The following is a 57,671-nucleotide window of genomic DNA, read 5'->3' as shown; positions in this document are numbered from 1 at the left end:
GGAGGCCAAGCGCATCATTGGCGCGATCCAGGTACCGGGTGTGACGTTCCACCTGGCGGGCGGCAACATCGGTGTGATGGCCGCTTCCAATGAGGCGGTCAAGCAGGCCGAGGTGGTGATGCTGGCGGCGCTGTTCTTCTCCGTGGCGCTGTTTTGCCTGCTGACCTTCCGTTCATTGCGCGCCGTGCTGTGCATTCTGGTGCCGCTGGCGATTGTAGCGGTGCTGTGCAATGCCCTGATGGCGATGCTGGGCATTGGCCTCAAGGTTGCAACCTTGCCGGTCATGGCGCTGGGAGTAGGGGTGGGCGTGGATTACGGGATCTACCTCTACGAGCGCATCGAGCACGAGATGCAGGCCGAGCAAGACCTGCGCGAAGCCTTCTACCGCGCCATGTGCCAGCGCGGTACGGCGGCCGTATTTACCGCCATCACCATGTCTCTGGGGGTTTGCACCTGGGTGTTTGCGCCCCTCAAGTTCCAGGCCGACATGGGTGTGCTTCTGGCCTTCATGTTTCTGGTCAACGTACTGGGCGCGATCTTCCTGCTCCCGGCGCTGGCCGCGTGGTTCAACCTGGGCAAGCCGCTGGTGAACAAAAGACCTTCCAGCGTACGAGCTTCCTGCGATCAACCGCTTGTCAATCTGTAGGCGCGAGCTTGCTCGCGATGGCATCGCCGCTACCCACTGAAGAATTGCAGTGTCTGCATTGCGAGCAAGCTCGCTCCTGCAGATCGGCATGAACGTCCAATAACAAGGAGATCCCCCATGCGACGACTCACTCAGGTGGGCGGCTGGCTGTCAGTCGCTCTGGTTTTGCACAGTTACAGCGGGCCGCTCCTGGCCCAGGCACCCGCCGACCAGATCGCCCGGCTGGGCAAGGATCTGACCTGTGTCGGCGCCCAGCAGGCGGGCAATGCCGAGGGCACTATCCCGGCGTTTGGCGGCCAGTGGCTGGGCGCGGCACCCGGCATGAAATTCGAAGGCACCGGCAAACACCCGATAGACCCGTACCCCAACGAAAAGCCGTTGTTCGTGATCACGGCGCAGAACCTGAACCAGTACGCAGCGCACCTGTCCGAGGGCCAGAAAGCCCTGTTCAAGCTCTACCCGCAAACCTTCCGCATGCCCATTTACCCGTCGCACCGCGACTTCCGTTTTTCCGACACGGTGTGCAAGGCCACCCTGGAAAACGCCGCGGTCGCCAAGCTGGTGGATGATGGCGAAGGCGTGGTGGCGCGAACCGGCGGGGTGGCGTTCCCGATCCCGCAGAACGGCATTGAACTGCTGAAAAATGCCTCGTTGTTCACAGTGCGTGCCTGGACCGAGGAATACACCTCGGACAACGCCTATGTGCTCAAGGACGGCAATATCAACTGGGGCCGCGTGCACTCGCGCAACCTGGCGCCGGGGCTGGAGCCGGGCAAGATCGGTGATACCGCCGGCAACTCTTCGTTCTACCTCAACGAAACCCTGTTGCCGCAGCGCGACAAGGGCGAAATCAACACCGGTACCGAATACTGGAACGACAAGACCGAGCCGCGCCAAAGCTGGCGCTACGACCCGGGCACCCGTCGCGTGCGGCAGTCGCCCGGCTACGGTTTTGACATGGCATTCCCCGGCTCCGGCGGTTCGATCACGGTCGATGAAGTGCGGATCTTCAACGGTTCGGCCCAGCGCTATAACTGGAATATCGTTGGCAAAAAAGAGCTGTACATCCCGTACAACACTGCGCGTTTGCACGCCAGTAATCTCAAGTACGCCGACCTGCTGACCCCGGGCCACATCAACCCTGACGACATGCGTTACGAACTGCACCGGGTATGGATCCTCGAAGGCGTGCTCAAGCCAGGCAACCGTCACCTGTACGGCAAACGCACGATGTACATCGACGAAGACAGCTGGTTCCCGATCATGGGTGACAACTACGACAACCGTGGCGAGTTGTGGCGCACCTCGATGGTCAATTACTTCTACGCCCCGGAAACCCAGACCTGGCAGGCAGGCGTAGGCCTGTACCACGACCTCAATGCCGGCAGTTACCTGGCCTTCAACCTGATCAATGAGCAGCGCAACGGCTATGTGCTGAACAAGGGCGGCTTTGCCCCGGGCGACTTCGGCCCCGAGGCGGCGCGCCGGGCTGGCAAATAACCCCTTGATCCCCTGACTTTACCCGTCTGCCACAGGCTTGCCGGTGGGCAGGCGGGCGGGTGATGCACAACAATAAGAAACAAGGAGCACGGCATGCTGAAGCACTACACGCGTTTTGTGGGTACCGGTTTACTGTCGGGGTTGAGCACCCTGGCGGCGGCGGCACCGACCATTGATCTGGGTGAAAACACCACCCTCGACTCATCGCTGACGGTCAACTACACCGCCTCCATGCGCACAGAAAAGCCCGATCACGAATACCTCAACAGCATCAACAACGACGATGCCACCCGCAACTTCAAACGCGGCTCGTTGATCAACAACCGGGTCAGCGTGTTTGGCGAGTTGATGCTCAAGCACGACAACCTCGGTGCCGTAATGCGTGGCAGCCACTTCTATGACGAGGTGTACCACCAGCGCAATGACAACGACTCGCCGGACACGGTCAACAAAACCGGGCGTTACAACGACTTCAGCCAGGACACCCGCAAACTCAGCGGCAGCAAGGCCCGTCTGCTGGACGCCTATGTCTATGGCGACTTCACCGTCAACGACGATCAATACGTGTCTCTCAAGGCCGGGCGGCACCTGGTGGCATGGGGTGAGAGCCTGTTCTGGCCCAACATCAGCCAGGGCCAGGCCCCCGTAGACGCCACCAAATTCAACGTCCCGGGGACCGAAGCCAAGGACGCCTACTTGCCTGTAGGGCAGGTGTCGGGCTCGTGGTCGATCAATGAAGACCTGGCCTTGCTGGGTTTCTACCAATACAAATGGGAAGAGACCCAGCTCAACCCGGTGGGTGATTACTTTGGCAGTGACACCTTTGGCCCTGGCGCCGAGTTCTATCGCCTGGCCCCCGGTATCGTCAGCAGCCTGCCCGATTCGGCAGCGGTGGGCTACGGCGGTTCGGTCAAGCCGGGCGACAGCGGCGAGTGGGGCATCGGCACCCGCTACCGGATCACGCAAAACACCGAAATCGGCCTGTTCCACTACCGCTACCATGACCGCGTACCGTCCCTGTTTTTCGACTTTACCGGGCAGACCCATTACTCCTCATTGAACAAAGTCGGGGGCAGTGGCAACGGTCCGAGTTACCAGCTGGGCTACTTCGACAACATCAAGCTGACGGGCATCAGCTTCACCACCAAAGCGGGGGACTCGGTACAGTTTGCCGGCGACCTGAGCTACCGCGACGGTGCGGCGGTGTACCTGAGCAATGGCGCACCGGCCCGGGGGCAACTGTGGCAAGGCAACCTCAACGCGGTGTACATAATCGGCCCGACCTTCATGGCGCAGCAAACCACCCTCATGACCGAAGTGGTGCACCAGCGGATTCAGGGGGTTGATGACCTGACCATCACCGGTGGCGGGGCGGGCACCGACGGTACGTTCAACAAATACGTGTATAACGGCCAGACCCGTGGCTCCAGCCTGCTGGGGATTGGCGCGTACTTTGATCATCCGAACGTATTCAATGGCTGGGACCTGACCACCAAAGCCACCTGGACCCAAAACATAGATGGCAGCGCCTACTCCGGTTTGGGCCGTGCAGAAAAGCGCCTGACCCTGGGCGGGGACTTCAAATACCTGGGCAACTTCCAGCTGGGGCTGACCTACGTGGCCTACCTGAGCTCGGCAGACCTGGCCCAGGGCCGGACCATGGCAGACAGGGATTACCTGTCGTTTAACGGCAAGTACACGTTTTAGTTCTGGCTTCATCGCCGGCAAGCCGGCTCCCACAATGATTGTGCAACCTCAGACCCTGTGGGAGCCGGCTTGCCGGCGATAGAGGCACCCTTGTTGCTGTGGTTTTGAAAGGACAGCACTGTAATCAAAGGGGCATGTGTTAGCCCTGTCCCTGTGGGAGCTGGCTTGCTGGCGATGGAGGCACCCTTGTTGCTGTGGCTTTGAAAGGACAGCACTGTAATCAAAGGGGCATGTGTTAGCCCTGTCCCTGTGGGAGCCGGCTTGCCGGCGATGTATCAGGCCATGAAATATCTGGTCAAGAGACTCCCGGGAGTCGCTTGCCTCAGAAACTAGTCTTTGCAGCTCTGACTTATGAGTAGAGCTCATGACCCAACGACCTGCCTCCAATCGCTTAAGATGTGGCCGATTTTCCCAAGCCAATGGCATCTACCTTTTGACCGCCAATACGCTGAATCGAGAACCTCTGTTCTCTGACTGGCGCGTTGGCAGGTTAGTGGTTGCTCAATTTCGTCATGAGCACACACAAGGTTCGGTCAATTCACTCGCATGGGTTGTGATGCCCGATCATTTTCATTGGCTGGTAGAGCTGCAAAGCGGTTCACTTGATAAGGTCATGGGGCGCACCAAGTCGTTGAGTGCTCGCGCCATCAATCGCATGACAGACAGAGTCGGCAGGCGCTGGCAAAAAGGGTTTCACGATCATGCATTGCGTCGCGAAGAAGATCTGAAAAGTCTGGCGCGCTATGTGGTAGCCAATCCTTTACGGGCAGGTCTTGTGAAGCAGGTTGGGGATTATCCTTTGTGGGATGCTGTCTGGCTTTGAAACCCTATCGCCGGCAAGCCGGCTCCCACAATGATTGTGCAACCTCAGACCCTGTGGGAGCTGGCTGCCAGCGACAGGAACAGCGCGGTTGAGCTGGTTTCAAGCACAAGGTCGGGTTAGCCCAATCATTGTGGGAGCTGGCTTGCCAGCGATAGGAGCCCCACGGTCTATCTGGCCTCGCGCGGCATTCCCAGCGCCCGTTCGGCAATGATGTTGCGCTGTATTTCGCTGCTGCCACCGTAGATGGTGTCAGCCCGGGTAAACAGGAACAGTGCTTGCAGCCGTGTCAGTTGATAGGGCGCTCCGGCCAGCAATTCGGCGTCCGGCCCCAGTACATCCATCGCCAGTTTCCCCAGCTCCAGATGCCAGGTCGACCACGCCAGTTTATAGATGGTCGCCTCCGGTCGCAGGCTGCCATCCTGCACCCCGGAAAGCATGCGCAGCGAGTTGTAGCGCAATACTCGCAGCCCGCTCCAGGCCTGGGCGATGCGCTGGCGCATGATCGGGTCTTGCGCCGCACCGTTGGCCTTGGCTATGCGTACCACTTCGTCCAGTTCGTTCTGAAATTGCATCTGCTGGCCGAGGGTCGATACTCCGCGCTCGAAACCCAGCAGGGCCATGGCGATTTTCCAGCCGTCACCGGGCTGGCCAATCATGTTCTCGGCCGCGGTGCTGGCCTGGTCGAAAAATACTTCGTTGAACTCGCTGGTGCCGGTCAGTTGCCGGATCGGCTGCACCTCAATACCCGCCTGAGCCATCGGTACCAGCAGGAAAGACAAGCCGCGATGCCCGACACTGCCTGGCTCGGTACGCGCCAGCACAAAACACCAGTCCGATTCATGGGCCAGCGAAGTCCAGATTTTCTGCCCGCTGATCAGCCACTGCCCACTGTCACTGTCGAAGCTGGCGCGGGTCTTGATATTGGCCAGGTCCGAACCGGCACCGGGTTCCGAGTAGCCCTGGCACCAGAAGTCTTGTCCGGCCAGGATGGCCGGTAAAAACCGCTGCTGTTGCTCGGGTGTACCAAACGTTGCCAGCGTGGGACCGACCAGCCCTTCACCGATGTGTCCCATGCGCCCCGGACCACCGGCGCGGGCGTACTCCTCATAAAAGATCACTTGCTGGTTGATGCTTAACCCCCGGCCGCCATGCTCTACGGCCCAGCCCGCACCAATCCAGCGGCCCGCGGCCAGTTCGCGTTCCCACTGCTTGCGCAACCCGGGGGCGAAGTCTTCGTCTCCCGGCCCGCCACGAAAGCGCAGTTCGCTGTATTGCCCGCTCAGGTGCTCCTGCATCCACTGCGCCACCTGCTGGCGAAAATGCTCATCTGCCGCGCTGAAACCAATGTTCATGGGCGCTCTCCGAAAATATGCTTGGCCAATTGCTCACGATGAAAGGCTGGCGTGCCTAATAGTTGTTCGCTGGCCCGTGCCCGCTTGAAGTACAGATGCGGGTCGTACTCCCACGTGAAGCCAACCCCGCCATGCAGCTGAATTGATTCGGCCGCGCATTTGAAAAAACCTTCGCTGGCATGGATTTTTGCCGTGGCCGCCGCTTCCGCCAATTGCAGCTGTGCACTGGGGTCGCCGTCGATATTCAGGCACTGGTCGGCAATACAGGCGGCGTAGTAACTGGCGGACCGGGCGCATTCAACCTCCAGCAGCAGGTCGGCGCAGCGGTGCTTGATCGCCTGAAAGCTGGCGATGCTGCGGCCAAACTGTTCGCGCCCGCCGATATAGCTCAAGGTCAGCTCCAGCACCTTGCGGGCACCGCCAGTCTGCTCGGCCGCCAGGCCGATACAGGCCATGTGCAGCACGTCGCGTAACAGCGGCCAGCCAAGACCGGGCTCGCTGAGCAGGTGCTCATCGTTCAGCACCACGTCATTGAGGGTGATGGTTGAAAAGCGCCGGGTCTGATCCAGCGTTGGCTGCTGCTGGCGGCTGATGCCGGGGGTCAGGGCGGGCAGGGCAAACAGGCGGATTCCGGCCTCACCGATACTGCCCGGGGTACGGGCGGCAATGATCAACAAATCACACTCGGCACCGTCGATCACATACTGGTACTGGCCGTTGAGGCGATACCCTGCGGCACAGCTCTGGGCATAGACCTGCACGCCGCTGTCATCCCAGCGCGGGGCGCTGGTCCAGGCCAGGCTGGCGCTGATTTCACCGGCTGCCAGTCCGGGCAGCCACAGATTCTTGAGCGCCTGATTGCGGCTCAGCAGCAACGCCGGAATCGCCATACAGCAGGTGGCGAAAAAGGGCGTCGGTAACAGGCTGCGGCCCAACTGCTCCTGTAACAGGCACACTTCGACAAAGCCCAGCCCCAGCCCGCCATATTCCTCGGGGATCGCCAGGGCCGGCCAATACAGCTCGCGCGCAATGCGTGCCCAAGCGGCGGAGTCCTGACCGGTCTCGCCAGCCATTGCCGTGCGCACCGAGCCTGCGCTGGCCACCTGCGCCAAAAAACGTTCGGCAGACTCTTGAATCATTCGCTGCTCTTCGGTCAGGGCAAGCTCCATAGGGCTTCTCACTCTATAAGCGGATCAAGGCTTGAGCATGCGAGGCCACCACCACCGCGTAATCCCTGAGCCGGACTAGTCCATTTGGTGGTCAGACGCAGCGCCGGGCCGTGCCCGCAGGTGTTTAGTCTCAACGGACGATGATCGGCCCCCGGTGCATTCCCATACTGCCCGCATGCCTTTCGCCAATTGAGGAGCACCTGTGAACAGTGCAGCCCCCACCGCAACCCATTCCGCCTTTCACACCCGTCTCGAGGCGGGGATCGCTGAGCTGGTGATCGACCGGCCACCGGTCAATGCCCTCAATAGCCAGGAATGGCTGGACCTGGCACGTACCCTCGAAGCCCTGGGGCAGGACCCGCAGGTGCGGGTCATCGTGATTCGTGCCGATGGCCGCGGATTCTGTGCCGGCGTCGATATCAAGGAACTGGACGCCCACCCCGAGCGCATCGTGGCCGTCAATGCGGGCAACTACGCCACCTTCAAGGCCGTGCATCGCAACCCGGTGCCGGTCATCGTGGCGGTGCATGGCTATGTACTGGGGGGCGGGATTGGTATTACCGGCGCCGCCGACATCGTGGTGGCGTCCGATTGCGCAACGTTTGCCCTGCCTGAAGTAGACCGCGGCGCCATGGGCGGCGGTGCGCATCTGCAACGCCTGTTCCCGGTGCAAAAGGTTCGTTATCTGTTTTTCACCGGCGACAAGATCGGCGCGGTCGAGGCCCAGCAGTACGGCTTTATCGAGCGGGTAGTGCCCCGTGAACAATTGCGCGAAACCGCGTTGCAGATCGCCCGCAAGATCGCCAGCAAAAGCCCGGACATGATCCGCATCGCCAAAGAGGCGTTGAACGGCATCGAAGACGGCAACCTGGAAGACAAATACCGCTGGGAGCAGGGCTTCACGCTCCAGGCATACAACAGCGCGGACTCTGCCGAAACCCGGCGTGCCTTTGTTGAAAAACGCGACGCCACGTTCTGAGGAGCTGACGATGGACCTGACTTACTCCCCCAAGCAAAAGGCCTTTCGCCAGGAGGTGCGCCACTGGTTGGCGGCTAACCTGCCGTCCGAGCCATTGGCGAGTTACGACACCCGTGAAGGGTTCGAGCAGCACCGTCAGTGGGAAGCCAAGTTGTTCGACAGCCGCTTCTCAATGGTGATGTGGCCGACCGCGTTGGGCGGGCGTGGCTGTGACCTGATCGAGTGGCTGATTTTCGAAGAGGAATACTACGGCGCCAATGCGCCGATGCGGGTCAATCAGAATGGCCAGTTATTACTGGGCCCGACCTTGATGGAATTTGGCACCGAGGCGCAAAAGAAGCGCTTTTTGCCGCGCATGGCGGCCAGTGCCGACATGTGGGCCCAGGGCTGGTCCGAACCCAATGCCGGTTCCGACATGGCGGCCATCACCAGCAAGGCCACCCGCGACGGTGACAGCTATGTGCTCAACGGCCAGAAAACCTGGTCGACCCGCGCCATCTTTGCTGACTGGCTGTTCGGTCTGTTTCGCAGCGACCCCACCTCCAGCCGCCATCACGGCCTGTCATTCGTGATGGTGCCGCTCAATGCACCGGGCGTCACCGTACGTGCGATCAAGGCTTTGAACGGCAAGGACGCATTTGCCGAAGTGTTCTTCGATGACGTGCGCATCCCTCTGGAAAACCGTATCGGTGACGAAGGGCAGGGCTGGCACGTGGCGATGGCCACCGCCGGTTTTGAACGCGGTTTGCTGTTGCGTTCACCGGCGCGCTTTCAGTACACCGCCCGCAAGTTGGTGGAGCTTTACCAGGCCAATCGTGCCAGTGCCGACCGTGATCCGAGCCTTGGCGAAGCGGTCTGCAAAGCCTGGTCGGACGCTCAGGCCTATGCCTTGTCCGCCTATCACACGGTTGGCCGCCTGAGCCGCGGTGCGCAGATTGGCGCCGAATCGAGCACCAACAAAATCATCTGGTCGGAACTGGATTTGCGCATGCACGAAACCGCCATGCGGATATTGGGTGCCAATGGCGAACTGACCGGCAAATCGGCAGACGGCCACGACTGGCTGGAGGGCTTCCTGTTTGCCCAGGCAGGGCCGATCTATGCCGGAACCAACGAGATTCAGCGCAACATCATTGCCGAGCGCATGCTCGGCCTGCCGAAGTGAGGCCGGGTATGGACTTTACCTTTACCGATGACCAGCAAACCTTCCGCGAAGCCATCAGCCGTTTCTTGATGACCGAAGCCGCACCGGAAATGCTTCGTGAAATCTGGGAGACCGACGTCGGCCGCTCGCCGGATTTGCGCAACAAAATTGCCGAGCAGGGCCTGACCGCGCTGTCGGTGCCCGAAGCCTTCGGCGGGCTGGGCATGGACGATGTGGCTTGGGCCCTGATGACTCAGGAGCTGGGCTACTACGCCATCCCTGACTCTCTGGGCGACACCGCTTATGTCGCCAGTGCCCTGATTGCGCAACTGGCAGCCGACACCCCGCAACGCGGCGAATGGCTGGAGCGCATTGCCGAAGGCAGCCTGCGGGTTGCCATTGGCCACCCGGTCAACCCGCTGGTGGCGGACGCTGCCCATGCCGACCTGCTGCTGTTGGCCCATGGCGATGAAGTGCACGCCGTGCCCCGCAGCCAGGTCGATGTACACGCCCACAGCAGCATTGATGCGTCCCGGCGCCTGGCGCAAGTCAGCTGGCAACCGGGCCCCGCCACGCGGGTCGCCGAGGGTGAGCACGGTCGTGAACTGTGGGCGCAGACCCTCAACCGTGGCGCCTTGCTGGTGGCCGGGCAACTGGTCGGCCTGGCCCAGCGGATGCTCGATTTGTCAGTGGATTACGCCGCCCAGCGCAAGCAGTTCGGCAAGCCGATTGGCAGTTTTCAGGCGGTAAAGCATCACCTGGCCGATGTCGCCACCCAGCTCGAGTTCGCCAAGCCGGTGCTGTATCGCGCCGCTTACGCTCTGGCCCACGGCGAGAAAAACGCCGGGGTATGGGTGTCCCAGGCGCGTCTGGCCTGTTGCGAAGCCAGCTGGCTGGCAGCCCGCCACGGCATTCAGGTGCACGGTGCCATGGGATACACCTGGGAAGTCGACCTGCAAATGTTCATGAAAAGGGCCTGGGCGCTGGATAACGCCTGGGGTGATCGCGCCCTGCATAAAACCCGGGTGGCCGAACATGTACTCAGCGGCGCCACGCCTTTGGGCCCTGGCCATACCTTCGAGGATTGATTGATGCCCCAAGCCTATATTGTTGATGCCTTGCGCAGCCCGACCGGCAGGCGCAAGGGCGGTCTGGCCCATGTCCACGCGATGGACCTGGGCGCCCATGTGCTCAAGGCGCTGGTTGAGCGCAACCAGATTCCGGCCGACGAATACGACGACGTGATCTTTGGCTGTGTCGATACCATTGGCTCGCAAGCGGGAGATATTGCCCGCACCAGCTGGCTGGCCGCCGGTTTGCCGCTCAATGTGCCCGGCACCACCATTGATCGCCAGTGCGGCTCGTCGCAGCAGGCGCTGCACTTTGCCGCCCAGGCGGTGATGAGTGGCACCCAGGATGTGATCGCGGTGGGCGGTGTGCAAACCATGACCCAGATCCCGATTTCCTCGGCGATGCTGGCCGGGCAGGCACTGGGTTTCAGCGATCCGTTTTCCGGCAGCAAGGGCTGGCAGGCGCGCTTTGGCAACCAATCGGTCAACCAGTTTTATGCGGCGCAGCGAATAGCCGACCACTGGGATATCAGCCGCCAGCAGATGGAAGCCTACGCGCTGGAAAGCCATCGCCGGGCACTGGATGCCATCGCCGGGCGCCGCTTCGTCAATGAAATCGTGCCCTGCGAAGGGGTGTGGGACGATGAAACCCCGCGCCACACCAGCCTGGCCAAAATGGCCGAACTGGAGCCAGTGTCTGCCGAGTTCCCTTCGATTACCGCAGCGGTTTCCAGCCAGACCTGCGATGCCTCGGCGGCCTTGCTGGTGGTCTCGGAAGCGGCGCTCAAGCGCTACAACCTGACGCCCCGGGCGCGGATTCATCATCTTTCGGTGCTTGGCGACGACCCTATCTGGCACCTCACGGCACCCATTGCCGCGACCCGTGCCGCGCTGAAAAAAGCCGGCATGAACATCAACGACATCGACCTGGTGGAAATCAACGAAGCCTTTGCCTCGGTGGTCATGGCCTGGGCCAAAGAGCTGGATTACGACCCGGCCAGGACCAACGCCAATGGCGGGGCGATCGCCCTTGGCCATCCGCTGGGCGCCAGCGGCGCACGGTTGATGACCAGCCTGCTGCACCAGCTTGAGCGCAGTGGCGGCCGTTACGGCTTGCAGACCATGTGCGAAGGCGGCGGGCAAGCCAACGTGACCATCATTGAGCGTCTCTAGGAGCATTGACATGGCAATTTGTGCAAACCGTACCGTGATCATCACCGGCGCTGGCGGCGGCCTGGGCCGCGCCTATGCGCTGGCTTTCGCCGGGCAGGGCGCCAATGTGGTGGTCAACGACATACGTCGCGAAGCAGCAGAAGACGTGGTGGCCGAAATTCGCGAGGCTGGTGGCCAGGCCATCGCCAACGCCGATGACATCACCACCACAGCCACCGCGCAGCACATCGTTGATGCCGCCCTGGCGGCGTTTGGCGAAGTGCATGTGCTGGTCAACAACGCGGGCATTTTGCGCGACCGGATGTTTATCAGCCTGAGTGAAGACGACTGGGACGCAGTAATGCGGGTCCATCTCAAAGGCCACTTCTGCCTGGCCAATATCCTCGGTAAACGCTGGCGTGATCTGGCCAAGGCCGGCCAGCCGGTGGCCGCGCGCATCATCAACACCAGCTCCGGGGCCGGCTTGCAGGGCTCGGTGGGGCAGTCCAACTACAGCGCCGCCAAAGGCGGAATTGCCGCCTTGACCCTGGTGCAGGCGGCTGAACTGGCGCGCTACGGGGTGACCGTCAATGCACTGGCCCCGGCAGCCCGTACATCGATGACCGAAAGCGCGATGCCGGACGTGGTGAAAAAGCCTGACGACGGCGGCTTTGACGCCTGGGCCCCGGAAAACGTCGCGCCGCTGGTGGTGTGGCTGGGCAGCAGCCTGTCGAGTCATGTGACCGGGCAAATCATCGAAAGCCAGGGCGGCCGATTGTCCCTGGGCGATGGCTGGCGTACCGGCGTGACCCGGGACAAGGGCGCGCAATGGCAGCCCGAAGAAGTGGGTGTAGCCATGGCCCAGATCCTCGCCGAAGCCCCCGCCCCGCAGCGGGTCTGGGGTAGCTGACACGAATGCCCCTGTGGGAGCTGGCTTGCCAGCGATGCAGGCAACCCGGTGTAGCTCAATATCCGGGGGATCCAATCGCTGGCAAGCCAGCTCCCACAAGGTTGCGCATGTTGTTTCGTTAGAACAAGAGAATTTCTGCCATGAGACAAGCTCCTCCTTACGTACCGGGTCACCAGTTGCTGGCCGGCAAGTCGATTTTGATTACCGCCGCCGCCGGTGCCGGTATCGGTTATGCCGCTGCCAAACGCTGCGCCGAAGAAGGCTGCCGCGCCCTGATGATTTCTGATATCCACCCGCGTCGCCTCGAAGAAGCGGTTGAGCGTCTCAAGGCTGAAACCGGGTTGCAGGCGGTGTACGGGCAGCTGTGCAACGTCACTGTCGAAGCCGATGTACAAGCCCTGGTGGCAGCGGCTGAAGAAGCACTGGGCGGGGTCGACGTGCTGATCAATAACGCCGGGCTTGGCGGCCAGGTTCGGCTCACCGAAATGACCGATCAACAATGGTCTTCGGTACTCGACATCACCCTGACCGGCACCATGCGCATGACCCGCGCCATGCTTCCGCATATGGAGCGCCGGGGCGCTGGCGCCATCGTCAACAACGCCTCGGTGCTGGGCTGGCGTGCGCAAAAGGAACAGGCCCACTACGCCGCGGCCAAGGCCGGGGTCATGGCCCTGACCCGTTGCAGCGCGCTGGAAGCCGCGGAGAGCGGGGTGCGGATCAACGCCGTGGCGCCGTCGATCGCCCTGCACGACTTTCTGAAAAAAGCCTCCAGCAGCGAACTGCTGGAACAGCTCACCAGCCGCGAAGCCTTTGGCCGCGCCGCTGAGGTCTGGGAAGTGGCCAACGTGATGGTGTTTTTGGCCAGCGACTATGCCTCGTACATGGTGGGCGAAGTGCTGCCCGTCAGTTCGCAACAGGCTTGAGGTGAGGCAATGAGCACGCTATTTAGCAGCGCCGGGCAGTTACTCGCCGCGCAAGGGCTGGATCTGGGGCGCACCGACTGGCTGCTGCTGACCCAGGAGCGGATCGATCTGTTTGCCGAAGCGACGGGCGATCACCAGTGGATTCATGTTGACCCCGTACGCGCCGCCAGCGGCCCCTTTGGTGCCTGCATTGCCCACGGCTACCTGACCCTGGCGCTGGCCAATCTGTTTATGCCGCAGTTGATGCAGTTCGCCAATCTGGCCATGGGCGTCAATTACGGCAGCGACCGGCTGCGCTTCCCGGCGGCGGTCAAGGTCGGTTCCCGGGTACGCGGGCATGGCCAGATCGTGGGGGTCGAAGTCATGGGCAGTGCACTGCAGGTGGTGGTGCGCATCAGCGTCGAAATCGAGGGCAGCGAGCGCCCCGGCTGCGTGGTGGACACCATCAGCCGCTACACCTTCAACCCTATTGAACAGTGAGCCTTGAACATGAATTTAAATGACGTTGTGATCGTCTCCACGGCCCGCACCGCGCTAAGCAAATCCTTTCGCGGTTCGTTCAACGACACCGAAGCGCCGGTGCTCGGCGGCCATGTAGTGCGTGCGGTAGTTGAGCGCGCCGGTATCGAGCCGGGTTCGGTAGAAGACGTGATCATGGGCGCCGCCGCACAACAGGGCACCCAGAGCTATAACATCGGCCGCCTGTGCGCCAATACCGGGGGGTTGCCCAACACAGTGCCGGGCATGGCAATTGACCGCATGTGTGCCTCGGGGTTGATGAGCATCGGCGTGGCCGCCAAAGGGATCATGACCGGCGAAATGTCGATTGCCGTCGCCGGCGGTGTCGAGTCGCTGTCCCTGACCCAGAACAAATACAAGAACACCTACCGCGCCCAGTCCGAAGCAGTACTGCAATGCATGCCCACCGCGTACATTCCGATGCTTGAGACGGCCGAAATCGTGGCCCGTCGTTACAACATCAGCCGCGAAGTGCAGGACCAGTATTCCCTGCAAAGCCAGCAGCGCACAGCAGCTGCCCAGGCGGGCGGGCTGTTCGCCGATGAAATCGTGCCTTTGGCTGCGCGCAAGCTGCTGTTCGACAAGGAAGGCAAGCCCAGCGGTTATCAGGACGTGATTGCCGATCGCGACGAGTGCAATCGCCCGTCAACCACCCTTGAGGATCTGGCGGCCCTTAAACCGGTCTGGAAAGACGGCAAGTGGGTGCAGCAGGGCGAGTTCATCACTGCGGGCAACGCCTCGCAATTTTCCGATGGTGCCGCGGCCGTGCTGTTGATGAGCCGCGCCGAAGCCAGGCAACGCGGCATCGAAGCGCTGGGCACCTATCGCGGGATAGCAGTGAGTGGTTGTGCACCGGAAGAAATGGGCATTGGCCCGGTGTTTGCGATTCCCAAATTGCTCAAACGCTTTGGCCTGACCGTGTCCGACATCGACCTGTGGGAGATCAACGAAGCGTTTGCCTGCCAGGTGGTGTACTGCCGTGATTTTCTGGAAATCCCCAATGACCGCCTGAACGTGAATGGCGGGGCGATTTCCATTGGCCATCCGTTTGGCATGTCGGGAGCGCGGATGGTGGGCCACAGCTTGCTGGAAGGCCGCCGCCGTGGCGCCCGGTTTGTCGTGGTCGCCATGTGCATCGGCGGCGGAATGGGTGCAGCGGGCTTGTTTGAATTGAATTGATCCGGAACTGGACCCGGGAACTGGAACTGGACCTTGACCTTGACCTTGACCTTGACCTTGACCTGGATCCGGACCTGTAGGAGCGAGCTTGCCTCGCGAGCTTTTCCACGTAACGACACAGAGCTCGCGAGACAAGCTCGCTCCTACAGGAAAAGCAGAAATCATACGCCGGGGTGATGGGAGACATGTTTGGTAACGCTTTTTGCGACCTGTGGGGTATAACGCCTTATGGCTTTTCAATAAGGACATCCCGTTATGCAAACCCCTTCACAAAGGCCGCTGTGGCAGATCTACCTGATCTTTCTGGCACCGATGGTGCTGTCCAATTTCCTGCAGGGGTTTTCCGGCACCCTGAACGGTATTTATATCGGGCAGATGCTGGGTACTCAGGCACTGGCGGCAGTGTCGGGAATGTTTCCCGTGCTGTTCTTCTTTATCGCCCTGGTGATTGGCCTGGGCGCTGGTGCCTCGGTGTTGATCGGTCAGGCCTGGGGCGCCCGCGAGACGTCGATGGTCAAGCAGATCACCGGGGCCACCTTGACCCTTGGCGCGTTGGTCGGGCTGATCGCTGCGGTGCTGGGCAGTGTGTTTGCCAGACCGGCCATGCAGGCCCTGGGCACTCCGCCTGATGTGCTGGATGAAGCGGTCGGTTATGCCCAGGTGATGATGCTGATCCTGCCGCTGCTGATGGTGTTCATTCTGTTTACCCAGCTGCTGCGCGGAGTGAGCGATACCGTGTCGCCATTGCTGGCCCTGATGGTGTCGACGGCCGTAGGACTGTTACTCACGCCTGCCTTGATCAAGGGCTGGGTGGGGCTGGCGCCGATGGGCATTCAGAGTGCGGCGCTGGCCGGTCTGGTGGGTAACGCGCTGGCGATGCTGTTTCTGGTGTATCGCTTGCGTCATAAAAACAGTGTGATGGCGCCGGATCGCGAGCTGTGGGCTGCGTTGCGGTTGAACCGGGAGATTCTGGGCAAGGTGTTGCGCATCGGTTTGCCGACCGGGGTGCAGATGGTGGTGTTGTCGCTCTCGGAGCTGGTGATTCTGGCCCTGGTCAACAGCCACGGCTCCCAGGCCACGGCCGCTTATGGTGCGGTGACCCAGATCGTCAACTACGTGCAGTTTCCGGCGCTGTCGATTGCCATCACGGCCTCGATCCTTGGAGCCCAGGCCATCGGTGCCGGGCACCTCGAGCGCATCGGGCCGATCCTGCGCACGGGCATGCTGATCAACCTGTGCCTGACCGGCGCCCTGATCGTGCTGGGCTATGCGTTGTCGGACTGGCTGCTGGGGCTGTTCATTACCGACGTCGATGCGCGCATCCGGGCCGAGCACCTGTTGCACATCATGCTGTGGAGCATTCTGGTGTTCGGTTTCCAGGCGGTGATAGGCGGGATCATGCGTGCCAGCGGGGTGGTGCTGGTGCCGATGGGCATCACGATTTTCTGCGTGTTGTGCATCGAGCTGCCGGTGGCCTATGCCCTGGATGCCCACTTCGGCCTTGAGGGCGTGTGGATGGCCTTCCCGGTAACCTACCTGGCCATGCTGGGGCTGCAAACCGCGTATTACCGGCTGGTATGGCGGCACAAGCAGATCCAGCGCCTGGTCTGACCCCGTAACCCTCGTAACCCTGTAGGAGCGAGCTTGCTCGCGAGCTGTTGGCCATTTAAAAGCTCGCGAGGCAAGCTCGCTCCTACAGATCAAGCTCGCTCCTACAGTGTGTCATCCGGGCTAGGCCATTTGGACGATGTGCCCGTGACCCACCAGTCCGAAGATCGAAGGCAGGTTCTAGGCACCTCGCCGCCGAGGTAGCCAGAGCATCCACGATAATAAAAAGAGGACTGGCTGCATGAACTCTGTCCAGCAACTGAATCGTGCAGCGAGGCTTCGACCATGCGTGCAATGATCGGCTATCTGGTTTGCCTGATTGTCGCGGCAACCGTCGTTTTTACCTTCACTCCCCATCCCGCTGCTTCTCTGGACTCTGCGCAGTTGCGCCCGGACCGCCTGCAAATCAATGGCATGCTGTATCTGGATCAGCGCGTGGTTGCGGTGGGTGAGCGCGGCAATATTTTGCTCAGCGACGATCAGGGGCAGACCTGGCAGTCCGCGGTGGTCAAACCACAACGTGACTTGACCCTCACCGCACTGGTGGCGCTGGCCGACAAGAGCCTGTTGGCGGTCGGTCACGATGGCTGGATTCTGCGCTCCGAAGACCAAGGCGCGAACTGGACTGAAGTGCGCCACGACGATGAAGTCGCCGAGCCTTTGCTGGGTATCTGGAACGCCGGTGGCAAGCGGGTGCTGGCATTCGGCAGTTTTGGCAAGTTTTACCAGTCCGATGATGACGGTCGCTCCTGGCAGGCGCAGCCGCTGGAAGTCGACAGTGCCCACCTCAACGGCATGGATGGCGGCGCGGATGGCCGGCGCATGCTGGTGGGCGAGCAGGGGCTGGTGATGCGCAGCGAAGATGGCGGGCGCAACTGGCAGAAGTTGCCCGGGTTCTATAACGGTTCGCTGTTTGGCGTGGTGCGTTTGAGCCCTGATCGTTGGGTGACCTACGGCATGCGCGGCCATGTATTTGTCAGCCAGAATTTTGGTCAGAGCTGGGAGCCTGTTGAAGTGGGCAATCAGTTACCGCTCTACGGTCATGCCCTGTTGCCCAACGGCGGCGGGCTGTTGATCGTTGGGGCGGGCAGCTCATTGGTGCGTCTGGATGCCAAGGGTCATTTGGTCAGCGCCACGCGCTTGCCAGGGCTGGGAACCTTGACCTCAGCGGTACTGGTGGGTGGCGAGCGGTTGCTGGTGGGCGGTGAACGTGGGGTGTTCCAGGGCTCGGATGGCAGCGTTGCTGCGTTGGCAGGTGCCAAATGAGCAGCGCTAAATCTGCAGTTAACCGTGTGGTTGAACGTATCGCCGATCTGTTGATCGCCTGGCGCAAAGGGCTGCTGGCGCTGTTTGTGCTGCTGACCCTGGCGCTGGGTTACAGCGCCACCCACACCCAGCTCGACCCGGGCTTTAACAAGCAAATCCCGGTGCGCAACGAGTTCATGGTCAACTTCCTCAATTTCAGTCAGTACTTCACCGGGGCCAACCGCTTTCTGGTCAGCGTGAAGTGGAAAGGCGAGGGCGATATTTATAATCGCGAGTACCTCGATACCCTGAACAAAGTCACCGGCGATGTGTTCTTCATCAACGGTGTCAGTCGCGCCAGTGTCACCTCCTTGTTTACGGCCAATGTGCGCTATATCGAAATTACCGAAGAAGGTTTTTTCGGCGATGTGGTGGTGCCGCCGCGCTTTACCGGATCGACCGAAGACCTGGCGCAGGTACGCAGCAATATTGCCCGCTCGGGTCAGATCGGGCGGCTGGTGTCCAATGACCTGAAGTCGTCGATGGTGCGTGCCGACTTGCAGGATCTGGACCCGCAAACCGGCAAGCCGGTGTCCTATGCCGAGGTCGCCAAGCGCCTGGAGGACATTCGTGCCAAGTACAGCAACGATGATATCGAGATCAATATCGTCGGCTTTGCCAAGCTGGTGGGCGATGTCATTGAAGGTTTGACCACGGTGATCAGTTTCTTCGTGATTGCCTTTGTGATCACCGGGTTGATGCTGTGGCTGTATTCACGCTCCTGGCGCCTGACGCTGGTGGCGTTGGCCGTGGCTTTGTTGCCGGTGGTCTGGCTGCTGGGCCTGCTGCCTTTGCTGGGGCTGGGGATCGACCCGATGTCGATTCTGGTGCCGTTCCTGATTTTCTCCATTGGCGTGTCCCACGCAGTGCAGATGACCAATGCCTGGAAGCAGGACGTGCTGGCCGGCAGCTCCTCGGTACAGGCCGCCCATAGTGCCTTTTGCAAGATCTTCATTCCGGGTTCGCTGGCGTTGCTGATGAACGCACTGGGCTTTGGCGTGATCATGCTGATCGACATTCCCATCGTTCATGAGCTGGGGGTGACCGCGTGTATCGGCGTGATGCTGATGATCATCACCAACAAGCTGATGCTGCCGATCATCCTCTCCTACCTCAAGCTCGAACCCAGTGCTTTGGCCCGGGGCCTTAAGGCCGTCGGGGGCAGACATGCACTGTGGTGGCGGCTGTCGGCGCTGGCCGAGCCCAAACCGGCGCTGAGTGTATTTGTGATCAGCCTGTTGCTGCTGGGCGTGGGCGCCTACAAGGCGCGGGATTTGGCTGTGGGCGATATCGGCGTCGGGGCACCGGAGTTGCGCGCCGATTCTCGCTACAACCAGGACAATCAGAAAATCATCAACAGCTATTCCATTGGCCTGGATGTGATGTCGGTTTTTGTCCAGGTCAAAGGCATTGAAGAAGGCTGTCTGGCGCCGCAGGTCATGCGGGCGGTTGAGTCGTTCGACTTCCAGATGCGCAGCGTGCCCGGGGTGCAGTCGGTGCAAAGTGTGGCCGGCATGGGTAAAAACGTGATTGCCGGCAACAACGAAGGCAATCCGCGCTGGTCGGCGATTCCGGGTTCCGAACGCGGTTTGAGCCAGGGCGCCCGGGCTTACATGCCGGACGACGGGCTGGTGACCGAAGGCTGCCAGCGGATGCAGATTCTGGTGTTCCTGACCGACCATGAGGGGGCGACTGTCAGCCATGTGGTCAAGGAAACCCAACGCATCATTGCCGGTCTGCAAAGCCCTGAAGTGCAGTTCCTGATGGCCGGCGGCAACGTGGGAGTGATGGCGGCATCCAACGAGGCGGTCAAGCAGGCCGAGGTGGTGATGCTCGCCGCCCTGTTCGGTTCGGTGGCACTGTTTTGCTGGCTGACTTTCGGCTCGTTTCGGGCGGTGCTGTGCATTCTGGTGCCATTGGCGATTGTGGCCATTCTGTGCAACGCCTTGATGGCGACCCTGGGCATCGGCCTGAAAGTCGCCACCTTGCCAGTCATGGCGCTGGGGGTCGGGGTCGGGGTCGACTACGGGATTTATCTGTATGAGCGCATCGCCCATGAGATGGCTGACGGCAAAGACCTGCGTAACGCGTTTTACCAGGCCATGTGCCAGCGCGGTACGGCAGCGGTGTTTACCGCGCTGACCATGTCCATCGGTGTGTGCACCTGGGCGTTTGCTCCGCTCAAGTTCCAGGCCGACATGGGGGTGCTACTGTCTTTCATGTTCCTGGTCAACGTGCTGGGGGCGATCTTCCTGCTGCCGGCCCTGGCCGCCTGGTTCAACCTGGGACGCCCGCTGGTCAGGGTCAGGGCTGCATCTGACAACCCGGGCCACGGCACGCACGCCGGGCATTACCCGCTCAAACAGAGCGTAGCTGCGAAGGACCTCTCAAACCGTTGAAACAGACCGCTGAACGGGCTTGTATGGCGGTCAACATAAAGAAATACTGGGCCGCCTTTGTGCAGGGTTGACGGATCATCCCGATTCCGCACAAAGGCAAACCGCAGGCGATAAAAACAATAATGAGGGCAGGTCTTTGAATCTGGCCCGATGCGAGGAAATGTCCGTGGATACAGTGACCCTGAATCACCAAACTTTGGCCAGTCTGGGACTGGACCTGGCCGATTACGATCAAATGGTTGGCAAGTTTTATGATGGCGCGCTGGACCCCAAAGTCATGGGTCGCACCCTGTGCTCGGTGCGTGAAATGTTTGCCGCCAACTACGCCACGCTGATCCTGCGGGTACCGGACCAGCCGGATCTGGGCCTGATGATTGTGGCCGGGGACATCGAAGGCGAAGGTGAGCTGACCTACCAGACTTACCCGCAGACCAACACGCCGTTTGCCGGCCAGGCGCTGGATCAGGTGTTTACCGTAGAAGACCTGATGAGTGAGTCGGACTGGACCCACTCAGCCTATTTCAAAGCCTATTGCGGCCCGCAAAACGTTTATCACGTGATGGGCGCCGACATCTCCACCCCTGACGGCGGCAAGCTGCGCTTCCGTATCACCCGGCCCAAGACCTCGCCCAAATTTTCCAGTGCCGAACGCGCCCTGTGCAGCATGTTCTTGCCGCATCTGCGCCGCGCCCTGCACCTGCACAACTTGCTGGACCGTAGTGAGTCGATGAGTGAGCTTTACGCTCAGGCCATCAGCCGCCTGTCGGTGGCGACCATTGTGCTCGACGAAACCGGCAAGGTGCTGCGCCTGAACCCGGTTGCCGAAGAAATCCTCAAAAGCGCCGATGGCCTGAAACTGGTGGGCGGCCGGCTGGAAGCCACCTATCCCAGCGATAACCGCGAATTGCAGCGTCTGGTCAAACACGCCTTCAGCGCCGAGGTACGCGAAGGCGGGCTGACGGCCGATGCCATGTCCGTGACCCGACCTTCGGGGCAGGTCAGCCTGGGCCTGGTGGTCGAGGCGATTCCTTCGCTGGAGTGGGCCGAGGGCAAGAGCAAGCCGGCAGCGGTGATCTACATCCGCGACTCGGTGGGCAAGTCGCTGGCCAGTGAAGTGGTGACCAAGCAATTGTTCAATCTGACCAAGGCCGAAACCGCGCTGGCCATGGAACTGGCGAACGGTTTGTCCCTGGAAGAGGCGGCCGAAAACCTGAACATCCGGCGCAATACGGCACGGGCCCATTTACGTTCGATCTTTTCCAAAACCGGTGTGCGCCGTCAGACCGAGCTGGTAAGGATTCTGCTGAACAGCGTGGTCGCGCTGGGAAAGCCCAAGTGCGCCTTGCGGGGGGCTGAGTCGGTGATCGTACCGGCGCCGCAGTTGGCGCGGCCAGTGCGCAAGAGCGCTTAAGCACCCACGTCAGTCAGGCTCGCGGTGAGCCTGCATCATCAAGGAAAGTCTTATGCCAGTTACAGCTGTCAGCGGTTCCGCTTCTGGAATCGGCGCCGCCGTGTGCGCGGTATTGCGGGCTGCGGGGCACCGCATCATCGGGATCGACCGGGCCGGTGCCGAGGTGGTCGCCGACCTCTCAACCGGTGACGGGCGCCGGGCGGCAGTGGCCCAGGTGCTTGAACAGTGCGACGGGGTGCTCGACGGCCTGGTGTGTTGCGCAGGGTTGGGCGTCACTGCGTCTTCAAGCAGTCTGGTGCTGGCGGTGAATTATTTTGGCGTCAATGAGTTGCTTGACGGTCTGGCCGATGCGCTGGCCAAGGGTGAAAACCCGGCGGCGCTGGTGATCGGATCAGTGGCGGCCACCCAGCCCGGTGCGGACCAGCAGCCAATGGTTGCAGCGTTGCTCGCCGGTGACGAAGCGCAGGCCCTGCAATTGGCCGATGCCCTCGGCCAGCCGCATATCGCTTATGCCAGCTCCAAGTACGCGGTGACCTGTGAGGCCCGTCGTAAATCGGTGCAATGGGCCAGGCAAGGGGTCCGTTTGAATGTGGTGGCGCCAGGAGCGGTGGAAACCCCGCTGCATCAGGCGGCCAAGGATGATGCACGGTTTGGCAAGGCGGTCAGCGAATTTGTCGCGCCACTGGGGCGCGCCGGGCATCCCGAAGAGATCGCCCGGGTGGTGGCGTTCCTGCAGTCCGCCCAGGCCAGCTTTGTCACCGGCAGCGTCATCTTCGTTGATGGCGGGATGGACGCGATGGTGCGCGCGCAACGTTTCTAATTCTTGAGGAACCGCTATGAGTAAAGTGGCATTTATTACCGGCGCCAGTCGTGGCATCGGTCGTGAAACCGCCCTGGCATTTGCCCGTGCAGGTTTTGATCTGGCCATCAGCGCGCGCAGCCTGGATGAAGGCGAAAGCCACAGGCACGGCTTGCGCAACCCCGATGGCACGGCGCTGCCGGGCAGTTTGAACGGTACCGCGGCCGCGATCCGCGAACTGGGACGCAAGGCCCGGGTGGTGCCTATGGACCTGCTCGACAGTGAGTCAGTGCTGGCGGCCAGTGAGGCGGTGTTTGCCGAATATGGCCGGGTGGATGTTCTGGTCAACAATGCGATTTACCAGGGCAGTGACCTCAACTTGCCCTTTATGGAGTTGCAGCCCGAGACCTTGCAACGGGTATTCCAGGGCTATGTGCTGACTCCGTTTTTGCTGACCCGGGCCGTGGTCGCACGCATGCTGGAGCAGGGTGGCGGGGTGGTGATCAACGTGACCTCGGGGGCCGGTGAAACCGACCCGCCGGTGGCTGCGGGCAAGGGCGGCTGGGGCTATGCCTATGGTGCCGGCAAGGCCGCGGTATCGAGGCTGTCGGGCATCCTGTCGATAGAGCTGGGCGAGCAGGGGATTCGTGCCTACACCCTCAACCCCGGTGTGGTGACGACTGAGGCACTGCTCGCGACTATTGGCGATAAAGGCGTGATTGCCTTGCGCGCCGGTTCTGCGCCGCCTGAGGTTCCGGCGGCGGTCATGCTGTGGCTGGCGACCAACGAAGCGGCGCGCGATTACCAGCGTCAAACCATTCACTGCCAGCCGTTTGCCCGTGAGCACGGGATAGTTGCCGACTGGCGCTGACAGGCCACGGGGGCGGCATCGCTGGCAAGCCAGGCTCCTGCAGGGGCGCGCGCTGTTTCTGGCTTGCCGTGTTGCCTGCATCGCCGCCAGGCCGGGCCCCCACAGGATTTGTGCAAGTCCTGTCTCTAGTCCATCTGAACGATGAGCCCGTCTTGCGCCTCGGTGAAGATCAGTAAGGCACGCGCCCTGGTCCCTAACCTGAGGAATAATAAAAATGACTAAACTCGCTGAAATCCACGTCGAGAATGCGTTAGCTCCGCGCTTTGGCCGGGGATGGCATTGCCTGGGCGAGGCGGATGAATACCGTGACGGCAAGTTGCATACCCTGAATATTTTCGGTTCCCGCTTGCTGGCATTCGCCACTTCGACGGGCCAGATCAGTGTGCTCGACGCCCATTGCCCGCACATGGGTGCCGACCTGTCCCAGGGCACTATCGAGAACGACCGTGTGGTTTGTCCTTTTCACCATTGGCAGTACGAAGCCAGCGGTAAATGTGTCGAGATCCCGTACTGCAAGCGTATTCCGCCCAAAGCGAAAACCCGCGCCTGGCTGACCTGTGAAGTCAACAGCCTGCTGTTTGTCTGGAACAACCCGGAAGGCAAGCCGCCCGCTGCTGATGTGGTGATTCCGCACCTGCCGGAAATGGACAGTGATGAGTGGCTGCACAGCTGGCATCTGGACAAGATGATCATCAACACCAACCCCCGCGAGCTGGTCGACAACTTGGTGGATGCGCAGCATTTCGGCCCGGTGCACGGCACGCCGACCAAGTATTTCCACAACGTGTTTGAAGGGCATATTGCCGAGCAGATTTTCCATGGCGACTCCGAGCGCCTGGGCGGGGATCTGGTCGCGGAGTCGGCCTATTACGGCCCGGCCACTCACCTGACCCGCATGCGCGCTATGTTCGACGGTCAGGAAATCAAGTCCATTCTGCTCAACTGTCACGTGCCGATTGGCCCCAACAGTTTTGAACTGCGTTTTGGCTGCATGGTGAAAAAAGTCCCGGGCTGGAGCGATGAGCAAAACGAAGCGCTGGCGCTGGATTACGTGCAGCGTAACCGTGATTCGTTCTATCAGGATGTTGATATCTGGACCCACAAAGTTCGCGTCAATAACCCGGTCCTGGCAGAGGGCGATGGCCCTGTGTATCAACTGCGCGAGTGGTATCAGCAGTTCTTCACTGACGAAGCCAGCGTGCCGGCGAGCGTTGCCGAACGCCATGAAATCACGACCGTTGATCAACGCTGATTGATCAGCTGAACCACGGGCGCGGCCGATGATGTTGAGTCAGCGCAAACCCTGATCTTTATGCCGGCGGCGAGTCTGGCATCGACCATGGGCGGTTTGCCCTTCAAAACGCTGCCTGTTTTGCAGGGTTCGCTGGCGGACAGCGTTGGCTTTGCGCCAGTGGATTGAGCTGGGCTGGCGGCACGGGTGTTGTTTGTGCTGCCCGCTCGAGTCAATGCACGCATGACCCCTGACGTCGTTCGATCATGCTGATCCCGGCTAAGGTACTACTGGCTTTTTGATCTGTGCTGCTTAAGATGTCCGACATCTAAAAGTCATCGGGCTTGGATCAGGGTCAATGCTCAACAAAGACACCATCTCTATTCATCTGGTGCGTGAGGCGCTGCTGCAGAGCTGTGCGCCGGGTAGCGCCACGGATGAAGTACTGCATAAGGTCGGGATCGACCCGCAGTTGCTCAGCCAGGCGGATGCCCGTGTTCCTGCCGTCGTTTATGCGCGGATGTGGCGGCTATTGGCGCGCCGCCAGGATGATGAGTTCTTTGGCATGGACCCGCGCAAGCTGAGGTTTGGCAGCCTGGCGTTCATGTGCCGTTCGGCCATGGTCCAGCCCACCCTGGCCCAGGGGCTGGAGCTGGTGCTGGGGTTCTTGTCGTTGATGCTCGAACGGGTACCGGCCCGGCTGGTCCGTCAGCAGAGCCTGGCGCAAATAGTGCTGCATGAACCGGATGCCGGGTCGGGCCGTGCTTTTACCTACTTCACCTACTGGATGATCGTGCACGGCATTGCCTGCTGGCTGGCCGGGCGGCGGATTCCGATCATGGCCATCGAGCTGCGCTGTGGGGCGCCGGATTATTGCGAAGACTACGAAGTGATGTTTTCCGCCAATCTGCGTTTTGACCGCCCGCGTACACGGATGATCTTTGCTGCTGATTGCCTGGCAGCGCCCATCAAGCGCAGCCCCCAGGAGTTGCAGCGTTTTCTGGCCCAGGCGCCGGCCAATATTCTGGTCAAGTACCGTGACCCGCAAAGTCTGGGCAGCCAGATCAAACAGGATCTGCGCCAATTGCCTGCCCATCAATGGCCGGAAACCGGGGGCATGGCCCAGCGCTTGTGCATGTCGGCGTCGACCTTGCGTCGGCGTCTGGCGGAGGAAGGTCAGACCTGGCAAGGGCTCAAGGACAGTGTGCGCAAGGAGTTGGCTATCGGCTGGCTGGCGGAGCCGCAACTGAGCTTCGCCGACATTGCCCTGCGGCTGGGTTTTGCCGAGACCAGCTCGTTTTACAAGGCATTCCGCAAATGGTCCGGGACCAACCCCGGGCATTACCGGAGTTTGATTTTGCAGGGGGCGGAGGCTCAGACGGCGTAATGCCGGATAGCCCGGTTTGCAGGGTTTGCGATCGCTGCGCAATCGATCGCAGCCTCGCGGTGCTCGTCAGCTGCTACAAAAGTTTGCGTTTCACTCTGTAGCAGCTGCCGAAGGCTGCGTAACGCCCCGGTTTGCAGGGTTTGCGATCGCTTCGCAATCGATCGCAGCCTCGCGTTGCTCGTCAGCTGCTACGAAGTTTGCGTTTCACTCTGTAGCAGCTGCCGAAGGCTGCGTCCGGCGACGAAGTCGTCGTAATGCAGGACAACCCGGTTCGCAGGGTTTGCGATCGCTGCGCAATCGATCGCAGCCTCGCGTTGCTCGGCAGCTGCTACGAAGTCTGCGTTTCACTCTGTCGCAATGCCGAACGACCCGGTTTGCAGGTTTTGCGATCGCTGCGCAATCGATCGCAGCCTCGCGTTGCTCGGCAGCTGCTACAAAAGTTTGCGTTTCAATCTGTAGCAGCTGCCGAAGGCTGCGTCCGGCGACGCAGTCGTCGTAATGCCGGACAACCCGGTTTGCAGGGTTTGCGATCGCTACGCAATCGATCGCAGCCTCGCGGTGCTCGGCAGCGACTACAAAGTCTGCGTCCGGCGACGCAGTCGTCGTTAAGCCGAGCCTAACCCTGTAGTCGTGCGTATCCTGCCTTCCAGGCGTCGTTTCAGACCCCGCGGTTCGATCATCAGTCTGGAGCCCTTGGCCGCATTGGCCCGGCCCCATTCTTCAAACAGTTCCAGGCATGAGTGGTCGATATAGCTCAGGTTGTTGAGCGGTACATGCACGGTGCTACCCGCAGGTACCCGCGACAGGATCTGGGTCAGGGCCGGGACTTTGAGGAAGGTTGCCGCGCCAATCAGGCGCAATTCCATTTCGTCTGCTCCGGGCAGGTCAATCAGGCTGATCTTTAACCTCGATGCCTTCCACGCCAGTTTCGCCAGGGTCAAACCAAAACCCACCAGTACTCCGGTCAGCAAGTCGGTAAAAATGATCGCCAGCGCAGTGGCGCCATAGGTAAACATCGGCATCCGTCCATAGCGCCCAAGGCCGCGAAACGCCTTGAGATCCACCAGTTTAATCCCAGTATAGACCAGTACGCCGGCCAGGCTCGCGACCGGAATGCTCTGCAGCACACTGGACAACAGCAGCACAAATGCCAGCAGCCAGACACCATGGAATATCGCCGAAAGCCGCGTGGTGGCGCCGGCCTGTACATTGGCCGAACTGCGTACGATGACGCCGGTCATCGGCAGGGCACCGACCAGGCCGCACAGCATGTTGCCAACACCCTGTGCCGACAGTTCCTTGTCAAAATCCGAGCGCTGGCCGTTGTGCATGCGGTCAACCGCTGCCGCCGACAGCAGGGTTTCAGCGCTGGCGATAAATGCGACGGCAAATGCCGCAATCAGCAGGTTGGGATCGGCCAGGTTCAACAGGTCGGCAGGGCGCAACCAGTCGATGGCATCTGCCAGATTTTCGGGGACTTGCACACGTTTGACCTGCAAGGCCAGCAGCAGGCTGGCACCTGTGGTCAGACCCACGCCCAGCAAGGCGCCGGGTATAAAGCGCAATTTGTGCGGGCGTAATTTGTCCCAGGACCACATCACCAGCATTGTGGCCAGGCCCAACAGGCCCGCTTGCCAGCCAAGACCGGGGATTGCCTTGGCTACGGCGGCGGGGAAGCCTGTGAGGTTGTCCAGCCCCGAAGGTTGGGGGGCGCCGTCCAGCATTACATGCACTTGGGACAGTACGATCAGCACCCCGATCCCGGCGAGCATGCCGTAGACCACTGCCGGGGCCGTAACGCGAAACCAGCACCCCAGGCGCAGGCGACCGGCCAGCAGCTGTAAAAAACCCGCCAATAGCAGGATCGGGCCCAGCATGGCTATGCCGTGCTGGCGTACCAGTTCGAAGACCAGAACGGCCAGCCCGGCAGCCGGGCCACTGACTTGCAGCGGTGAACCGGCCATCCAGCCTACGACCAGACCGCCGATGATGCCGGTGATCAAGCCTTTGGCCGGCGGCATTCCGGAGGCAATGGCGATACCCATGCACAAGGGCAGGGCGACCAGGAACACAACCACCGAGGCCAGCAGCTCCCGTGGCAATACAGCTTTTAATTGCGCAGCACGCATGATGATTCTCCCTGAGTTTTATTGAGGCGCATCCAGGCCTGGCTGCACCGGGTTATCCGGTGACAAGCTTTCAGAAGCGCGCTCTGGGAGTCGCGCAGGGGATTGACTGCAGGTTATCCAGCGGCAGGAAGCATCCGCGTTCTGCGTCGTAGGCTTTGATTTGGCTGGTTTCGATGTTGTAGACCCAGCCATGGATAAACAATTGTCCGTTGGCCATGCGCGAGGCTACGGACGGGTGAGTGCGCAGGTGCTGCAACTGGGCAATCACGTTTTCTTCGGTGAGGACGTGCATGCCTTCGGCTTCATTGGCGCAGGCACAGTTCTCCTGAACCATGGTTTTGGCCACTTCGGCATGGCGCAACCAGGCCTTGACCGTCGGCATTTTGTCCAGGCTGCGGGGGTTTAGAACCGCACGCATGGCGCCACAGTCGGAGTGTCCGCAAACGATGATGTGTTGCACGCCCAGCGCCAGGTTCGCGTATTCGATGGCTGTTGAAACGCCGCCATTCATCTCGCCGTAAGGGGGCACGACATTGCCGACGTTGCGGGTCACAAACAAATCCCCGGGGGCACTCTGGGTGATGAGTTCGGGGACGATACGGGAGTCGGCGCAGGCAATGAACATCGCCCTTGGGCGTTGGGCCGTGGCCAGTTTTTTGAACAGGTCTTTCTGTTGCGGAAAGACCTCACGATGGAAATGTAAAAAACCTTCAACGATTAGCTGCAATGCTGCGTCGGCATGTTCCGATTCGGGCGGGGTACATGCTGCAGCCAACGACTTTGTGAGTTTATGATCCATCATTCAACCTCTGTGGCGTAGCAGTTTATGCGAGCCATTTGTGACTCGCCGGTCACACTAGCGTGCGAAACTTAACTAAACCTTAATGGACCGCTCTAGCACAGGGGTTTGGTAATGTTAAAAGGCAACTACCGAGGCTGTTTTTTGTAGGAGCGAGCTTGCTCGCGAGCTTTTTAAAGAGCTCGCGAGCAAGCGCGCTCCTACAGGGTTGGGGTTGCAGGGGACGGGTGTTAGAGCAACCACATTCCCGCCAGGCCACTGATCACACCGACCAGCATGGTCATCAATGCCACGCTGACCAGGACCCGGGTGTCGAAGTCTTTGCGCAGCATTAACAACGACGGCAGGCTCACGCTCGGCAAGGTCATCAGCAGCGCGACTGCCGGGGCAGTGCCCATACCCAGGGCCAGCATGGTTTGCACAATCGGAATTTCAGCGGCTGTCGGGATGACAAACAGGGTGCCGACGATGGCCAGCGGTACCAGCCACATCAGGCTGTCGCCCATGGCGCCGTCTACATGGGGGAACAGCCACACACGTGCCGCCCCCAGCAACAGTACCGCCAGCAGATAGACCGGGATGGTGTTCCAGAACAGTTGCCACAGGGTGCGGCCCCAACGGCTGAAGAAGTTTTGCTGATCGACCGTGCTGGCTTCGGACACGGCGTCCAGTGCTGCGTCAGGGATGCTTTGCGGGCGAGAGATGCGTTGCGCTATCAGTGATACGCCGATCACCAGTACCAGCCCTGCCACCAGACGCAGCGCGGTGAAGCCCCAGCCCAGGACAAAGCCCATGAACACCAGAGTGGCCGGGTTGAGGACCGGGTTGGCGATCCAGAAGGCCAGCGCCGCACCCACCGAGACGTTTTGGCGACGCATGCCTGCCGCTACGGGGGCCGCGCAGCAGGTACACATCATGCCGGGCAGAGCGAACAGACCGCCGCGCAGGGTCGAACCCAGACCGGCCTTGCCAAACAGGCGCAGCAACCAGTCGCGGGGGATCAGTACTTGAATCAGTGAGCCGAGAATGACCGCCAGGACCGCAGCTTTCCAGATCGCCAGGAAGTACACCTTGGCGTAGGCCAGTGCAGCAGCGAGGGGTTCACCCTGGTTGTCATTCAGGATCGACGCACCGATGCTGTGGTTGTCGGCAGCGACAAATGCCTTTAAGTAGTAGGGCGACCACTTGACGTAGTACAGACCGATCCCCGCGACAAGCAGAAACAGTAGAGGCTTCCACCAGAATGACCAGCCTCGGGTGGGCCTGGCTGAGGAAATACTGGACATAAAGAGTTACCGAACGCTGGGAAATAGCGCGGCATCATACCTGAGCGCACCGCCCGCAGGTTGGATGCTTGCTGAGCCCCCCGGACCGTTACAGGGTGCAGATCGAGCGGCTGATGGAGCGGGCGCACTGGACCACGGCCGGGGCAAGTTTCAGTTCCGCGTCGGCCATGGTCCAGCGGCTGGCGGGTACCACTGCATGCACCGCGGCAACGGGGAGGCCGTTGTTGTTGAGAATGGGCGCGGCAATGCTCAAGTCTCCGAGGACCATTTCTTCATGACTGGTTGCATAGCCCTGTGTACGACAGGCCTGGATGCGCTCAAAAATGGCCGCAACTTCGGTCAGGGTGTATTGCGTGAGTGCTGTGGGTGCGCTGTTTTGCAGCATGCTGTGAATCTCTTCGTCCGGCAGACCGCTCAGGTATGCGCGGCCGGCCCCGGTGCAGTACATGGGGATACGACTGCCAATGGGCATATGGATCGGGATGAAATGGGGGGCGACAAAGCGTGCGACACAAATCATGTCTGTGCCATCAGGCTCCGTCAGATTGATGGTCTCACCGGTGATTTGATTGAGTTCGGCCAGGTAGGGCGTTGCTACACCGACCAGGATGTCGGCAGCCAAATAGCCGTAGCCGATTTCCATGACTTTTGGGGTTAGCTGAAAGCGTCGGCTCTGTGCCTGCTTGCGCACGTAGCCGAGCGCTTCAAGGGTATGAATCATTCGTTGCGCAGAACTTTTGGCGATGCCTGCCGCCTGGGCAATTTCAGCCAGGTTCATGCTGCTTCGAGACGGCCCGAAGCTGCGTAATACAGCAAGGCCCTTTTCAAGTGACTGGTTGAAAAGAGGATTGTTGCTATCGCTCATGGCCCTTCCTTGGCATTAATAAGTGAATAAATATCGATATTCGATAGCCATGAAACTCTCTTCGATTTGATTAAATCGGCTATAGCACATAGTTGGTTTTTGCACCCCATGGCCTGATGGGTGGCTAAGTGATGTCACCATAAAGACAGATTAAAAGCGACCGGGAACACTCCTTTTGTTCAAAATTTTGCACGCGCGGGAGCCCGTTTTCACAACAGGTGATCATTGATTGGGGCAGGGGTTATCGAGTATTGCGCTGTCGGACGAGCAAGGCTGAACCCGTTCGCGCTACAGCATGAGCCAGAGCGGGATGGTTGACTGCGTCGGGTTGGCGCGCCATGGACATGTCGTCCATGGCGGTGAGGTCTATTGCGCGTTCATTTGGGCGGGGCGTTGAAGTGATGAGTGGTTCTAAAGTGCTTTAGCAGCAAAAACAGTACCGCTCGCTTCAGTCGGCTTTAACGGTTGCGACGTCATCGGCCTTGACCTTGATGTGCTTGCCGGCAATGTCCACGAATTCGTAAAAGCCGTCCTTGTTGGTGGTTTTTGGCAGGTCTTTGGTCAGGTATTGCGTGCCGTTTTGCAGGGTCACGACTGTAGGTGATGCACAGCCCGCCAGGCCCAGAAGAGCGGCCAGGACTAAAGGCAAACCGATAACGTTGATCTTCATGCAAATACCTTGGTTTTTTCGCAAATAAGTTGTTGATCGTGCCGGGTTGAATCAATGTCCAGCGCTGAAAGTGGTTGCATCATGTGACTGCATTTTGCGCCGAGAGTGCGTCCGGCGCAGTGATAAATTTTTTATCGGTGGCCACATCGTACCTGGCGTGGAGTGCGCATTTGCCGGGGTTGTAGCTACCGGGCGTTGCATCCTGGGGCGCATTAAACGCCAGCCGCCGCAGGAAAAGCCAGAGGCTGCGCTGCGCCAGCGGGCCCGGTCATGGCCTTGATCAGGGGCAGCCGATCAGCTCGGGCAGCCTTTTTCGCCGTTGTTCAGCCCTTGTTTGTCGATGCGGCTCAGGAGGGTGGCTTTGCCGTCTTTCCAGGTCAGTGTCAGTACATAGAGGGAGTCAAAGTCACTGCCGGACCAATCTTCAGTCAGCGTGGTCTTTTCCCCCAGGGCCTTGCTTGCGACGCTGTTGATCAACTCGGGCAGGTAGCCATGGGACCACGCGGTGTAAATGGTTGAGCTGTGATACTTGTCGTCGGTCAGCTCATTGGCCAAGGCGCGTGTGTCGTTGGCCGAGTACTCCAGATTGATCGGCAACCCCAGTTTGATGGCGCTGGGATTAATGGTCATCAGCGGCCGGACATAACTGTAGGCGTCATCGTCGGCGCCTTCTTCAACCTGGCGCGACGGGTCGGCAGCAAACACGTAGTCGGCCTTGCCGTAGCGCTGAGGCAGCAGGGTGGCCAGATCTATGGCGCGGTTCAGTCCCTGGCAGTTGAGTTGCCCGAGACCGTCGGCAGGTTTTTCGGCATGGCGCATGAAGACCAGTGTTTGCACACCGTCTATGGGCCGGGCAAAGACTTTGTCGGCGTGGACTGCCAGACTGATGGCACTGGCGATAAGCAGCGCAGAGATTGTGCCGAGCAGGTAAGGCTTGAGATGAGGTTTATTGCTGACAGCGTTGGTCATGGGGCTCTTCTGGTTAGATCCATTAAGGCTGACCTGCCTGGACGCAGCGAGTGGGGAGCTCGAGCGTTGATCCGTGTCGTGTGTAAACGTCCTGTGATTCTCCTCCTTGAGTCAAAGTGTCTATTAGACGCCTTTTTCGATATTGGTTCGGTTTTACATGGGCTATATGGGAATTTTCTTACAATTTAAGCCGAGGGCTCGATCAATGCTTCCTGTGCCACTTAGAAGGTCCGGCAACCCCCTTCACCTGCGTGTGCGTGTGTGGCGCGGCCGGGTGGGGCTGGGGCTGGTTGCCAGTTTGTCAGTGCTGGCGGGCATGACCGACGCCATCGGTTTTCTGGCTACCGGCGATTTTGTCTCGTTCATGAGCGGCAACACGACCCGAATGGCGGTCGCGATAGGCGAGGGTGATATGTCCATGGCGATACGCCTGGTCTTTGCCGTGCTGGCTTTTATTGCGGGCAACGCATTGGGGGTTTTACTGGGGCGTTTAAGCGGGCGGCGAGCGTTGCCTTTATTGCTGGTGATTGCAGGATTGTTGTGCACGGCGGCGCTGCTGCCGTTTGATACCCGGGTCCCGGCGTTGCTGGCGGCGATTCTGGCAATGGGCATGCTGAATGCGGCCGTGGAGCAGGTTAACGGTTTGCCGGTGGGGCTGACCTATGTGACCGGGGCGTTGTCGCGTTTTGGCCGCGGGCTGGGGCGCTGGATGCTGGGTGAGCGGCACAGTGGCTGGCGGGTGCAGCTGGTGCCCTGGACGGGAATGTTGCTGGGCGCGGTGATGGGGGCTCTGCTGGAGGCGCACTTCGGGCTCAAAGCCATGCTGTTCAGCGCGGGTTTTGCCACCGTTCTGGGCCTGCTGTCGTTGAAGATACCCCGGCGCTGGCAGCGCGACTACATGCCGCGCTAGGCACCATGGTCTAACCCGAATGGTCGATACGCGCGCTCATGCCTGCACGGTAAGCTGGCGTACCAATACCCATCGGGGGAGAAATAATGAAGGTGCTGGCCTGTATCAAACGAGTGGTCGATTACAACGTCAAGGTTCGCGTCAAGGCGGACAACTCCGGCGTTGACCTGGCCAACGTCAAGATGTCGATGAACCCCTTCTGCGAAATCGCTGTGGAAGAAGCCGTACGCCTGAAAGAAAAAGGTGTTGCGACTGAAATCGTCGTCGTCTCCATCGGCCCGACCACGGCTCAGGAACAGCTGCGTACCGCGCTGGCGCTGGGTGCCGATCGCGCCATCCTCGTCGAATCCGCCGAAGACCTGACCTCGCTGGCCGTGGCCAAGCTGCTCAAGGCCGTGGTCGACAAGGAACAGCCGCAACTGGTGATCCTGGGCAAACAGGCCATCGACAGCGACAACAACCAGACTGGCCAGATGCTGGCTGCGCTGACCGGTTACGGTCAGGGCACCTTCGCTTCGAAAGTTATCGTTGCGGGCGACAAGGTTGCCGTGACCCGTGAAGTCGACGGCGGCGCGCAAACTGTTTCGCTGAGCTTGCCGGCCATCATCACCACCGACCTGCGTTTGAACGAGCCGCGCTATGCGTCTCTGCCAAACATCATGAAGGCCAAGAAGAAGCCGCTTGAAGTGCTGACGCCAGACGCGTTGGGTGTTTCGACCGCTTCGACCAACAAGACCCTGAAAGTTGAAGCGCCGGCTGCACGCAGCGCCGGCATCAAGGTCAAGTCGGTGGCTGAACTGGTCGAGAAACTGAAAAACGAAGCGAAGGTGCTCTGAATTGGAGAGCTTAATCATGACTATCTTGGTAATCGCAGAACACGACGCTACCGGCATTGCTCCGGCGACATTAAATACGGTGGCTGCAGCCCTGAAAATAGCGGCCGATGTTCACGTTCTGGTTGCAGGCCAGGGCATTGGTGCTGTGGCTGAAGCGGCCGCGCAAATCGCCGGTGTGGCTAAAGTACTGGTTGCTGACAACGCGGCTTACGCCCACCAGCTGCCGGAAAACGTTGCTCCGCTGGTAGCCGCTCTTGTTCAAGGGGCGGGGGGCAAGGGCTATAGCCACATCCTGGCTGCCGCCACCTCCAACGGTAAAAACATCCTGCCGCGTGTTGCTGCGCAGCTGGACGTCGACCAGATCTCCGAGATCATCTCGGTTGAAAGCGCTGACACCTTCACGCGTCCGATCTATGCCGGTAACGCCATTGCTACCGTACAGTCCACTGCGCCAGTCAAAGTGATCACCGTCCGCGCCACCGGTTTCGACCCGGTTGCCGCACAAGGTGGTTCGGCAGTGGTTGAAGCGGTTGCAGCGGTTCACGATGCAGGCACTTCGTCGTTTGTTGGCGAAGAACTGGCCAAGTCGGACCGTCCCGAACTGACCGCTGCCAAAATCGTCGTTTCCGGCGGTCGTGGAATGCAGAACGGTGACAATTTCAAATACCTGTACGCCCTGGCCGACAAGTTGGGTGCAGGTGTCGGCGCCTCTCGTGCGGCGGTTGACGCAGGTTTTGTGGCGAACGACATGCAGGTCGGCCAGACCGGCAAAATTGTCGCGCCACAGCTGTACATCGCGGTGGGTATTTCCGGCGCGATCCAGCATCTGGCCGGCATGAAAGATTCCAAAGTGATCGTTGCGATCAACAAGGACGAAGAAGCACCGATCTTCCAGGTGGCTGATTACGGTCTGGTGGCGGACTTGTTCGAAGCGGTGCCCGAGCTGGAAGCCGCGGTCTAAACATCGACAATAAAAAAGCCCCGGAGATTATCCGGGGCTTTTTACATTACCGAAGGTTATCAGCTGTAGCTGTTAACTTTGACCAGTGCAGGGGCTGTTTGAGCCTTCTCCCAGGTCAGGGTCAGGGTTTGCAGAACGCGCGCCATGTAGTCGGTATCGGCGGCGGCCTTTTTGCCCACGTAGCCCTGGCCACGGCGGTACATTTTGAGATGGGCACGCATTTGTGGGCGGTCCTTCTCGAATTCGGTTTCTTCCTTGCAGGCAGCGACAGGGTCGATGCGTACATCACCGGCTTCGCTGATCCACAGAATGTGGTCGTTCAGCGTGTCTTTCTGGGCGGCGAACAGTCGAGCCAGCTCATTAACAGTCGGTTGATTATTCAGGTTCATAGCTAACTCCTTGACCACTTGTTGATCTGTCTAATTGATTCGCGCAACTGCACCTGCAGCGCTACGTAGTGTCCATCTAAAGCAGATCCGGTCTTGAGTTCGTCCTGTGTAGTCGTAATTCAAAGCACTACACAAACAGCGTACAGCGAGGGAGAGCAGCGTTAACCAGGATGCAAGGGGTGACATGACACATCATCCACAAGCGCCTTGAAGTCGTTTCGCTAGCAACTCACGCCCTGAACATGGACGATCAAGCCAGGTCAGCTTCATCAATTCTGCCTTGTGGGCAGTACCTATCCCGGAACAGCTCGACAGCTCGTCGAACATGCTTACAACAACCCTTTCCAGCGCTTCCGGTGGGGAAGACGTCTGCATCATGCTGGGGGAAAAGCGCGTCGTCAATACATATGTAGTGTTTATTTTAAGGCACTACATATGTGACTCGCCGGTCGATTTTCAGCATGCCGGTCATCAGCACTGACCTGAAAACAGGCAGGCGCGGGCGGGCCCCGCGATGCCGTTAACCGGCTGAAAGTGCCTTGGTCCGCGAGCGCGGCGGGCATTGTGAACACCTGCCGGTGCCCGCTCTGCTAGTATCTGGCGCTTTGACATTGACCAGAGGTACCCATGAGCGAGCCGATTCGTCTGACCCAGTACAGCCACGGTGCGGGCTGTGGCTGCAAGATTTCGCCTCAGGTACTGGAAGTAATCCTTGCCGGCAGCGGAGCGCAAAATCTTGACCCCAAGCTCTGGGTAGGCAATGCCTCCCGCGACGATGCAGCGGTCTATGCGCTGGATGACGAGCGCGGCGTGGTTTCGACCACTGACTTTTTTATGCCCATCGTTGATGACCCTTATGATTTCGGGCGGATTGCAGCCACCAATGCCATCAGTGACATCTACGCGATGGGCGGCGATCCCTTAATGGCGATTGCGATTTTGGGCTGGCCGGTTCATTTGTTGCCGCCAGAAGTGGCCCGCGAAGTGATTCGCGGTGGCCGCGCGGTATGCGATGAAGCGGGGATTCCGCTGGCTGGCGGTCACTCCATTGACACCCCGGAACCGATTTTCGGGCTGGCGGTGACCGGTGTGGTCAACAAGCGCCACATGAAGCGCAACGACACGGCCGTCGCCGGTTGCCTGTTGTACCTCACCAAGCCCCTGGGGATCGGCATCCTTACCACTGCCGAGAAAAAGGGCAAGCTGCGCAGCGAAGACGTCGGCGTGGCACGGGACTGGATGTGCACCCTTAACAGGATCGGCAGCCAGTTCGCCAAACTCGAAGGGGTCAAGGCGATGACTGATGTCACCGGTTTCGGCCTGCTCGGGCATTTGGTGGAAATGGCCGATGGCAGCAACCTGACAGCGAAAATCCAGTACGCCAAAGTGCCGCAACTGGCCTCGGTCGAGTACTACCTGGAACAAGGCTGTGTGCCCGGCGGCACCTTGCGCAATTTCGACAGTTACGCGAGCAAGCTTGCGCCGCTGCAACAACTGCACAAGCTGGTGCTGTGTGATCCGCAAACCAGCGGTGGACTGCTGGTGGCCGTCAGCCCGCAGGGCGATCAGGCGTTCCTGGAGATGGCTCGCGAGCACGGGCTGGAGCTGGAGTCCATCGGCCAACTGGTTGAGCGACAGACGTACGCGGTTGAGGTGTCATGATGGCTCATGACGTAACCGACTTCCGCGATCTGTTCCTTAATGACCGGCCGATGATGGACACCCGCGCGCCGATCGAATTCAACAAAGGCGCCTTCCCTGGCGTGGTCAACCTGCCATTGATGAACGATCACGAGCGTGAGCGCGTTGGCACCTGCTACAAGCAGCAGGGTCAGCAGGCCGCCGTGCTGTTGGGCCACCAACTGGTGTCGGGCCAGACCAAAGCCGAGCGTCTAGAGGCCTGGGCCGACTTTGCCCGCGCCAATCCCGACGGTTGCCTGTATTGCTTTCGCGGCGGCATGCGCTCGCAAATCGTCCAGCAATGGCTCAAACAGGATGCAGGGATCGACTATCCGCGCGTTACCGGCGGCTACAAGGCATTGCGTGCGTTCCTGATCCAGACCGTCGACGACGCTGTGCAGCAGTGCGAACTGATCGTGCTGGGCGGGATGACCGGCACCGGTAAAACCGACGTGCTGGTGCAGCTCGACAATGCCCTGGATCTGGAAGGGCACGCCAATCACCGGGGTTCAAGCTTCGGCAAGCGTGCGACTGGCCAGCCCTCCAATATCGACTTCGAAAACCGTCTGGCAATCGATGTGTTGAAAAAACGCGCCAGCGGCCACGAGCGCTTCGTGCTGGAAGATGAAAGCCGCACGGTGGGCAGTTGCGCGTTGCCCTTGCCCTTGTATCAGCGCATGCAAGATGCCCCGATGGTCTGGCTTGAAGACAGCCTTGAAAGCCGCGTCGAGCGCATTTTGCGTGACTACGTGGTGGAGCTGAGCGCCGAATTCACTGCGAAAAACGGTGACCACGGCTTCAGCCTGTTTTCGCAACGCCTGCTCGAAAGCCTGGCCAATATTCAGCGCCGTCTGGGCGGTGAGCGGCATCAGCGTTTGCGGGCAGTGATGGAGGCTGCGCTGCAAGAGCAGGCGAGTTGCGGGGCGGTGGACCTGCACCGGGTCTGGATCGAAGCGTTGCTGCGCGAATATTACGACCCGATGTATGCCTTTCAGCGCGAGAAAAAAGGTTCGCGCATTGTCTTCGCCGGCGATCAGGCGGCAGTGCAGGAGTACCTGCGAACCCGGTAACGCATTGGCCAAAGCAGTCACTCAGCTTGAGCGGTTTGACTATTGTTGCGCAGCCCTCGCAAGGCGATGATCAGCAGGATTTTTCACGGTTCCCATCCTAAAAATAAAGACCGAGGGATTCTGCTGATGCGCGACTATCAGACCACGATGGCTGATTTTGATTACCAGCGTACGGTGACGGACGCACTGGCCGGCCATTTAACGGCACTCAATGCATGTGTCGAGTGCTGCGACCGCCATGCCTTGCCGGGTCGTATTGCCCTGTTCTGGGAGGGGCGCGACGCCACCGACGCGACCTATACTTTCACCCGGTTACAGGAGCAGGCAGCACGCTTTGCCAACTTTTTGCTGGCTCAGGGCGTCAAGCGCGGCGACAAAGTCGCGGGCTTGCTGCCACGTAATGTCGAACTTCTGGTCGTGGCCTTCGCCGCCTGGCGAATCGGCGCCATCTACCAGCCCCTGTTTACTGCGTTCGGCCCCAAGGCCATCGAACACCGCCTCAACAGTTCGGGGGCGGCGCTGGTGGTGACCGATGCGGTGAACCGTCCCAAACTCAACGAAGTCAATGCTTGCCCGCCGATTGTCACGGTGGCCGGGGCCAAAGGGCAGGGCCTGGTTCGCGGTGATTTCAGTTTCTGGGCCGAGCTGGATAACTACCCGCCGGTTTGTGAACCGCTAATGCTGACTGGCGAAGACCCGTTTTTGCTGATGTTCACCTCGGGTACTACCGGGCCGGCGAAACCGCTTCTGGTACCGCTCAAGGCGATCGTCGCGTTCCAGAGCTATACCCGCGACGCGGTGGATCTGCGCCCTGAAGATTCGTTCTGGAACCTGGCCGATCCGGGATGGGCCTACGGCATTTACTTCGGGATTGCCGGGCCCCTGTCGATGGGCCATCCCATCACTTTCTACGATGGCCCGTTCACGGTTGAAAGCACCTGTCGGGTGATCAAAAAATACGGCATCACCAACCTCACCGGCTCGCCCACGGCATATCGCATGCTGATTGCCGCCGGCAGTGCATTCTCGAGCAAGGTCAAAGGCCAGTTGCGTGCCGTCAGCAGCGCCGGTGAACCGCTGAACCCGGAAGTGATTCGCTGGTTTGCCGATGAGCTCAACGTCACCATCCATGATCACTACGGCCAGACCGAAGTCGGCATGGTGCTGTGCAATCACCACGGCCTGGATCATCCGGTGCACATGGGCGCCGCCGGCTTCGCTTCGCCTGGGCACCGGATTGTGGTGCTCGATGACAACCATCAGGAGCTGCCGGTCGGCCAGCCGGGAATTCTGGCCGTCGACCGCAGCCAGTCGCCAATGTGCTGGTTCGCCGGCTACCAGGGGTTCAATACCAAGGCGTTTGTCGGCAACTACTACTTGAGCGGCGACACCGTGGAGTTGAACCCGGATGGCAGCATCAGTTTTGTCGGCCGCAGTGACGATGTGATCACCACTTCCGGTTATCGGGTCGGGCCTTTCGATGTCGAAAGCGCCCTGATCGAACACCCTGCGGTGGTCGAAGCCGCCGTGGTGGGCAAACCGGACCCGCAGCGTACCGAACTGGTCAAAGCCTTCGTGGTGCTCAACCCGCAATATCTGGGCGACGCCCAACTGGCTGAGACCCTGCGCCTGCATGTACGCCAGCGTCTGGCGGCGCATGCCTATCCCCGTGAAATCGAATTTGTCAGCGAGTTACCGAAAACCCCGAGCGGCAAACTGCAGCGCTTTATTTTGCGCAATCAGGAAATCGCCAAGGCTGAACTGGCCGCAAGCGCCAGGGTCACGGCTTAATCGTCAGGCTTGAATTTCAGGACATATCATGCAAATCGAGAACAAGGTTTTTATCGTCACCGGTGGTGCATCGGGGCTGGGCGCGGCAACGGCCGAGATGCTGGTCAAGGCCGGTGCCCGGGTGATGCTGGTGGACATGAACGCCGATGCCGTGGCCGCCCAGGCGACCAGGCTGGGCAGCCAGGCGCGGAGCGCAGTAGCCGATATCAGCCAGGAAGGCGCAGCACAGGCGGCGGTTGAGGCCACGGTTACGGCCTTCGGCGCAGTTAACGGGCTGATCAATTGTGCGGGCATTGTGCGCGGCGAAAAGATCCTCGGCAAAAATGGCCCCCATGCCCTGGAAAGCTTTAGCCAGGTCATCAACGTCAACCTGATCGGCAGTTTCAATATGTTGCGCCTGGCAGCCGATGCGATTGCTCAAGCCACTGCCGATGCACAGGGTGAACGCGGCGTGATCATCAATACCGCGTCAGTAGCGGCCTTTGATGGCCAGATCGGCCAGGCAGCCTATGCCGCTTCCAAAGGTGCAATCGCCAGTTTGACCTTGCCTGCCGCCCGCGAATTGGCGCGTTTCGGCATTCGGGTGATGACCATCGCCCCGGGCATTTTTGAAACCCCGATGATGGCTGGCATGACACCCGAAGTGCGTGCATCGCTCGCGGCTGGCGTGCCGTTCCCGCCGCGGTTGGGCAAACCGGACGAATACGCCTCGCTGGTGCGCCACATCATTGAAAACAGCATGCTCAATGGCGAGGTGATCCGTCTCGACGGCGCCTTGCGCATGGCCGCCAAATAAGAGGTATGAAATGACAATTACCAACGATCCAGTCGTCATTGTGAGTGTCGCGCGTACGCCCATGGGCGGTTTTCAGGGCGACTTTAAAGGTCTGACGGCACCGCAACTGGGTGCCGCTGCCATACGCGCAGCGGTCGAACGCGCAGGCGTGGCGCCCGATGGCGTGGAAGAAGTGTTGTTCGGTTGCGTGCTGTCGGCCGGTCTCGGTCAGGCGCCTGCCCGCCAGGCCGCCCTGGGGGCAGGCCTGGACAAGGGCACGCGTTGCACCACCCTGAACAAGATGTGTGGCTCGGGTATGGAGGCCACCATTCTGGGGCACGACCGGCTGCTGGCCGGCAGTGTCGATGTGGTGGTGGCGGGCGGCATGGAGAGCATGTCCAACGCGCCTTATTTGCTCGACCGTGCCCGCAGCGGTTACCGCATGGGTCACGGCCGGGTGCTGGACCACATGTTTCTCGATGGTCTGGAAGACGCTTACGATCGTGGTCGCCTGATGGGCACTTTTGCTGAAGATTGCGCCCAGGCTCATGGCTTTACCCGTGAAGCCCAGGACGCTTTTGCCGTGGCTTCGCTGACCCGCGCGCAGCAAGCGATCAAGGATGGCCGTTTTAGTGCCGAGATCGTGCCGGTGGCGGTGACTGTCGGCAAAGAGCAGCGCCTGATCAGTGATGACGAGCAGCCGCCCAAAGCCAATCCGGCAAAAATCCCGACCTTGAAGCCGGCCTTCCGTGACGGCGGAACGGTGACTGCGGCCAACTCCAGTTCTATTTCCGACGGTGCGGCGGCCCTGGTATTGATGCGCAGCTCGCAAGCGCAAAAACGCGGTCTCAAACCATTGGCGGTCATCCACGGCCATGCGGCCTTTGCCGACGAGCCCGGACTATTCCCCACGGCACCTGTGGGCGCGATCAAACGGCTGATGACCAAGACCGGCTGGAACCTGGGTGATGTCGACCTGTTTGAAATCAACGAAGCCTTTGCGGTGGTCAGTCTGGTGACCATGAGTGAGCTGCAGATCCCCCACAGCAAGGTCAATATCTACGGCGGCGCCTGTGCCCTGGGCCACCCGATTGGTGCTTCAGGGGCGCGGATTCTGGTGACTCTGATTTCTGCCCTGCGCCAGCAGCACCTCAAGTGTGGCGTCGCAGCGATCTGCATTGGCGGCGGTGAAGCGACGGCCATTGCCGTTGAATGTGTGTACTAAGGAATTCCTATGCTTGCCACATCAGAACAATTACAAATTCGCGACGCGGCGCAGCAGTTTGCCCAAGAACGTTTGAAGCCGTTTGCGGCCGAGTGGGACAAGCAGCATCGCTTCCCGCGCGAGGCCATTAACGAGATGGCCGAGCTGGGTTTCTTCGGCATGCTGGTGCCGGAAGAGTGGGGCGGTTGTGATACGGGCTATCAGGCTTACGCCATGGCCCTGGAAGAAATTGCCGCTGGCGATGGCTCCTGTTCGACGATCATGAGCGTGCACAACTCGGTGGGTTGTGTGCCGATTCTCAAGTACGGCACCGAGCAGCAGAAACGCGAGTTTCTTGTGCCGCTGGCCAGTGGTGCAATGCTGGGTGCCTTTGCCCTGACCGAGCCGCAAGCCGGCTCTGATGCCAGCGACCTGAAAACCCGGGCTCGCCGTGAAGGCGACCATTACGTGCTCAACGGCTGCAAACAGTTCATCACCTCGGGGCAAAATGCCGGTGTAGTGATTGTGTTTGCCGTTACAGATCCTGCCGCGGGTAAACGCGGAATCACGGCCTTTATCGTGCCCACGGATTCCCCGGGCTACAGCGTGGCGCGGGTTGAAGACAAGCTGGGTCAGCACGCATCGGACACCTGTCAGATTCTGTTCACTGACCTGAAAGTTCCGCTGGCCAACCGCCTGGGGGAAGAAGGGCAGGGCTACAAGATTGCCCTGGGTAACCTGGAGGGCGGTCGCATCGGGATTGCCTCACAAGCCGTCGGCATGGCTCGCGCAGCCTTTGAGGCTGCCCGCGACTATGCCCGCGAGCGCGTGACATTCGGTCAGCCGCTGATTGAGCATCAGGCGGTCGCTTTTCGCCTGGCAGACATGGCCACCGAAATCGCCGTGGCCCGGCAAATGGTGCGCTACGCCGCTGCTCTGCGTGACAGCGGGCAATCGGCGCTGGTCGAGGCATCACAGGCCAAACTGTTCGCCTCGGAAATGGCCGAGCGCGTGTGTTCCCGGGCGTTGCAAACCCTGGGCGGTTATGGCTACCTGAACGACTTCCCGCTGGAGCGGATCTATCGCGATGTGCGGGTATGCCAGATCTACGAAGGCACCAGCGATATCCAGCGCATGGTTATTGCACGCAATCTTTGAATTGAGGACCTGAACGATGAGCTACGAAACCATTCTGCTGGACATACACGGGCATGTTGGCCTGATTACGCTGAACCGGCCGCAGGCGCTCAACGCCCTGAATGCGCAACTGATCAGTGAAGTGAACCATGCGCTGGACAAGCTGGAAGCCGATAACGCAATTGGCTGCATCGTTATCACCGGTTCAAAAAAATCCTTTGCTGCGGGCGCAGACATCAAGGAAATGGCCGACCTGACCTACCCGCAAATCTATCTGGAAGACCTGTTCTCGGACAGTGATCGAGTGGCAACACGACGCAAGCCGATCATTGCGGCAGTCGCCGGTTTTGCTTTGGGCGGCGGCTGTGAACTGGCGATGATGTGCGACTTTATACTGGCGGGCGACAACGCCAAATTCGGGCAGCCGGAAATCAATCTCGGGGTGCTGCCGGGCATGGGCGGAACCCAGCGCCTTACCCGTGCAGTGGGCAAGGCCAAGGCGATGGAAATGTGCCTCAGCGGGCGTTTGATCGGTGCTGAAGAAGCTGAGCGTTCAGGTCTGGTGGCCCGCGTAGTGCCGGTGGATGAACTGCTGGAAGAAGCCTTGAAAGTTGCAGCAACCATTGCCAAAAAATCGCTGCCGGTGCTGATGCTGACCAAAGAAAGCGTCAACCGTGCATTCGAAGTCAGCTTGTCGGAAGGCGTGCGCTTTGAGCGCCGGGTATTCCACTCGCTGTTTGCCACCCACGATCAGAAAGAAGGCATGGCAGCGTTCGTCGGCAAGCGCGAAGCGCAGTTTAAAAACCAGTAACCCCCCCCTGTAGGAGCGAGCTTGCTCGCGAGCTTTAAAGACTCGCGAGCAAGCTCGCTCCTACAGGTTTGTTGTCAGATCAGACAGTTCTTCAGCGCCCGGGCGATGGCCATGTGTTGAGTCTTGCTCGATCCTTCATGGGTCCGGATTTAGTAACGCTCCACCGGATAACGACACCAACCCCCTGTAGGAGCGAGCTTGCTCGCGAGCGTTAAAGGCTCGCGAGCAAGCTCGCTCCTACGGGGTTTTTGTCAAATGAGATAGTTCTTCAGCTCCCGCGCGATGACCATGCGTTGAATCTCGCTCGATCCTTCATAGATCTGGGTGATTCGCGCGTCGCGGTAGTAGCGCTCCACCGGATAGTCCTCGAGGTAGCCATAGCCACCATGGATCTGTATGGCTTTGGAGCACACAAATTCGGCTATTTCCGAGGCAAACAGCTTGGCTTGCGAGGCCTCTGACAGGCAGGGTTTGCCCGCGCTGCGCAGTCGGGCTGCATGCAGGATCAGCAGCCGTGCCGCGTTGAGCCGGGTTTGCATGTCGGCCAGCATGTTGGCGACGCTCTGGTGTTCGATGATCGCTTTGTCGAACTGCACCCGGTCACGGGCGTACCCCAGTGCTGCTTCAAACGCTGCACGGGCAATACCCAGTGCTTGCGCTGCAATGCCTATGCGGCCGCCTTCAAGGTTGGACAGGGCGATTGCCAGGCCTTTGCCGCGCTCACCCAGCAAGTTGGCCTCAGGGACCGTGCAGTTGCTTAACGTGACCGCACAGGTGTCCGAGGCGCGGATGCCCATTTTGTGTTCGGTACGGTCGACGATAAAGCCGGGAGTGTCGGTGGGCACCAGGAATGCCGAGAGGCCTTTTTTGCCCAGTTGCGGATCGGTGACGGCAAACACAATGGCCAGTTTTGCGCGTCTGCCATTGCTGACGAATTGTTTGGCGCCGTTGATTACCCATTGACCGTCACGCAACTCGGCGCGGGTGCGCAGGTTGTGCGCTTCCGATCCGGCCTGGGGTTCGGTCAGGCAGAAACAGCCGATGGTCTGGCCGCTTGCAAGGTCCGCCAGCCAGGTTTCTTTCTGCGCCTGACTGCCATATTTGAGGATGGGGCCGCAGCCAACCGAGTTGTGGATGCTCATCAGTGCGCCCGTAGCACCATCACCGGCAGAAATCTCTTCGACAGCCAGGGCGTAAGCCACGTAGTCGACGTAGGTGCCGCCCCATTCTTCGGGCACCACCATGCCCAGAAGGCCGAGTTCGCCCATCTTGGAGACCAGTGCGTCGTCGATCCAGCCGGCCTTTTCCCAGGCCTGGGCGTGGGGGGCTATTTCGCGACGGGCAAAGTCTCGGGCCATGTCGCGGATCATCACTTGTTCTTCTGTCAGTTCGAGGTCTTGCATGGCTCAGACTCCTTGCTGTTTGAAGTGGGTGAAGAAGCTGGCCACATGGGCCGGATCAAGTTCGTCGAGGGTGGCCGGGTTCCAGTGCGGGGTCTTGTCCTTGTCGATAATCAGCGCGCGTACGCCTTCGATCAGATCGCCGCGATCAAACCACTGGCGGTCAAGATGCAGTTCAAGGGCAAAGCACTGTTCAAGTTTGAGTTCGCGGCCATAGCGCAGCATCTGCAGGGTCACAGCCATGCCCAATGGCGAGCGCGTCTGTAGCAGGTCGGCGGTTTCAAGTGCCCATGCCCGGCTTTCGGGAGCTGTTACCGCGCGCAGGCCGGCGACGATGGCGGGCACGCTGTCGAGGGCGAAAACCTGATCAATCAAGGGGCGTAATTTGGCCAGCGGAGCGTCGGGCAACGTTTGCACGGCGAAAGTGGCCAGCAGTTGCTGGAGGTCTTCAAGCGGGGTTTGATGCCATTGCAGCGAGTCGAGGCTTTGATCCAGCTCAGGCAGTCTGGCGCTTTCGGTGTACCCGTCGGCAAGGCCGCAATACAGTGCATCACTGGCGCGGATCTGGACACCGCTGACCCCCAGGTAGGTGCCCAGCTGGCCGGGGGCTCGGGTCAGGAAGTAGCTGCCACCGACGTCCGGAAAATAACCGATCGCGACTTCGGGCATTGCCAGGCGGCTGCGCTCTGTTACCAGCCGCAGATCTGCGCCCTGGGCCAGGCCCATGCCGCCGCCCAGGACGTAGCCGTCCATCAGCGCGAGTACCGGTTTGGCGTAGTGATGCAGGGTCAGGTCGAGGGCGTACTCTTCTTCAAAAAAGGTGGTATGCAGGCTGCCACCGCTCTTGTAGCTGTCATACAACGAGCGAATGTCGCCACCGGCACAGAAGGCTTTTTCACCTGCTCCACGCAACACGACAGCCTTGATTGTTGAATCCTGAGCCCATGCATCAAGATGCTGCTGAAGGCTGCGCACCATATCCAGGTCAATGGCGTTGAGGCCGCCGGGGCGGTTCAGGGTCAGGTGGCCAATATGGTTGCGTACCTGGGCCAGGACCGTGCTTTGAGCCGGCTCGATATCCTGTGTCGGTGAGGATGAAACCTGAGCAGTCATCACTAACTCCCTGCTTTGTCTTGTTATTAGGGGTGTTCGCGGGCGAACGATAGTCGATGCTAACAGTGCAAATTTGCACTGTACAACCCTGATAAGTGCAGGGCTGGTGTGCATTTTTGCATGTCGGGAGTGCAGTAATGTGCAGGGTTACTGCGCCAGCCAGCCTCCATCGACATTCCACGCTGCGCCGCGTACCTGGCTGCCGGCCTCGCTGCATAAAAACAGCACCAGCTCACCCAGTTGCGGCGGGGTGACGAACTCCAGCGAGGGTTGCTTCTCCGCCAGCAGGTCGTGTTGCGCCTGATAGGGGTCGATACCCTGGCTGATACGCTGATCAATCTGTTTCTGGACCAGCGGGGTCAGCACCCAGCCAGGGCAAATCGCGTTGCAGGTGATGTTGCTGGTGGCGGTTTCAAGGCCCACGACTTTGGTCAGGCCGATCACGCCATGTTTGGCTGCCACATAAGCCGCTTTGCCGACCGAGCCAACCAGGCCATGCACCGAGGCAATATTGACGATGCGGCCCCAGCCGCGTTTGCGCATGCCCGGCAAGGCAAGGCGGGTGCTGTGAAATACCGCAGACAGGTTGATCGCGATGATTGAGTCCCAGCGTTCTACCGGGAACTCTTCAACGCTTGAGACATGTTGAATACCAGCGTTATTGACCAGAATGTCGATGCCGCCGAATTCGCGTTCGGCATAGCTGAGCATGTCGGCGATTTGCGCGGGGTCACTGACATCTGCCGGATGATGGCCAACCTTGCCACCGAATTGCTCCAGCTCGGCAACGACTTTGCTGGCGTCGCCAAAACCGTTGAGTATCAGGTCGGCGCCAGCCCGGGCCAGACTCTGTGCGATGCCCAGGCCGATGCCGCTGGTGGAACCGGTAACCAGTGCAGTTTTACCCTCAAGGCTCATGATCAATTCCTCAGGTGAGACACGATGGATTCGTGGATGAGGAAACGTAGCACGAGGTTTGCAATCGCGGATACGAAACGGCCCGCCAAAAGGCGGGCCGTTTTCACGCAGGGCCGGGATCAGTCCTGGCGGCTGGTGACTTCCAGCAGGTGGTAGCCGAACTGGGTTTTAACCGGGCCTTGCACCACGTTGATTGGCGCGCTGAAAACGACAGTGTCGAATTCCTTGACCATTTGGCCCGGGCCGAAAGAACCCAGATCGCCGCCTTGACGGCTGGACGGGCAAGTGGAGTTGGCTTTTGCGACTTCGGCGAAATCAGCGCCGCCTTCGATTTGTGCTTTCAGTTCGTTGCACTTGTCTTCGCTGGCAACGAGGATGTGACGGGCAGTGGCTTTGGCCATGGGGAAGTACTCCTTTCAAGAAAGTGCTGAGCCTACCGGATTCAACAGGTTTTTTCCTGGCAAAAGTTGATGGGGGTGGCATTTCGCAGCCGCCCCCCGATCTCTTAAGCGATAGCCCTGGCGGATTGGCGCTGTGCCTGCAATTTCCCGGCTGCGCCGCGCAGCAATTGTTCGGTCGCATCCCAGCCCAGGCAACCGTCGGTCACGGAGACGCCGTAACGCATGGTTGCGCTCAAGGGCTGGCAGCCTTCGAACAGGTGGCTTTCGAGCATCATGCCGATCAGCGAACGGTCGCCTTCCAGGCGCTGAGCGAGCACGTCATTAAACACCTCGGGCTGGCGCAGTGGGTCCTTGCCGCTGTTGGCGTGGCTGCAGTCGACCATCAACCGGGCGGGTATGGCATTTTTCTCAAGCCCGGCCCGGGCCTTGGCCACGCTGCTGCGGTCGTAGTTCGGGCCGCTGTGGCCACCGCGCAGAACCAGATGGGTGTCGGGGTTGCCGGGTGTCTGGACGATTGCCGGATGGCCCTGGCTGTCGACCCCGAAGTGGCGATGGCCATGGGCGGCAGAGCGCATGGCATCACTGGCAATTGCCACGCCACCGTCAGTACCGTTTTTGAACCCTACGGGCAGAGCAAGGCCGCTGGCCATCTCGCGGTGAATTTGCGATTCGGTGGTGCGTGCGCCAATGGCCACCCAGCCCAGCAGGTCGTCGAAGTAGCCGGCGGCTATGGGTTGCAATAGTTCTGTAGCAATCGGCAGGCCCATGCCCAGCATTTCGAGCATCAGTTCACGCGAGAGGGTGAGGCCGTGGGCCATGTCATCGCTGCCATCCAGGTGCGGGTCGTAGGCCAGGCCTTTCCAGCCAACGGTCGTGCGTGGTTTTTCGATGTAGGCGCGCATCACCAGCAGCATGTCATCGCGCAGATCGTGGGCAAGAGCTGCAAGGTTGCTGGCGTATTCGAGTGCGGCGAGCGGGTCATGGATAGAGCAGGGGCCGACCACTATCAGCAAACGGGAGTCGTCACCGTTCAAGATGGCGCGTATGGCCTGGCGTTGCTGGCTGACCTGGCGTGCAAGAGCGTTGCTGAGGGGCAACTGCTGCTTGAGTTGCGCTGCGCTGGGCAGGCGTTGGGTCAATACCGTTGCAGGGGCGAGATGGACCGGCAGAGCAGAGATGGAGGTGTTCATGGTGTGCTTCCTGGGCAGGCGGCGGATTGATCCGCGCGCGCAGCCCTACTGGGGTGTTCGACAATTGGCCAGACTGGCTGTGAGTGCATGCGTGCCACCGATGTGGGTCCGTTCGGAGGCGGCAGACTGTCCCGAACGGCGGCTGATAAATCGCCATGCAGTGCAAAGGTCGAAGCGGTAATAAGTGACGTAGTTCATGGGGTAATTCCTTCAATAAATAATGTGTGGGGCCTGAAAAAACAAAACCCCCGGTCGGGAAGCCGACCGGGGGTGAGAATTCTCTGGCAGGCGACCCCTAAAGTAGTGGGCGCCGTGTGGGTATCAGGCGCGCCAGTGGCTAAACCAATACCCAAAATAAAATCGTGCAGCGTTCGCGCACACAGATTCGGCCACGCGTGTTTCGCGGGTGGTCTTACAAATGTCTGTGGTGGCGTGATGCAACATGTGCTGTCTCCGATGAGTGGAGGGAGCTTACGCGAGACCGGCTGAGGTGTTCAATCAAAAATTGCTATGGATACGAGCTGCGAAGGCTATTGATGAGGCAGTGACGCCTGGTCGATGAATGGTTCGCAACCATTGGCGCTCAGCGCTTTTGAAGCCTGCAAGGCGTCGGGTTTACAGGTTTTTAGGGTTTGGCTATGGATTGCAGGCTCATGATAGGTAGGTTGGCCCAACAGTTTTTTGCTAAGGTGTCGACAATCAGCCAAGACCAAAAATTTGCGAGGTATCGACTTGATTCGGGTTCTAGTGGTCGATGACCACGATCTTGTGCGTACAGGGATCACCAGAATGCTGGCCGATATCGATGGCCTGCAGGTGGTCGGTCAAGCCGAGTCTGGAGAGGAGTCGCTGCTCAAGGCACGTGAGCTGAAACCGGATGTGGTCTTGATGGATGTCAAAATGCCCGGTATTGGCGGCCTCGAAGCTACCCGCAAAATGATGCGCAGCCACCCTGACATCAAGGTGGTTGCCGTCACCGTGTGTGAAGAGGACCCGTTCCCGACACGCCTGCTGCAGGCCGGTGCTGCTGGCTATATGACCAAGGGGGCAGGGCTGGCAGAAATGGTCCAGGCCATTCGCCTGGTATTCGCCGGTCAACGCTATATCAGCCCGCAAGTGGCTCAGCAGCTCGCGCTCAAATCTTTCCAGCCTGCCAGCGACTCTCCGTTTGACGCCTTGTCAGAGCGGGAAATCCAGATTGCGTTGATGATTGTCGGCTGCCAGAAGGTTCAAGTCATTTCTGACAAGCTCTGCCTGTCGCCCAAAACGGTCAATACCTATCGCTATCGGATTTTCGAGAAGCTTTCAGTCAAAAGTGATGTTGAACTGGCCCTGCTGGCTGTTCGTCACGGCATGGTAGATGCTGGTTAACGATGACTGACAAGTTCGATGCAAGTGCGTTTCTTTCGACCTGCAGTGGTCGGCCCGGTGTGTATCGCATGTTTGATGCCGATGCCCGTCTGCTTTACGTGGGTAAAGCCAAGAACCTTAAAAAGCGCCTGGCCAGCTACTTTCGTAAAACCGGCCTGGCGCCTAAAACTGCGGCGCTGGTCGGGCGTATAGCGCAAATTGAAACCACTATTACCGCCAACGAAACCGAGGCACTGCTACTTGAGCAGACGCTGATCAAAGAGTGGCGCCCGCCGTACAACATTCTGTTGCGTGACGACAAATCCTATCCCTATGTGTTTCTGTCGGACGGCCAGTACCCGCGCCTGAGCATTCATCGTGGCGCCAAAAAACTGAAGGGCAAGTATTTCGGACCTTACCCTAGCGCCGGCGCCATTCGCGAAAGCCTGAGCATCCTGCAAAAAACCTTCATGGTGCGCCAGTGCGAAGACAGCTACTTCAAGAACCGCACGCGTCCTTGCTTGCAGTATCAGATCAAGCGCTGCAAAGGCCCTTGCGTCGGGCTGGTGGATCCCGACGTGTATGCCGAAGATGTGCGCCACTCAGTGATGTTCCTTGAAGGCCGCAGCAGTGCGCTGACCGACGAGTTGAACAGCGCCATGGAGCAAGCCGCCAGCACCCTGGACTTTGAGCGCGCAGCCGAAGTGCGTGACCAGATATCGCTGCTGCGCCGGGTTCAGGATCAGCAAAGCATGGAAGGCGGCAACGGGGATGTCGATGTCATCGCCGCGTTCGTCAACCCGGGCGGCGCTTGTGTGCATTTAATCAATGTGCGGGGCGGACGAGTGCTGGGCAGCAAGAACTTCTTCCCCCAGGTGGGTATTGAGGAGGATGTTGGCGAAGTGATGGCGGCTTTCCTCGGGCAGTACTACATCAGTAGCCCTGAGCGCGATCTGCCGAGCGAGCTGATTGTTAATGTCGAGCATGAAAGTTTCGATGCGATCATTGATGCAATTGAGGCCTTGCGCGGCCGTGAACTGGCTATCAGTTACCGTGTGCGCGGCACCCGTGCCCGCTGGCAGCAACTGGCTGTGACCAATGCCGAACAGGCCCTGGGGGCCCGTCTGGCCAACCGCTTGCATGTGGCAGCACGTTTTGAAGCGCTGGCAAAAGTACTCAAGCTCGATGAGATCCCGCAGCGGCTCGAGTGCTATGACATCAGTCATTCCAGTGGCGAAGCAACGGTCGCTTCCTGCGTGGTATTCGGTCCCGAAGGCCCGATCAAGTCGGATTACCGGCGTTTTAACATCGAGGGTGTGACACCCGGTGATGACTATGGCGCCATGCATCAGGCACTGATGCGCCGTTTCAGCCGGCTGAAGGAGGGTGAGGGCAAGCTGCCAGACATCCTGTTGGTCGATGGCGGCAAGGGGCAGTTGTCGATGGCTCGCGATGTCATCAATGAATTGGCAATTCCAGACCTGATTCTGCTCGGTGTGGCCAAGGGCACAACCCGCAAAGCAGGCTTCGAAACCCTCTATTTGAATGACGCGGCCCATGAATTCACCTTGAAGGGTGATGATCCGGCCTTGCATTTGATCCAGCAAATCCGTGACGAAGCACACCGCTTCGCCATTACCGGGCACCGTGCGCGACGTGGCAAAACCCGTCGCACCTCAACCCTGGAAGGCATAGCCGGAGTAGGGCCGACCCGTCGCCGCGACTTGTTGAAGCATTTCGGCGGGCTGCAGGAGCTGACTCGCGCCAGCATCGAAGAGATCGCCAAGGCCCCCGGGATCAGTAAAAAGCTCGCCGAGCTGATTTATGCGAATCTGCACAGTGAATAAATATCCCTTGGCCCCCGGTTCTCTTCACAAGACCTCAACCGTGCCCTTGTCGCTCAAACTGGCTGCTCAGCAGGGCAGCCGATTCTGGTATGGTTGGGGTCTGTCACATAATCAGACTCGTGTTGGAACTCCGTTAGACATGCACCGGGAATGGTCCTAGAATTTGTCTTTCAGACCGCAACACCGAGTAGACTGCCCCCTCACCTCGTAGCCAGTTGTGCCGATGAATATCCCTAATTTGATCACCGTTCTACGCGTTCTGCTGATTCCTTTCTTCATTCTGTTGTTCTATCTGCCCTACAGCTGGAGCTATGTGGCCTCCAGTTCTGTCTTCGCATTTGCGGCGGCGACGGACTGGCTTGATGGTTACCTGGCGAGACGGCTGGAGCAAAGCACCCCGTTTGGCGCCTTCCTTGACCCTGTAGCAGACAAGCTGATGGTGGCTGTGGCCTTGGTCTTGCTGGTGCAGGAACATCACAATGTGTGGCTGACCCTGCCTGCTGCAGTGATCATCGGCCGCGAAATCGTGATTTCTGCGCTGCGTGAATGGATGGCAGAGCTGGGCGCACGGGCACAGGTTGCCGTGTCCAATATGGGCAAATGGAAGACTGCGGCGCAAATGCTGGCGTTGATCATCCTGCTGGCCAATCCGTCCGGCTTCAGCTTCTGGGTGGTGGTGGGTTATGCACTGCTGCTGGTTGCGGCAGGGCTGACGTTGTGGTCGATGGTTCAATATTTGCGAGCCGCCTGGCCGCATTTGAAGACCACCTCGACCAAATAAATAAAACTTTTTGAATCAATGGCTTGACGCATTCTTCGATCCCTGTAGAATGCCCGGCACCAAGACGCGGGAATAGCTCAGTTGGTAGAGCACGACCTTGCCAAGGTCGGGGTCGCGAGTTCGAGTCTCGTTTCCCGCTCCAAACATAGCTCTACGAATTCACGGCAATTCGATAGAGCAAGAAAACAGGACCTTCGGGTCCTTTTTGCGTTGCGGCAAAAAACACAGAAGTCCTGCAGTGTCCAATTCCTGGATCCGGTCAGGGAGGCTAGCGCGCAGGGAGCAGTTTGTTGCTAGAGCCATTCGGCTAGCAAAAATAGCCTCAGGCCTTGGCTCTGATCGAGCCTTCGCGCAGGCACTCTCAGAAATGTCTATTGGGTGCGTCCGCATCACGGGTATTGACTTCATACCCGTAAACTAACCTCAAAAAAGCGCGCGTGCCCTGGTTGCCCGAAGCATCAATTTTTGTGCGCTTCATACACAACAGGGTCATGTTATGTGTAGTGTGCCCCGGCTTTAATCTGTTGGCAGGGCAGTAACGCTTGCGAACAGATGCCAAACTTTATTGCGCGCATTGCAGTGTTATTCTTTTTAATATGATGAGCTTTGTAGTTTGCTTGATGTGTACTTATATCTTCGATCAATCTGTTGTTTGTTGCGTTTAAAATAGGTGGGCCGGGTTTAGCAGGGTGCATCGTTTAAATTAATAGTGTGTTTTATATCTAAGTAGTCGTCCCGGAAATCGTATTGATAAATCATGGAGTTAGGGGAGGCTAGGCGCTGCATGCAGGCGCCATGATAGAGCGGTGCGTAATTGATGAGATTTTTAAGAGTGTTCCGATTGTTATATTTTTCTGCCTGTAGTGTTACTGCCAGGTAGTAACGTGGAGTTACATAAATCAACGGTGCTTAGGTGTTTTTAATGTTGGGCGAGTCGTGCACTGCTTTAGACTTTTCGCCGTTAATTCTAACGCTGCGTTATCAGCTGATAATGGCCAGGGTAATTAACGTGCGATGTTTTTAAAACGATAAGGGTCTATATAAATGGCAACTCCGAATACGCCTGCTTTCATTACGCAAATAGTTGATCAAGACATTGACTACACTGGCGATATTTATGACCGCGACATCACGGTCGACCCAACTCCCCAATTGAGCGGCAGTGCGCCTGTCAACAGCCATGTCTATATATATGACGATGGAAAACTGATCGGTAGTGTCCAGGCGGACGGTGAAGGAAACTGGAGCTTCACTCCTGATCGCGATCTCGGCACTGGCTCTCATGCTCTGACCGTTATGGCTCACGGCAAAATGAGCGAACCGGTAGTTATTACGGTGCAGGCAAGCGGGGCTTCCACTGGTCGTCCAGTCATTACCAGTGTTGTCGACAATGAAGGCGAACCGGGTGAGGTGGAGCACGGCGCGACCATCAGCGACAAACCGCCAACCCTGTCCGGTACTGCTGCCCCCAACGCCTATGTCGAGATTTTTTCCAGCGGCCGTTCCGTTGGCTTTACCCAGGCCAATGCAGAGGGGCACTGGACCATCACCCCAACTCTTCCAGAAGGGCTGAATATCCTTAGCGTCAAATCCCAGGGACAACACAGCGACATCTTCACACTCACTGTTGAGGCGGCGACATCGGTCAAGCCGATCATCGAAAGCGTCCACGATAATCATGGTGAATCGGCCATGGTGGGCGATGGCGGCAGCACAGACGACAACACCCCTACGGTCTCGGGCACCGCGCGGCCGGGCGCGATCATTCAGCTGTACGCCAACGGTCGTGAAGTAGGTCGCGCCCAGGCCGACAGTAACGGCAACTGGAGCATCACCAGTTCCGCTCTGGACAATGGCGAGCAAGTGCTGAAAGTCTCCTCCGACGGGAAGTTCAGCGACGGCTTCACCATTAATGTCGAGGCCTCCACAACTCCCGAGCTTCCTGAACTGAGTATCCAGACTGTATACGACGATCAGGGTGAGTCGGGCATGGTGGGCGATGGCGGCAGCACAGACGACAACACCCCTACGGTCTCGGGTACTGCGCGGCCGGGTGCAATCGTTCAGCTGTATGCCAACGGTCGTGAAGTAGGCCGCGCCCAGGCGGACAGCAACGGCAACTGGAGCATCACGACGTCCGCCCTGGACAGTGGCGAGCAGGTGCTGAAAGTCTCCTCCGAGGGCAAATTCAGCGACGGTTTCACCATCAATGTCGAGGCCTCCACAACCCCTCAACTGAGTATCCAGACTGTCTACGACGATCAGGGTGAGTCGGGCATGGTGGGCGATGGCGGCAGCACTGACGACAACACCCCTACGGTCTCGGGTACTGCGCGGCCGGGTGCAATCGTTCAGCTGTATGCCAACGGTCGTGAAGTAGGTCGCGCCCAGGCCGACAGCAACGGCAACTGGAGCATCACGACGTCTGCCCTGGACAGTGGCGAGCAGGTGCTGAAAGTGTCCTCCGAGGGCAAATTCAGCGACGGTTTCACCATCAATGTCGAGGCTTCCACAACCCCTCAACTGAGTATCCAGACTGTCTACGACGATCAGGGTGAGTCGGGCATGGTGGGCGATGGCGGCAGCACTGACGACAACACCCCTACGGTCTCGGGTACTGCGCGGCCGGGTGCAATCGTTCAGTTGTATGCCAACGGTCGTGAAGTAGGTCGGGCCCAGGCCGACAGCAACGGCAACTGGAGCATCACCACTTCCGCCCTGGACAGTGGCGAGCAGGTGCTGAAAGTGTCCTCCGAGGGCAAGTTCAGCGACGGTTTCACCATCAATGTCGAGGCCTCCACAACTCCTCAACTGAGTATCCAGACTGTTTACGACAATCAGGGTGAGTCGGGCATGGTGGGTGAGGGCGGCAGCACAGACGACAACACCCCTACGGTCTCGGGTACTGCGCGGCCGGGTGCAATCGTTCAACTGTATGCCAACGGGCGTGAAGTAGGTCGGGCCCAGGCTGACAGCAACGGCAACTGGAGCATCACGACGTCCGCCCTGGACAGTGGCGAGCAGGTGCTGAAAGTGTCCTCCGAGGGCAAATTCAGCGACGGCTTCACCATCAATGTCGAGGCCCCAACAACTCCGGAGCTTTCCGAGCTGAGTATCCAGAGCGTCTACGACGATCAGGGTGAGTCGGGCATGGTGGGCGAGGGCGGCAGCACTGACGACAACACCCCTACGGTCTCGGGCACCGCGCGGCCGGGTGCAATTGTTCAGCTGTATGCCAACGGTCGTGAAGTAGGTCGCGCCCAGGCCGACAGCAACGGCAACTGGAGCATCACCACGTCTGCTCTGGACAATGGCCAGCAGGTACTGAAAGTGTCCTCCGAAGGGACGTTCAGCGACGGCTACGTGATTGATGTTCAAGTACCAGCCGAAGGGGGAGAGCCTGTTCGCCCGGCCATCGAATACGTCTATGACGATTTCGGCAGTGATGTCGGCCAACGCTACAGTGGCGATAGCATCGACGACCGCACCCCCTTGCTGGCCGGCACCGCAGCCCCACACGCAATCGTTGAGATTTATTCCAATGGCCAGCTGATTTATACCCTGCAGGCCGGTGAAACAGGGCACTGGGGTTTCACAGCTTCACTGCCTTATGGCGAACACACGCTCACGGCGGTGGTCGGCGGCGTCAGCAGTGAGCCGTTCGACCTGACTATTGTTGACCCGTCGCAAGTGCCCGTAGAGAGCGAACACAACAACGCGCTGTCACTCGACAGCTTATTGGCCGAAAGCCATCTTGATGTGTTTGGCGAAACCACTGAGCCTGTGGCCGAGCTGGATCCTGCCCAGACCCTGCAACTGATGGAGGCTTTTATGTCCGAATCTGCTAATGCGCTGGGCGGCAACGTTGCAGACCTCGGCTGCATGCCATTGACAGCGGAGCTGGTACTGCCGGTTGAGGAGTTGCTGCAACCGACGCTGTGATGGTTCGTGCCTGAAAACATGCTGCAGGTCGGCCAGTCTTTGAACGCCGACTCAGTTGCATAAACGGGCTGAATTCCGCGATACCGGTTGCCGGTATCGCGGTTTTTTTGCCTTGAGTTTCTCCAGGCTCAACTGCCAGCCGGCCACGCCGTTCAGCGCCAGGGATCACCGCTTGTTTAACCGCTGGCAGCAGGTCTTCAAACCTTATCGAACAGCATTCCCAACGGACCCAAGGTCCCCCGGAAAGTGATCACCCGACAGTTGCGGGCGATCGTCCAAAACCCATTTCGCCGTCTGGCGAGCCCTCTTCAGGAAGCATGTGATGGCCAGAGACATGCCTGTCAATTCAAGCATGGAGGC

Annotated in this window: 49 protein-coding genes and 1 tRNA gene (2 of these 50 cut by a window edge); 36 read left to right on the top strand and 14 right to left on the bottom strand. The window is 59.7% G+C overall.

Annotated elements, in window-relative coordinates; all coding sequences use genetic code 11:
• The 4 genes from ACP7BO_RS22235 to ACP7BO_RS22220 form a co-directional block, all read left to right on the top strand.
• On the top strand, positions 1-646 hold the 3' portion of the coding sequence (locus ACP7BO_RS22235; protein WP_426212790.1) for an efflux RND transporter permease subunit. Its footprint begins 1,733 nt before the window's first position; the window shows 646 of its 2,379 coding nt (coding positions 1,734-2,379); the start codon falls outside the window, past its left edge; it ends in the stop codon at positions 644-646.
• Between the two features lie 117 nt (positions 647-763).
• On the top strand, positions 764-2,146 hold the full coding sequence (locus tag ACP7BO_RS22230; protein ID WP_397456431.1) for a DUF1329 domain-containing protein: 1,383 nt from the start codon (positions 764-766) through the stop codon (positions 2,144-2,146).
• 93 nt (positions 2,147-2,239) lie between these two features.
• A complete protein-coding gene (locus tag ACP7BO_RS22225) occupies positions 2,240-3,853 on the top strand; it encodes a DUF1302 domain-containing protein (RefSeq protein ID WP_426212785.1) in 1,614 nt (537 codons plus the stop codon).
• Between the two features lie 364 nt (positions 3,854-4,217).
• Entirely contained in the window at positions 4,218-4,676 is a 459-nt protein-coding gene (locus tag ACP7BO_RS22220) for an REP-associated tyrosine transposase (RefSeq protein ID WP_397456433.1), read from the top strand.
• A gap of 167 nt (positions 4,677-4,843) precedes the next feature.
• Here ACP7BO_RS22220 and ACP7BO_RS22215 read toward each other — a convergent pair whose 3' ends face one another.
• Positions 4,844-6,028, bottom strand: coding sequence for an acyl-CoA dehydrogenase family protein (locus ACP7BO_RS22215; protein ID WP_426212784.1), 1,185 nt, complete (start codon positions 6,026-6,028; stop codon positions 4,844-4,846).
• Positions 6,025-7,197, bottom strand: coding sequence for an acyl-CoA dehydrogenase family protein (locus ACP7BO_RS22210; protein WP_397456435.1), 1,173 nt, complete (start codon positions 7,195-7,197; stop codon positions 6,025-6,027). The genes ACP7BO_RS22215 and ACP7BO_RS22210 overlap by 4 nt, the downstream gene beginning before the upstream one ends.
• Positions 7,198-7,399: 202 nt before the next feature.
• Between ACP7BO_RS22210 and ACP7BO_RS22205 the strand changes: the two genes are divergently transcribed.
• The 16 genes from ACP7BO_RS22205 to ACP7BO_RS22130 all read left to right on the top strand — a co-directional run bounded on the left by ACP7BO_RS22205 (position 7,400) and on the right by ACP7BO_RS22130 (position 26,087).
• A complete protein-coding gene (locus tag ACP7BO_RS22205) occupies positions 7,400-8,176 on the top strand; it encodes an enoyl-CoA hydratase family protein (protein ID WP_073510883.1) in 777 nt (258 codons plus the stop codon).
• Between the two features lie 10 nt (positions 8,177-8,186).
• Positions 8,187-9,341: an acyl-CoA dehydrogenase family protein gene (locus tag ACP7BO_RS22200; RefSeq protein WP_426212783.1), complete on the top strand. Its 1,155-nt coding sequence runs from the start codon at positions 8,187-8,189 to the stop codon at positions 9,339-9,341.
• 8 nt (positions 9,342-9,349) lie between these two features.
• A complete protein-coding gene (locus ACP7BO_RS22195) occupies positions 9,350-10,408 on the top strand; it encodes an acyl-CoA dehydrogenase family protein (RefSeq protein ID WP_397456437.1) in 1,059 nt (352 codons plus the stop codon).
• A gap of 3 nt (positions 10,409-10,411) precedes the next feature.
• Positions 10,412-11,563 (top strand): acetyl-CoA C-acetyltransferase, encoded by a 1,152-nt coding sequence (locus tag ACP7BO_RS22190; RefSeq protein ID WP_060691665.1) that lies wholly within the window; start codon positions 10,412-10,414, stop codon positions 11,561-11,563.
• A 10-nt stretch (positions 11,564-11,573) separates the two neighbouring features.
• Positions 11,574-12,452, top strand: a complete 879-nt coding sequence (locus ACP7BO_RS22185) for an SDR family oxidoreductase (RefSeq protein WP_397456438.1) — start codon at positions 11,574-11,576, stop codon at positions 12,450-12,452.
• A gap of 140 nt (positions 12,453-12,592) precedes the next feature.
• Entirely contained in the window at positions 12,593-13,378 is a 786-nt protein-coding gene (locus ACP7BO_RS22180) for an SDR family oxidoreductase (RefSeq protein WP_003446457.1), read from the top strand.
• A 9-nt stretch (positions 13,379-13,387) separates the two neighbouring features.
• A complete protein-coding gene (locus ACP7BO_RS22175) occupies positions 13,388-13,858 on the top strand; it encodes a MaoC family dehydratase (protein WP_060691667.1) in 471 nt (156 codons plus the stop codon).
• A gap of 9 nt (positions 13,859-13,867) precedes the next feature.
• On the top strand, positions 13,868-15,076 hold the full coding sequence (locus ACP7BO_RS22170; protein WP_060691668.1) for an acetyl-CoA C-acyltransferase: 1,209 nt from the start codon (positions 13,868-13,870) through the stop codon (positions 15,074-15,076).
• 255 nt (positions 15,077-15,331) lie between these two features.
• On the top strand, positions 15,332-16,687 hold the full coding sequence (locus tag ACP7BO_RS22165; RefSeq protein WP_060691669.1) for an MATE family efflux transporter: 1,356 nt from the start codon (positions 15,332-15,334) through the stop codon (positions 16,685-16,687).
• A 282-nt stretch (positions 16,688-16,969) separates the two neighbouring features.
• Positions 16,970-17,950, top strand: coding sequence for a WD40/YVTN/BNR-like repeat-containing protein (locus ACP7BO_RS22160; RefSeq protein WP_426212782.1), 981 nt, complete (start codon positions 16,970-16,972; stop codon positions 17,948-17,950).
• Entirely contained in the window at positions 17,947-20,388 is a 2,442-nt protein-coding gene (locus ACP7BO_RS22155; protein ID WP_426212781.1) for an efflux RND transporter permease subunit, read from the top strand. Before ACP7BO_RS22160 ends, ACP7BO_RS22155 begins: the two co-directional genes overlap by 4 nt.
• Before the next feature lie 166 nt (positions 20,389-20,554).
• Positions 20,555-21,799, top strand: a complete 1,245-nt coding sequence (locus ACP7BO_RS22150; RefSeq protein ID WP_397456444.1) for a helix-turn-helix transcriptional regulator — start codon at positions 20,555-20,557, stop codon at positions 21,797-21,799.
• A 52-nt stretch (positions 21,800-21,851) separates the two neighbouring features.
• On the top strand, positions 21,852-22,619 hold the full coding sequence (locus tag ACP7BO_RS22145; RefSeq protein ID WP_426212780.1) for an SDR family oxidoreductase: 768 nt from the start codon (positions 21,852-21,854) through the stop codon (positions 22,617-22,619).
• Positions 22,620-22,635: 16 nt separating this feature from the next.
• Positions 22,636-23,469, top strand: a complete 834-nt coding sequence (locus tag ACP7BO_RS22140) for an SDR family NAD(P)-dependent oxidoreductase (protein ID WP_426212779.1) — start codon at positions 22,636-22,638, stop codon at positions 23,467-23,469.
• 214 nt (positions 23,470-23,683) lie between these two features.
• Positions 23,684-24,721, top strand: coding sequence for a Rieske 2Fe-2S domain-containing protein (locus ACP7BO_RS22135; protein ID WP_397456448.1), 1,038 nt, complete (start codon positions 23,684-23,686; stop codon positions 24,719-24,721).
• 337 nt (positions 24,722-25,058) lie between these two features.
• Complete coding sequence (locus ACP7BO_RS22130) at positions 25,059-26,087, top strand: AraC family transcriptional regulator (protein ID WP_426212778.1); 1,029 nt, start codon at positions 25,059-25,061, stop codon at positions 26,085-26,087.
• Positions 26,088-26,692: 605 nt separating this feature from the next.
• Here the strand turns inward: ACP7BO_RS22130 and ACP7BO_RS22125 are convergent.
• The 6 genes from ACP7BO_RS22125 to ACP7BO_RS22100 all read right to left on the bottom strand — a co-directional run bounded on the left by ACP7BO_RS22125 (position 26,693) and on the right by ACP7BO_RS22100 (position 32,805).
• Positions 26,693-28,216 carry a SulP family inorganic anion transporter gene (locus ACP7BO_RS22125; protein ID WP_060691677.1) on the bottom strand — a complete coding sequence of 508 codons (1,524 nt, stop codon included), beginning with the start codon at positions 28,214-28,216 and terminating at the stop codon, positions 26,693-26,695.
• A 70-nt stretch (positions 28,217-28,286) separates the two neighbouring features.
• Entirely contained in the window at positions 28,287-29,015 is a 729-nt protein-coding gene (locus ACP7BO_RS22120) for a carbonic anhydrase (protein WP_060691678.1), read from the bottom strand.
• Between the two features lie 230 nt (positions 29,016-29,245).
• The gene (locus ACP7BO_RS22115; protein WP_426212777.1) at positions 29,246-30,301 is read right to left on the bottom strand and encodes a permease; all 1,056 of its coding nucleotides are present in this window, start codon (positions 30,299-30,301) and stop codon (positions 29,246-29,248) included.
• An 88-nt stretch (positions 30,302-30,389) separates the two neighbouring features.
• A complete protein-coding gene (locus ACP7BO_RS22110; RefSeq protein WP_426212776.1) occupies positions 30,390-31,166 on the bottom strand; it encodes an IclR family transcriptional regulator in 777 nt (258 codons plus the stop codon).
• 448 nt (positions 31,167-31,614) lie between these two features.
• Positions 31,615-31,836, bottom strand: coding sequence for a YgdI/YgdR family lipoprotein (locus ACP7BO_RS22105; RefSeq protein WP_060691681.1), 222 nt, complete (start codon positions 31,834-31,836; stop codon positions 31,615-31,617).
• A gap of 294 nt (positions 31,837-32,130) precedes the next feature.
• Positions 32,131-32,805, bottom strand: coding sequence for a histidine phosphatase family protein (locus tag ACP7BO_RS22100; protein WP_426212775.1), 675 nt, complete (start codon positions 32,803-32,805; stop codon positions 32,131-32,133).
• Positions 32,806-33,010: 205 nt separating this feature from the next.
• Here ACP7BO_RS22100 and ACP7BO_RS22095 point away from each other — a divergent pair, with 205 nt between their 5' ends.
• The 3 genes from ACP7BO_RS22095 (at position 33,011) to ACP7BO_RS22085 (ending at position 35,512) form a co-directional block, all read left to right on the top strand.
• Positions 33,011-33,715 (top strand): YoaK family protein, encoded by a 705-nt coding sequence (locus ACP7BO_RS22095; protein ID WP_060691683.1) that lies wholly within the window; start codon positions 33,011-33,013, stop codon positions 33,713-33,715.
• Between the two features lie 86 nt (positions 33,716-33,801).
• Entirely contained in the window at positions 33,802-34,551 is a 750-nt protein-coding gene (locus ACP7BO_RS22090; RefSeq protein WP_397456454.1) for an electron transfer flavoprotein subunit beta/FixA family protein, read from the top strand.
• Positions 34,552-34,567: 16 nt separating this feature from the next.
• Entirely contained in the window at positions 34,568-35,512 is a 945-nt protein-coding gene (locus tag ACP7BO_RS22085; RefSeq protein WP_426212774.1) for an electron transfer flavoprotein subunit alpha/FixB family protein, read from the top strand.
• A 59-nt stretch (positions 35,513-35,571) separates the two neighbouring features.
• On the opposite strand, the gene ACP7BO_RS22080 is transcribed toward ACP7BO_RS22085, so the two are convergent.
• Complete coding sequence (locus tag ACP7BO_RS22080; RefSeq protein WP_060691686.1) at positions 35,572-35,901, bottom strand: hypothetical protein; 330 nt, start codon at positions 35,899-35,901, stop codon at positions 35,572-35,574.
• 627 nt (positions 35,902-36,528) lie between these two features.
• On the opposite strand from ACP7BO_RS22080, the gene selD reads away from it, so the two are divergent.
• From selD to ACP7BO_RS22045, 7 genes are all read left to right on the top strand, one after another.
• Positions 36,529-37,563 (top strand): selenide, water dikinase SelD, encoded by a 1,035-nt coding sequence (gene selD, locus ACP7BO_RS22075; protein ID WP_060691687.1) that lies wholly within the window; start codon positions 36,529-36,531, stop codon positions 37,561-37,563.
• The gene (gene mnmH, locus ACP7BO_RS22070; RefSeq protein ID WP_426212773.1) at positions 37,563-38,651 is read left to right on the top strand and encodes a tRNA 2-selenouridine(34) synthase MnmH; all 1,089 of its coding nucleotides are present in this window, start codon (positions 37,563-37,565) and stop codon (positions 38,649-38,651) included. The genes selD and mnmH overlap by 1 nt, the downstream gene beginning before the upstream one ends.
• A 126-nt stretch (positions 38,652-38,777) precedes the next feature.
• Positions 38,778-40,442, top strand: a complete 1,665-nt coding sequence (locus ACP7BO_RS22065; RefSeq protein ID WP_426212772.1) for an AMP-binding protein — start codon at positions 38,778-38,780, stop codon at positions 40,440-40,442.
• Positions 40,443-40,470: 28 nt separating this feature from the next.
• Positions 40,471-41,238 (top strand): SDR family NAD(P)-dependent oxidoreductase, encoded by a 768-nt coding sequence (locus tag ACP7BO_RS22060; RefSeq protein WP_397456458.1) that lies wholly within the window; start codon positions 40,471-40,473, stop codon positions 41,236-41,238.
• 10 nt (positions 41,239-41,248) lie between these two features.
• Positions 41,249-42,442: an acetyl-CoA C-acyltransferase gene (locus ACP7BO_RS22055; RefSeq protein WP_397456459.1), complete on the top strand. Its 1,194-nt coding sequence runs from the start codon at positions 41,249-41,251 to the stop codon at positions 42,440-42,442.
• Positions 42,443-42,451: 9 nt separating this feature from the next.
• Positions 42,452-43,579, top strand: coding sequence for an acyl-CoA dehydrogenase (locus ACP7BO_RS22050; RefSeq protein ID WP_426212771.1), 1,128 nt, complete (start codon positions 42,452-42,454; stop codon positions 43,577-43,579).
• 16 nt (positions 43,580-43,595) lie between these two features.
• Positions 43,596-44,369 (top strand): enoyl-CoA hydratase, encoded by a 774-nt coding sequence (locus ACP7BO_RS22045; protein WP_397456462.1) that lies wholly within the window; start codon positions 43,596-43,598, stop codon positions 44,367-44,369.
• A gap of 251 nt (positions 44,370-44,620) precedes the next feature.
• Here ACP7BO_RS22045 and ACP7BO_RS22040 read toward each other — a convergent pair whose 3' ends face one another.
• The 5 genes from ACP7BO_RS22040 to ACP7BO_RS22020 form a co-directional block, all read right to left on the bottom strand.
• Positions 44,621-45,772 (bottom strand): acyl-CoA dehydrogenase family protein, encoded by a 1,152-nt coding sequence (locus ACP7BO_RS22040; RefSeq protein ID WP_060691692.1) that lies wholly within the window; start codon positions 45,770-45,772, stop codon positions 44,621-44,623.
• A gap of 3 nt (positions 45,773-45,775) precedes the next feature.
• Positions 45,776-46,882: an enoyl-CoA hydratase/isomerase family protein gene (locus ACP7BO_RS22035; RefSeq protein WP_397456463.1), complete on the bottom strand. Its 1,107-nt coding sequence runs from the start codon at positions 46,880-46,882 to the stop codon at positions 45,776-45,778.
• Between the two features lie 147 nt (positions 46,883-47,029).
• Positions 47,030-47,800, bottom strand: coding sequence for a 3-hydroxybutyrate dehydrogenase (hbdH, locus tag ACP7BO_RS22030; RefSeq protein ID WP_082363665.1), 771 nt, complete (start codon positions 47,798-47,800; stop codon positions 47,030-47,032).
• Between the two features lie 119 nt (positions 47,801-47,919).
• Positions 47,920-48,201: a peptidylprolyl isomerase gene (locus tag ACP7BO_RS22025; RefSeq protein WP_003445034.1), complete on the bottom strand. Its 282-nt coding sequence runs from the start codon at positions 48,199-48,201 to the stop codon at positions 47,920-47,922.
• Between the two features lie 104 nt (positions 48,202-48,305).
• A complete protein-coding gene (locus ACP7BO_RS22020) occupies positions 48,306-49,391 on the bottom strand; it encodes a 3-deoxy-7-phosphoheptulonate synthase (RefSeq protein WP_426212770.1) in 1,086 nt (361 codons plus the stop codon).
• Positions 49,392-50,123: 732 nt separating this feature from the next.
• On the opposite strand from ACP7BO_RS22020, the gene gacA reads away from it, so the two are divergent.
• From gacA to ACP7BO_RS21990, 6 genes are all read left to right on the top strand, one after another.
• The gene (gene gacA, locus ACP7BO_RS22015) at positions 50,124-50,762 is read left to right on the top strand and encodes a response regulator transcription factor GacA (protein ID WP_397456465.1); all 639 of its coding nucleotides are present in this window, start codon (positions 50,124-50,126) and stop codon (positions 50,760-50,762) included.
• Positions 50,763-50,764: 2 nt separating this feature from the next.
• On the top strand, positions 50,765-52,588 hold the full coding sequence (uvrC, locus tag ACP7BO_RS22010; RefSeq protein WP_073510894.1) for an excinuclease ABC subunit UvrC: 1,824 nt from the start codon (positions 50,765-50,767) through the stop codon (positions 52,586-52,588).
• Between the two features lie 223 nt (positions 52,589-52,811).
• A complete protein-coding gene (gene pgsA / locus ACP7BO_RS22005; protein ID WP_060691696.1) occupies positions 52,812-53,369 on the top strand; it encodes a CDP-diacylglycerol--glycerol-3-phosphate 3-phosphatidyltransferase in 558 nt (185 codons plus the stop codon).
• A 66-nt stretch (positions 53,370-53,435) separates the two neighbouring features.
• Positions 53,436-53,511, top strand: a tRNA-Gly gene (locus tag ACP7BO_RS22000).
• 902 nt (positions 53,512-54,413) lie between these two features.
• The gene (locus ACP7BO_RS21995; protein ID WP_426212769.1) at positions 54,414-57,311 is read left to right on the top strand and encodes an Ig-like domain-containing protein; all 2,898 of its coding nucleotides are present in this window, start codon (positions 54,414-54,416) and stop codon (positions 57,309-57,311) included.
• A gap of 322 nt (positions 57,312-57,633) precedes the next feature.
• Positions 57,634-57,671: the 5' end (the start) of a type I secretion system permease/ATPase gene (locus tag ACP7BO_RS21990; protein WP_426212768.1), read on the top strand. 2,329 nt of this gene lie beyond the right edge of the window; 38 of the gene's 2,367 nt are visible here — the first part of the coding sequence; its start codon is at positions 57,634-57,636; the stop codon falls past the right edge of the window.

The sequence above is a fragment of the Pseudomonas sp. TWR2-1-1 genome, assembly GCF_049897045.1.
Lineage (GTDB): Bacteria > Pseudomonadota > Gammaproteobacteria > Pseudomonadales > Pseudomonadaceae > Aquipseudomonas > Aquipseudomonas versuta.
The sequence above is the reverse complement of the archived record's forward strand: the minus strand, read 5'-3'. Positions and strand labels throughout refer to the sequence as shown.

Coding starts and splice junctions, on each gene's coding strand:
- ACP7BO_RS22230 (WP_397456431.1), top strand. CDS start 764: ATGCGACGACTCACTCAGGTGGGCGGCTGGCTGTCAGTCGCTCTGGTT.
- ACP7BO_RS22225 (WP_426212785.1), top strand. CDS start 2,240: ATGCTGAAGCACTACACGCGTTTTGTGGGTACCGGTTTACTGTCGGGG.
- ACP7BO_RS22220 (WP_397456433.1), top strand. CDS start 4,218: ATGACCCAACGACCTGCCTCCAATCGCTTAAGATGTGGCCGATTTTCC.
- ACP7BO_RS22215 (WP_426212784.1), bottom strand. CDS start 6,028: ATGAACATTGGTTTCAGCGCGGCAGATGAGCATTTTCGCCAGCAGGTG.
- ACP7BO_RS22210 (WP_397456435.1), bottom strand. CDS start 7,197: ATGGAGCTTGCCCTGACCGAAGAGCAGCGAATGATTCAAGAGTCTGCC.
- ACP7BO_RS22200 (WP_426212783.1), top strand. CDS start 8,187: ATGGACCTGACTTACTCCCCCAAGCAAAAGGCCTTTCGCCAGGAGGTG.
- ACP7BO_RS22195 (WP_397456437.1), top strand. CDS start 9,350: ATGGACTTTACCTTTACCGATGACCAGCAAACCTTCCGCGAAGCCATC.
- ACP7BO_RS22190 (WP_060691665.1), top strand. CDS start 10,412: ATGCCCCAAGCCTATATTGTTGATGCCTTGCGCAGCCCGACCGGCAGG.
- ACP7BO_RS22185 (WP_397456438.1), top strand. CDS start 11,574: ATGGCAATTTGTGCAAACCGTACCGTGATCATCACCGGCGCTGGCGGC.
- ACP7BO_RS22180 (WP_003446457.1), top strand. CDS start 12,593: ATGAGACAAGCTCCTCCTTACGTACCGGGTCACCAGTTGCTGGCCGGC.
- ACP7BO_RS22175 (WP_060691667.1), top strand. CDS start 13,388: ATGAGCACGCTATTTAGCAGCGCCGGGCAGTTACTCGCCGCGCAAGGG.
- ACP7BO_RS22170 (WP_060691668.1), top strand. CDS start 13,868: ATGAATTTAAATGACGTTGTGATCGTCTCCACGGCCCGCACCGCGCTA.
- ACP7BO_RS22165 (WP_060691669.1), top strand. CDS start 15,332: ATGCAAACCCCTTCACAAAGGCCGCTGTGGCAGATCTACCTGATCTTT.
- ACP7BO_RS22160 (WP_426212782.1), top strand. CDS start 16,970: ATGCGTGCAATGATCGGCTATCTGGTTTGCCTGATTGTCGCGGCAACC.
- ACP7BO_RS22155 (WP_426212781.1), top strand. CDS start 17,947: ATGAGCAGCGCTAAATCTGCAGTTAACCGTGTGGTTGAACGTATCGCC.
- ACP7BO_RS22145 (WP_426212780.1), top strand. CDS start 21,852: ATGCCAGTTACAGCTGTCAGCGGTTCCGCTTCTGGAATCGGCGCCGCC.
- ACP7BO_RS22140 (WP_426212779.1), top strand. CDS start 22,636: ATGAGTAAAGTGGCATTTATTACCGGCGCCAGTCGTGGCATCGGTCGT.
- ACP7BO_RS22135 (WP_397456448.1), top strand. CDS start 23,684: ATGACTAAACTCGCTGAAATCCACGTCGAGAATGCGTTAGCTCCGCGC.
- ACP7BO_RS22130 (WP_426212778.1), top strand. CDS start 25,059: ATGCTCAACAAAGACACCATCTCTATTCATCTGGTGCGTGAGGCGCTG.
- ACP7BO_RS22125 (WP_060691677.1), bottom strand. CDS start 28,216: ATGCGTGCTGCGCAATTAAAAGCTGTATTGCCACGGGAGCTGCTGGCC.
- ACP7BO_RS22120 (WP_060691678.1), bottom strand. CDS start 29,015: ATGGATCATAAACTCACAAAGTCGTTGGCTGCAGCATGTACCCCGCCC.
- ACP7BO_RS22115 (WP_426212777.1), bottom strand. CDS start 30,301: ATGTCCAGTATTTCCTCAGCCAGGCCCACCCGAGGCTGGTCATTCTGG.
- ACP7BO_RS22110 (WP_426212776.1), bottom strand. CDS start 31,166: ATGAGCGATAGCAACAATCCTCTTTTCAACCAGTCACTTGAAAAGGGC.
- ACP7BO_RS22105 (WP_060691681.1), bottom strand. CDS start 31,836: ATGAAGATCAACGTTATCGGTTTGCCTTTAGTCCTGGCCGCTCTTCTG.
- ACP7BO_RS22100 (WP_426212775.1), bottom strand. CDS start 32,805: ATGACCAACGCTGTCAGCAATAAACCTCATCTCAAGCCTTACCTGCTC.
- ACP7BO_RS22095 (WP_060691683.1), top strand. CDS start 33,011: ATGCTTCCTGTGCCACTTAGAAGGTCCGGCAACCCCCTTCACCTGCGT.
- ACP7BO_RS22090 (WP_397456454.1), top strand. CDS start 33,802: ATGAAGGTGCTGGCCTGTATCAAACGAGTGGTCGATTACAACGTCAAG.
- ACP7BO_RS22085 (WP_426212774.1), top strand. CDS start 34,568: ATGACTATCTTGGTAATCGCAGAACACGACGCTACCGGCATTGCTCCG.
- ACP7BO_RS22080 (WP_060691686.1), bottom strand. CDS start 35,901: ATGAACCTGAATAATCAACCGACTGTTAATGAGCTGGCTCGACTGTTC.
- selD (WP_060691687.1), top strand. CDS start 36,529: ATGAGCGAGCCGATTCGTCTGACCCAGTACAGCCACGGTGCGGGCTGT.
- mnmH (WP_426212773.1), top strand. CDS start 37,563: ATGGCTCATGACGTAACCGACTTCCGCGATCTGTTCCTTAATGACCGG.
- ACP7BO_RS22065 (WP_426212772.1), top strand. CDS start 38,778: ATGCGCGACTATCAGACCACGATGGCTGATTTTGATTACCAGCGTACG.
- ACP7BO_RS22060 (WP_397456458.1), top strand. CDS start 40,471: ATGCAAATCGAGAACAAGGTTTTTATCGTCACCGGTGGTGCATCGGGG.
- ACP7BO_RS22055 (WP_397456459.1), top strand. CDS start 41,249: ATGACAATTACCAACGATCCAGTCGTCATTGTGAGTGTCGCGCGTACG.
- ACP7BO_RS22050 (WP_426212771.1), top strand. CDS start 42,452: ATGCTTGCCACATCAGAACAATTACAAATTCGCGACGCGGCGCAGCAG.
- ACP7BO_RS22045 (WP_397456462.1), top strand. CDS start 43,596: ATGAGCTACGAAACCATTCTGCTGGACATACACGGGCATGTTGGCCTG.
- ACP7BO_RS22040 (WP_060691692.1), bottom strand. CDS start 45,772: ATGCAAGACCTCGAACTGACAGAAGAACAAGTGATGATCCGCGACATG.
- ACP7BO_RS22035 (WP_397456463.1), bottom strand. CDS start 46,882: ATGACTGCTCAGGTTTCATCCTCACCGACACAGGATATCGAGCCGGCT.
- hbdH (WP_082363665.1), bottom strand. CDS start 47,800: ATGAGCCTTGAGGGTAAAACTGCACTGGTTACCGGTTCCACCAGCGGC.
- ACP7BO_RS22025 (WP_003445034.1), bottom strand. CDS start 48,201: ATGGCCAAAGCCACTGCCCGTCACATCCTCGTTGCCAGCGAAGACAAG.
- ACP7BO_RS22020 (WP_426212770.1), bottom strand. CDS start 49,391: ATGAACACCTCCATCTCTGCTCTGCCGGTCCATCTCGCCCCTGCAACG.
- uvrC (WP_073510894.1), top strand. CDS start 50,765: ATGACTGACAAGTTCGATGCAAGTGCGTTTCTTTCGACCTGCAGTGGT.
- pgsA (WP_060691696.1), top strand. CDS start 52,812: ATGAATATCCCTAATTTGATCACCGTTCTACGCGTTCTGCTGATTCCT.
- ACP7BO_RS21995 (WP_426212769.1), top strand. CDS start 54,414: ATGGCAACTCCGAATACGCCTGCTTTCATTACGCAAATAGTTGATCAA.